Origin of the sequence: Enterococcus sp. B2E4 (genome assembly GCF_030499455.1) — a bacterium.
In the GTDB taxonomy this organism is placed as follows: Bacteria; Bacillota; Bacilli; order Lactobacillales; family Enterococcaceae; genus Enterococcus_D; species Enterococcus_D casseliflavus.
This window is the reverse complement of sequence record NZ_JAUKPK010000001.1, coordinates 57,672-115,342: the sequence shown is the minus strand read 5'-3', so window position 1 is coordinate 115,342 and position 57,671 is coordinate 57,672. Positions and strand designations below refer to the sequence as shown.

Annotated in this window: 55 protein-coding genes (2 of these 55 cut by a window edge); 43 read left to right on the top strand and 12 right to left on the bottom strand. The window is 41.6% G+C overall.

All coding sequences use genetic code 11. The features are described from left to right. Positions 1-50, top strand: partial view of a 6-phospho-beta-glucosidase gene (locus tag Q1X33_RS00585; protein WP_005225823.1) — the 3' portion only. It extends 1,384 nt beyond the left edge of the window; 50 of the gene's 1,434 nt are visible here — the last part of the coding sequence; the start codon falls outside the window, past its left edge; its stop codon occupies positions 48-50. 236 nt (positions 51-286) lie between these two features. On the opposite strand, the gene Q1X33_RS00580 is transcribed toward Q1X33_RS00585, so the two are convergent. Both Q1X33_RS00580 and Q1X33_RS00575 read right to left on the bottom strand, forming a co-directional pair. Continuing rightward, positions 287-757, bottom strand: a complete 471-nt coding sequence (locus Q1X33_RS00580) for a glutathione peroxidase (protein ID WP_301969451.1) — start codon at positions 755-757, stop codon at positions 287-289. 148 nt (positions 758-905) lie between these two features. After that, a complete protein-coding gene (locus tag Q1X33_RS00575; RefSeq protein WP_034868510.1) occupies positions 906-2,291 on the bottom strand; it encodes an MATE family efflux transporter in 1,386 nt (461 codons plus the stop codon). 185 nt (positions 2,292-2,476) lie between these two features. On the opposite strand from Q1X33_RS00575, the gene trxB reads away from it, so the two are divergent. From trxB to thrB, 6 genes are all read left to right on the top strand, one after another. After that, complete coding sequence (trxB, locus tag Q1X33_RS00570) at positions 2,477-3,409, top strand: thioredoxin-disulfide reductase (protein WP_015509534.1); 933 nt, start codon at positions 2,477-2,479, stop codon at positions 3,407-3,409. A 147-nt stretch (positions 3,410-3,556) separates the two neighbouring features. Further along, on the top strand, positions 3,557-5,284 hold the full coding sequence (locus Q1X33_RS00565; protein ID WP_005225827.1) for a phospho-sugar mutase: 1,728 nt from the start codon (positions 3,557-3,559) through the stop codon (positions 5,282-5,284). Positions 5,285-5,531: 247 nt separating this feature from the next. Next, entirely contained in the window at positions 5,532-5,825 is a 294-nt protein-coding gene (locus Q1X33_RS00560) for a metalloregulator ArsR/SmtB family transcription factor (protein WP_005225828.1), read from the top strand. 116 nt (positions 5,826-5,941) lie between these two features. Then, positions 5,942-7,192 (top strand): homoserine dehydrogenase, encoded by a 1,251-nt coding sequence (locus Q1X33_RS00555; protein ID WP_081116560.1) that lies wholly within the window; start codon positions 5,942-5,944, stop codon positions 7,190-7,192. 2 nt (positions 7,193-7,194) lie between these two features. After that, positions 7,195-8,253, top strand: a complete 1,059-nt coding sequence (thrC, locus tag Q1X33_RS00550) for a threonine synthase (protein WP_005225830.1) — start codon at positions 7,195-7,197, stop codon at positions 8,251-8,253. Beyond that, complete coding sequence (gene thrB / locus Q1X33_RS00545) at positions 8,250-9,119, top strand: homoserine kinase (protein ID WP_005225831.1); 870 nt, start codon at positions 8,250-8,252, stop codon at positions 9,117-9,119. The genes thrC and thrB overlap by 4 nt, the downstream gene beginning before the upstream one ends. 84 nt (positions 9,120-9,203) lie before the next feature. Here thrB and Q1X33_RS00540 read toward each other — a convergent pair whose 3' ends face one another. After that, the gene (locus Q1X33_RS00540) at positions 9,204-10,091 is read right to left on the bottom strand and encodes a pyruvate, water dikinase regulatory protein (protein WP_010748043.1); all 888 of its coding nucleotides are present in this window, start codon (positions 10,089-10,091) and stop codon (positions 9,204-9,206) included. A gap of 95 nt (positions 10,092-10,186) precedes the next feature. Between Q1X33_RS00540 and Q1X33_RS00535 the strand changes: the two genes are divergently transcribed. The 9 genes from Q1X33_RS00535 to recO all read left to right on the top strand — a co-directional run bounded on the left by Q1X33_RS00535 (position 10,187) and on the right by recO (position 17,457). Then, positions 10,187-10,618: a Fur family transcriptional regulator gene (locus Q1X33_RS00535; RefSeq protein ID WP_005225833.1), complete on the top strand. Its 432-nt coding sequence runs from the start codon at positions 10,187-10,189 to the stop codon at positions 10,616-10,618. Between the two features lie 160 nt (positions 10,619-10,778). Further along, on the top strand, positions 10,779-10,955 hold the full coding sequence (gene rpsU / locus Q1X33_RS00530) for a 30S ribosomal protein S21 (protein WP_002356740.1): 177 nt from the start codon (positions 10,779-10,781) through the stop codon (positions 10,953-10,955). 33 nt (positions 10,956-10,988) lie between these two features. Further along, positions 10,989-11,438, top strand: a complete 450-nt coding sequence (locus Q1X33_RS00525) for a GatB/YqeY domain-containing protein (RefSeq protein WP_005225841.1) — start codon at positions 10,989-10,991, stop codon at positions 11,436-11,438. 171 nt (positions 11,439-11,609) lie between these two features. After that, positions 11,610-12,584 (top strand): PhoH family protein, encoded by a 975-nt coding sequence (locus Q1X33_RS00520; RefSeq protein ID WP_301969450.1) that lies wholly within the window; start codon positions 11,610-11,612, stop codon positions 12,582-12,584. 21 nt (positions 12,585-12,605) lie between these two features. Next, positions 12,606-14,807 carry an HD family phosphohydrolase gene (locus Q1X33_RS00515; protein WP_005225843.1) on the top strand — a complete coding sequence of 734 codons (2,202 nt, stop codon included), beginning with the start codon at positions 12,606-12,608 and terminating at the stop codon, positions 14,805-14,807. Further along, positions 14,807-15,283 (top strand): rRNA maturation RNase YbeY, encoded by a 477-nt coding sequence (gene ybeY / locus Q1X33_RS00510; RefSeq protein WP_005225844.1) that lies wholly within the window; start codon positions 14,807-14,809, stop codon positions 15,281-15,283. The genes Q1X33_RS00515 and ybeY overlap by 1 nt, the downstream gene beginning before the upstream one ends. Further along, positions 15,267-15,656 (top strand): diacylglycerol kinase family protein, encoded by a 390-nt coding sequence (locus tag Q1X33_RS00505; RefSeq protein WP_016610244.1) that lies wholly within the window; start codon positions 15,267-15,269, stop codon positions 15,654-15,656. The genes ybeY and Q1X33_RS00505 overlap by 17 nt, the downstream gene beginning before the upstream one ends. A gap of 34 nt (positions 15,657-15,690) precedes the next feature. Next, positions 15,691-16,590 carry a GTPase Era gene (gene era / locus Q1X33_RS00500; RefSeq protein WP_301969449.1) on the top strand — a complete coding sequence of 300 codons (900 nt, stop codon included), beginning with the start codon at positions 15,691-15,693 and terminating at the stop codon, positions 16,588-16,590. 93 nt (positions 16,591-16,683) lie between these two features. Continuing rightward, a complete protein-coding gene (recO, locus tag Q1X33_RS00495; protein WP_005225847.1) occupies positions 16,684-17,457 on the top strand; it encodes a DNA repair protein RecO in 774 nt (257 codons plus the stop codon). On the opposite strand, the gene Q1X33_RS00490 is transcribed toward recO, so the two are convergent. Then, positions 17,451-18,257, bottom strand: coding sequence for an AraC family transcriptional regulator (locus tag Q1X33_RS00490; protein ID WP_005225848.1), 807 nt, complete (start codon positions 18,255-18,257; stop codon positions 17,451-17,453). The two genes, recO and Q1X33_RS00490, sit on opposite strands and share 7 nt — an antisense overlap. 121 nt (positions 18,258-18,378) lie before the next feature. Between Q1X33_RS00490 and Q1X33_RS00485 the strand changes: the two genes are divergently transcribed. The 5 genes from Q1X33_RS00485 to glyS all read left to right on the top strand — a co-directional run bounded on the left by Q1X33_RS00485 (position 18,379) and on the right by glyS (position 25,687). Then, positions 18,379-20,391, top strand: coding sequence for a beta-galactosidase (locus Q1X33_RS00485; protein WP_005225849.1), 2,013 nt, complete (start codon positions 18,379-18,381; stop codon positions 20,389-20,391). Further along, positions 20,391-22,148, top strand: coding sequence for a beta-galactosidase family protein (locus Q1X33_RS00480; protein WP_005225850.1), 1,758 nt, complete (start codon positions 20,391-20,393; stop codon positions 22,146-22,148). Before Q1X33_RS00485 ends, Q1X33_RS00480 begins: the two co-directional genes overlap by 1 nt. A 298-nt stretch (positions 22,149-22,446) precedes the next feature. Next, positions 22,447-22,686 (top strand): hypothetical protein, encoded by a 240-nt coding sequence (locus Q1X33_RS00475; RefSeq protein WP_015509542.1) that lies wholly within the window; start codon positions 22,447-22,449, stop codon positions 22,684-22,686. A 15-nt stretch (positions 22,687-22,701) separates the two neighbouring features. Then, complete coding sequence (gene glyQ, locus Q1X33_RS00470; protein ID WP_005225852.1) at positions 22,702-23,613, top strand: glycine--tRNA ligase subunit alpha; 912 nt, start codon at positions 22,702-22,704, stop codon at positions 23,611-23,613. A 1-nt stretch (position 23,614) separates the two neighbouring features. After that, a complete protein-coding gene (gene glyS / locus Q1X33_RS00465; RefSeq protein ID WP_301969448.1) occupies positions 23,615-25,687 on the top strand; it encodes a glycine--tRNA ligase subunit beta in 2,073 nt (690 codons plus the stop codon). Positions 25,688-25,833: 146 nt separating this feature from the next. Here glyS and Q1X33_RS00460 read toward each other — a convergent pair whose 3' ends face one another. Both Q1X33_RS00460 and Q1X33_RS00455 read right to left on the bottom strand, forming a co-directional pair. Next, on the bottom strand, positions 25,834-26,511 hold the full coding sequence (locus Q1X33_RS00460) for a response regulator transcription factor (RefSeq protein ID WP_005225854.1): 678 nt from the start codon (positions 26,509-26,511) through the stop codon (positions 25,834-25,836). An 18-nt stretch (positions 26,512-26,529) separates the two neighbouring features. After that, entirely contained in the window at positions 26,530-27,675 is a 1,146-nt protein-coding gene (locus Q1X33_RS00455; RefSeq protein WP_301969447.1) for a cell wall metabolism sensor histidine kinase WalK, read from the bottom strand. A gap of 244 nt (positions 27,676-27,919) precedes the next feature. Here Q1X33_RS00455 and Q1X33_RS00450 point away from each other — a divergent pair, with 244 nt between their 5' ends. Genes Q1X33_RS00450 through Q1X33_RS00435 form a run of 4 tightly spaced genes read left to right on the top strand, consistent with a single transcriptional unit; the run spans position 27,920 to position 31,580 of the window. Next, positions 27,920-29,149: an efflux RND transporter periplasmic adaptor subunit gene (locus Q1X33_RS00450; protein WP_034868512.1), complete on the top strand. Its 1,230-nt coding sequence runs from the start codon at positions 27,920-27,922 to the stop codon at positions 29,147-29,149. Further along, positions 29,133-29,807, top strand: coding sequence for an ABC transporter ATP-binding protein (locus Q1X33_RS00445; protein ID WP_034868513.1), 675 nt, complete (start codon positions 29,133-29,135; stop codon positions 29,805-29,807). Before Q1X33_RS00450 ends, Q1X33_RS00445 begins: the two co-directional genes overlap by 17 nt. Next, complete coding sequence (locus Q1X33_RS00440) at positions 29,804-31,009, top strand: ABC transporter permease (protein WP_005225858.1); 1,206 nt, start codon at positions 29,804-29,806, stop codon at positions 31,007-31,009. Before Q1X33_RS00445 ends, Q1X33_RS00440 begins: the two co-directional genes overlap by 4 nt. A gap of 16 nt (positions 31,010-31,025) precedes the next feature. Beyond that, positions 31,026-31,580, top strand: a complete 555-nt coding sequence (locus Q1X33_RS00435; protein WP_010748060.1) for a hypothetical protein — start codon at positions 31,026-31,028, stop codon at positions 31,578-31,580. A 71-nt stretch (positions 31,581-31,651) separates the two neighbouring features. On the opposite strand, the gene rlmD is transcribed toward Q1X33_RS00435, so the two are convergent. Continuing rightward, positions 31,652-33,028 (bottom strand): 23S rRNA (uracil(1939)-C(5))-methyltransferase RlmD, encoded by a 1,377-nt coding sequence (gene rlmD / locus Q1X33_RS00430; protein ID WP_005225860.1) that lies wholly within the window; start codon positions 33,026-33,028, stop codon positions 31,652-31,654. Between the two features lie 114 nt (positions 33,029-33,142). Here rlmD and recX point away from each other — a divergent pair, with 114 nt between their 5' ends. The 4 genes from recX (at position 33,143) to Q1X33_RS00410 (ending at position 36,831) form a co-directional block, all read left to right on the top strand. Continuing rightward, entirely contained in the window at positions 33,143-33,937 is a 795-nt protein-coding gene (gene recX, locus Q1X33_RS00425) for a recombination regulator RecX (RefSeq protein ID WP_034858009.1), read from the top strand. Further along, positions 33,930-35,081, top strand: coding sequence for an A/G-specific adenine glycosylase (gene mutY, locus Q1X33_RS00420; RefSeq protein ID WP_270787865.1), 1,152 nt, complete (start codon positions 33,930-33,932; stop codon positions 35,079-35,081). Before recX ends, mutY begins: the two co-directional genes overlap by 8 nt. Before the next feature lie 93 nt (positions 35,082-35,174). Beyond that, entirely contained in the window at positions 35,175-35,708 is a 534-nt protein-coding gene (locus Q1X33_RS00415) for a DUF402 domain-containing protein (RefSeq protein ID WP_005225863.1), read from the top strand. A 160-nt stretch (positions 35,709-35,868) separates the two neighbouring features. Then, positions 35,869-36,831 carry an N-acetylmuramoyl-L-alanine amidase gene (locus tag Q1X33_RS00410; protein WP_034858007.1) on the top strand — a complete coding sequence of 321 codons (963 nt, stop codon included), beginning with the start codon at positions 35,869-35,871 and terminating at the stop codon, positions 36,829-36,831. Positions 36,832-36,898: 67 nt separating this feature from the next. Here Q1X33_RS00410 and Q1X33_RS00405 read toward each other — a convergent pair whose 3' ends face one another. After that, positions 36,899-37,333 (bottom strand): GNAT family N-acetyltransferase, encoded by a 435-nt coding sequence (locus Q1X33_RS00405; protein ID WP_016610225.1) that lies wholly within the window; start codon positions 37,331-37,333, stop codon positions 36,899-36,901. A gap of 144 nt (positions 37,334-37,477) precedes the next feature. On the opposite strand from Q1X33_RS00405, the gene Q1X33_RS00400 reads away from it, so the two are divergent. From Q1X33_RS00400 to Q1X33_RS00365, 8 genes are all read left to right on the top strand, one after another. After that, complete coding sequence (locus tag Q1X33_RS00400; RefSeq protein WP_005225866.1) at positions 37,478-38,593, top strand: AI-2E family transporter; 1,116 nt, start codon at positions 37,478-37,480, stop codon at positions 38,591-38,593. Positions 38,594-38,705: 112 nt separating this feature from the next. Then, positions 38,706-40,082, top strand: a complete 1,377-nt coding sequence (locus Q1X33_RS00395; protein WP_005225867.1) for a hemolysin family protein — start codon at positions 38,706-38,708, stop codon at positions 40,080-40,082. Positions 40,083-40,321: 239 nt separating this feature from the next. Then, positions 40,322-41,338 (top strand): lipoate--protein ligase, encoded by a 1,017-nt coding sequence (locus Q1X33_RS00390; protein ID WP_301969446.1) that lies wholly within the window; start codon positions 40,322-40,324, stop codon positions 41,336-41,338. An 11-nt stretch (positions 41,339-41,349) separates the two neighbouring features. After that, positions 41,350-42,075, top strand: coding sequence for a methionine ABC transporter ATP-binding protein (locus Q1X33_RS00385; protein WP_270787867.1), 726 nt, complete (start codon positions 41,350-41,352; stop codon positions 42,073-42,075). Further along, positions 42,062-42,730, top strand: a complete 669-nt coding sequence (locus Q1X33_RS00380) for a methionine ABC transporter permease (protein ID WP_010748069.1) — start codon at positions 42,062-42,064, stop codon at positions 42,728-42,730. The genes Q1X33_RS00385 and Q1X33_RS00380 overlap by 14 nt, the downstream gene beginning before the upstream one ends. A 5-nt stretch (positions 42,731-42,735) precedes the next feature. Next, positions 42,736-43,551: a MetQ/NlpA family ABC transporter substrate-binding protein gene (locus Q1X33_RS00375; protein WP_270787868.1), complete on the top strand. Its 816-nt coding sequence runs from the start codon at positions 42,736-42,738 to the stop codon at positions 43,549-43,551. Between the two features lie 191 nt (positions 43,552-43,742). Then, the gene (locus Q1X33_RS00370) at positions 43,743-45,323 is read left to right on the top strand and encodes a peptide chain release factor 3 (protein ID WP_005225872.1); all 1,581 of its coding nucleotides are present in this window, start codon (positions 43,743-43,745) and stop codon (positions 45,321-45,323) included. 663 nt (positions 45,324-45,986) lie between these two features. Continuing rightward, positions 45,987-46,757 carry a hypothetical protein gene (locus tag Q1X33_RS00365; RefSeq protein WP_005225873.1) on the top strand — a complete coding sequence of 257 codons (771 nt, stop codon included), beginning with the start codon at positions 45,987-45,989 and terminating at the stop codon, positions 46,755-46,757. 140 nt (positions 46,758-46,897) lie between these two features. On the opposite strand, the gene Q1X33_RS00360 is transcribed toward Q1X33_RS00365, so the two are convergent. After that, positions 46,898-47,956, bottom strand: coding sequence for a DUF916 domain-containing protein (locus Q1X33_RS00360; RefSeq protein ID WP_005225874.1), 1,059 nt, complete (start codon positions 47,954-47,956; stop codon positions 46,898-46,900). A gap of 20 nt (positions 47,957-47,976) precedes the next feature. After that, a complete protein-coding gene (locus tag Q1X33_RS00355) occupies positions 47,977-48,468 on the bottom strand; it encodes a hypothetical protein (protein ID WP_005225875.1) in 492 nt (163 codons plus the stop codon). 1,028 nt (positions 48,469-49,496) lie between these two features. Here Q1X33_RS00355 and Q1X33_RS00350 point away from each other — a divergent pair. Further along, positions 49,497-49,964 carry a hypothetical protein gene (locus tag Q1X33_RS00350; RefSeq protein ID WP_005225876.1) on the top strand — a complete coding sequence of 156 codons (468 nt, stop codon included), beginning with the start codon at positions 49,497-49,499 and terminating at the stop codon, positions 49,962-49,964. Positions 49,965-50,436: 472 nt separating this feature from the next. Next, positions 50,437-51,756, top strand: a complete 1,320-nt coding sequence (locus tag Q1X33_RS00345; RefSeq protein WP_241761011.1) for a helix-turn-helix domain-containing protein — start codon at positions 50,437-50,439, stop codon at positions 51,754-51,756. Between the two features lie 162 nt (positions 51,757-51,918). Here Q1X33_RS00345 and Q1X33_RS00340 read toward each other — a convergent pair whose 3' ends face one another. Next, positions 51,919-52,230 (bottom strand): DUF1827 family protein, encoded by a 312-nt coding sequence (locus Q1X33_RS00340; RefSeq protein ID WP_005225878.1) that lies wholly within the window; start codon positions 52,228-52,230, stop codon positions 51,919-51,921. A 148-nt stretch (positions 52,231-52,378) separates the two neighbouring features. Next, on the bottom strand, positions 52,379-54,643 hold the full coding sequence (locus Q1X33_RS00335) for an ATP-dependent Clp protease ATP-binding subunit (protein WP_005225879.1): 2,265 nt from the start codon (positions 54,641-54,643) through the stop codon (positions 52,379-52,381). A gap of 270 nt (positions 54,644-54,913) precedes the next feature. On the opposite strand from Q1X33_RS00335, the gene Q1X33_RS00330 reads away from it, so the two are divergent. The 4 genes from Q1X33_RS00330 to Q1X33_RS00315 all read left to right on the top strand — a co-directional run. Then, on the top strand, positions 54,914-55,105 hold the full coding sequence (locus tag Q1X33_RS00330) for a hypothetical protein (protein WP_005225880.1): 192 nt from the start codon (positions 54,914-54,916) through the stop codon (positions 55,103-55,105). Between the two features lie 160 nt (positions 55,106-55,265). Then, the gene (locus Q1X33_RS00325; protein WP_003126335.1) at positions 55,266-55,532 is read left to right on the top strand and encodes a phosphocarrier protein HPr; all 267 of its coding nucleotides are present in this window, start codon (positions 55,266-55,268) and stop codon (positions 55,530-55,532) included. Then, on the top strand, positions 55,532-57,259 hold the full coding sequence (gene ptsP, locus Q1X33_RS00320) for a phosphoenolpyruvate--protein phosphotransferase (protein WP_005225882.1): 1,728 nt from the start codon (positions 55,532-55,534) through the stop codon (positions 57,257-57,259). The genes Q1X33_RS00325 and ptsP overlap by 1 nt, the downstream gene beginning before the upstream one ends. 265 nt (positions 57,260-57,524) lie before the next feature. After that, positions 57,525-57,671: the start of a glycosyltransferase gene (locus tag Q1X33_RS00315; RefSeq protein ID WP_034868520.1), read on the top strand. 864 nt of this gene lie beyond the right edge of the window; 147 of the gene's 1,011 nt are visible here — the first part of the coding sequence; its start codon is at positions 57,525-57,527; its stop codon lies off the right edge, out of view.

Here is a 57,671-nt window from a genome sequence, read left to right as displayed (position 1 = left end):
GGTACAAACAAGTGATTGCTTCAAACGGTGAAGATTTATCGAATAACTAATTATAAGAAGCTGCAGTTGATCCCTTAGAGAAATCTAAGTAGATCGACTGCAGTTTTTTTAAAGTCTTTTTAAAAACTATTGAAACGAATGATTTGTAATAAGTAGAAATGGCTGTTCAGAGATTATTGATAACCGACAATGAGAGTGCTGTAAAAGGCTTGCGTTGCAGCAATTACAAAAAAAGGCGACCTTAAGCATGACATGTTTTGTCCTTAAGGTCGCCTTTATCCATTTTTTAAAGAACTTTTTCAATTTCTGGAATCATTTTTTGAGGATTGGTTTGTGGAGCAAAACGCTCCACGACTTTACCTTGGCGGTCCACCAAGAATTTCGTGAAATTCCATTTAATGGCTTTGCCTAATGTATCCGGTGCTTCTGCTTCCAAATAGCGAAACAAGGGATCTGCGTCTTTGCCATTGATCACCGTTAATTTGTGCATCGGAAAATCGACACCATAGGTGGTTCGGCAAGCGGCTGCGGCTTCTTCGGCTGAGCCGACTTCTTGTTTGAACTGGTCAGAAGGAAACCCTAGAACGACCAACCCTTGGTCTTTATAGGTTTCATAAAGACTTTGTAATTCTTTGAACTGCGGGCTCAACCCGCACTTTGTAGCTGTATTGACGATCACCAGCGGTTGACCTTCGTAGTTTGCTAGCGAATAAGTTTCGCCGTTTTCTAATGTTGCTTGGTAGTCATAGATTGACATAGCAAACGCTCCTTTTAATGTAAATCATAGTCGATAGTTTCTGAGATAAGTATAGAGCAAAGTCTTCAAAAAAACCAAGCAAACTTCTTGGCGCTTTTTATTTCTTATAAAAAAAAATCCAGCGGCCGTTGGGACCACTGGACTCTTATTATGCTTCTGGTAAGACTTCTGGTTCTGCTTCTTGTGGATGAACGACAGATTTAGTTTTCCATACCCCAGAATGCCAGCGATAGATCATTAAGACGCTGCGCAATGCTTCGTCAATGGCATAAGCGATCCAAACACCGATCAAGCCAAATTTAAAGACGATGGCCAGTGAGTAGGAAAACGGTAAGCTGATGACCCATAGAACAATTAGGCTGCAGATCAATGGGAACTTCACGTCACCACTTGCATTTAATGAACCAACTAGGATCATATTGACTGCACGCGCTGTTTCTAAGACGATCTCTACTAAAAAGACACCTTTAGCAATCTCGATTACTTCGATATTGGAAGTAAAGATCCCCATGATCGGTTCAATAAATAGATAGGTCAATAAGCAGATCGTTACTGAGGCGATGATCCCGATCACCATCGTGCGCATGCCTCGCTGATGCGCACGATCGAATTCACCCGCACCGACATTGCGGCCAATCATGATTTGGTTTCCTTGACTTAATGCGGAGGCGATCAAATAAACAAATTGGGTGATAGCTGTTACGTAAGATTTTGCAATCAAGACACTTGCGCCAAGTTGAGCCACGATCATCGTCACCACGACTTGCGCTCCTTGATAGGAAAGAGACTCGCCAGAAGAAGGCAATCCGTAAGTCAAAATGTTTTTCATCACGCCCCAAGAGACATTCGAGAAACGGGCAGATAAAACAGAAAAATTCACATGTTTCTTCAGCAACATGGCGGCAATTAGTAAACCGATCGAATTACCAAAGACGCTAGAAAATGCCAATCCAGTCACACCGAAATTCGGTAAACCAAAGGGGCTGTATAAGACAAAGTAATTGCCAATGACGGCTAGGATACTAGCAAACATCGGTACCAATAACGCAGGTTTTGTGAAACTGTGGCTACGCATGACAGCAATTATGACCGCCGTGATCGATGAAAGGAACAGACTTCCGCCATACACTTGTAAGTATCCATGACCTAAAGCAACTAATTCAGCATCTAAGCCCATGAATCGCAAAAGGTAGGTTGAGCCGAAAAGGAACATCAAGCTGATCAAAATCCCGATGAACAATGACCCAAAAAGAGCGGTATTGATGACTTTCGGTATCTGGTCGCGTTTTTTCGCACCAATCAATTGTGCGATAATGATCTGAGTACCCACGGTGATGAAACCGTAAATAAAGACCGTTAAATTCAATAGTTGATTGGCAGCACTGACGGCCGCTACTGCTGGCTCGGAATAATGAGAAATCATCCAAACGTTGACATTCCCAATAACGACCCGCAAAAATAGCTCAACAAAAATCGGCCAGCTGAGAAAAATCAGTTCACGGTCTGATTTTCCTAAAAGTTTTTTCTTATTCAATTGTAAGGACTCCTTATTTTCTATATAATAGACGTATCGTGAAAATTTTACAAAAATTGAAAAGAAAGTCAATGTAATTTTCAAAAGTAAAAGCAGGAATATCTTATTATTTTTTGTAAGCAGATGAGTTGAAAGAATTTGCTTTTGAAAGTAAAGTATGAGTAGTCCAAATTGGAGGGAAATATATGTATGATGTAATTATCATCGGCGCAGGCCCTGCGGGGATGACAGCAGCGCTTTATGCGTCAAGATCGAATTTATCAGTACTAATGATTGAACGAGGAGCACCTGGCGGACAAATGAACAATACGGCTGAGGTTGAAAACTATCCTGGCTTCGAATCAATCTTAGGCCCTGAATTAGCATTTAAAATGTATGAAGGTGCCATTAAATTTGGTGTTGAAAATGCCTATGGGATCGTTCAAAGCATCACGGATCAAGGTGAGTTCAAAGAAGTTGCCACCGAAGACAAAACCTATCAAGGGAAAACAGTCATCATTGCCACAGGATGTGTACATAGAAAGTTAGGCGTCAAAGGCGAAGAAGAATTCGCAGGACGCGGAGTTTCATACTGTGCGGTTTGTGACGGTGCCTTTTTCCGTAACAAACGCTTGATCGTTGTTGGTGGAGGCGACTCAGCAGTCGAAGAAGCTATCTACTTAACGCAATTTGCTTCTGAAGTAACGATCGTTCACCGTCGTGATGAATTACGAGCACAAAAAATCATCCAAGACCGCGCATTTGCCAACGAGAAAATCTCTTTTATTTGGGATTCTGTTGTGGAAGAAATCAAAGGCAATGAGATGGTCGTAACTGGCGTGCAAATCAGAAACGTAAAAACGGATGAAGTGACAGAAGAAGCTGCTGGCGGTGTCTTTATCTATGTTGGTTTAGATCCGTTGACAGAACCATTCAAAGCTAGCGGTATCACGAATGATGCTGGCTGGATCTTAACAAATGATCAGATGGAAACTTCAATTCCTGGTGTTTACGCGATTGGCGATGTTCGTGAAAAAGGCTTGCGTCAAATCACAACGGCAGTCGGCGATGGCAGTATTGCTGGTCAACAAGTGTTTGATTTTATTGAAACACAAAAGGATGCTCAATTAACAAAATAATCTAATGGAATTAGCTGTTATTTTTAAAGTGTCAATCACTTTTGATAGCAGCTTTTTTTATTTTTCGTTTGGTTATTCTTTGAGAAATCTGTAAGTAGTGTTATACTAATTTTAGAGCATTTTAACGGAAAAAGGAGAGGTTATTTTATGGCATGGGAACAAACATTTAATCAATGGAAAAACAGTGAACACTTAGATCCACAATTAAAAGAACAATTGACCGCATTAGAAGCAGATCCTGCGATGTTAGAAGACGCTTTTTATATGCCTTTGGAATTTGGGACTGCTGGCATGCGAGGGATTTTAGGACCTGGTATCAATCGGATGAACATTTATACGATTCGTCAAGCAACGGAAGGCTTGGCTCGCTTTATGGATACACAAGATCCCGAAACAAGACGTCGTGGCGTAGCGATTGCCTATGATTCCCGTCATTTTTCACCTGAATTCGCGATGGAAGCAGCAAAAACATTGGCAAAACATGATATTCCAGCCTTTGTCTTTGAAAGCTTACGTCCGACGCCAGAATTATCTTTTGCTGTGCGTTACTTAAAAACCTTTACTGGAATCATGATCACTGCTTCTCACAATCCAGCCGAATACAATGGCTACAAAGTATATGGGGAAGATGGTGGGCAAATGCCACCAGCAGATGCGGATGCATTGACAAAATTTGTTCGGGAAATTGAAAATCCGTTGGAGATCCCTGTATTAAGTGAAGAAGAAGCCAAAAACAGCGGCTTGATCTCTATTATTGGCGAAGAAATCGATACTGCCTATCTGAAAGAAATCAAAGAAGTCACGATCGATCAAGAATTGATCGATACGGTGGGCAAAGATTTGAAACTTGTCTATACACCACTTCACGGAACAGGGCGGATGCTTGGCGAGAAAGCGTTGAAACAAGCTGGTTTCCAACAATTCATTATTGAACCCTCTCAAGCGGTTGCTGATCCAAACTTCAGCACAGTAAAATCACCGAATCCAGAAGAGCACTCTGCCTTTGAATATGCGATTGCTTTAGGAGAAAAAGAAGGTGCTGACTTATTGATCGCAACAGATCCAGATGCCGATCGCTTAGGGGCTGCAGTAAGAATGCCAGATGGCAACTACCAAGTCTTGACAGGTAACCAGTTAGGTGCATTGATGATCCGTTACATTTTAGAAGCCCATAAAACAGCTGGAACATTGCCAGAAAATGCAGCAGTCTTAAAATCGATCGTTTCTAGTGAATTGCCAACAGCGATCGCTAAAGCCTACGATGTTGATATGATCAATGTTTTAACTGGCTTTAAATTTATTGCCGAAAAAATCCAACAATTTGAAAAAGACCATTCTCAAACTTTCATGTTTGGCTTTGAAGAAAGCTATGGCTACTTAGTTAAACCATTCGTACGGGACAAGGACGCGATCCAAGCGCTCGTTTTATTAGCAGAAGTGGCTGCTTTTTACAAACAATCAGACAAAACACTGTATGATGGTCTGCAAGATATTTTTGAAGAGTACGGCTACTATGCAGAAAAAACGATTTCTGTAACGATGAGCGGCATGGAAGGGGCAACTAAGATTGCTGCCTTGATGAAGACTTTCCGTGAAAAAGCACCTTCCGTCTTCGCAGGAACCCCTGTCGTGCAAACAGAAGACTTTAAATTGTTGACTCGTGTGGGCTTAGATGGTCACCAACAAAAAATGACCACACCGCCTTCTGATGTTTTGAAATACACCTTGGAAGATGAAAGCTGGATTGCTGTTCGTCCTTCTGGGACCGAACCTAAAATCAAGTTTTATATTGGTGTAAAAGGCGATACGGCAGAAGCAGCAGAACAAAAAATTGCTGATCTGCAAGCAGCGATCGAAGAAATCACAGGTGAATAAAGTCATCTGATGTCTTCATAATCAAAAAAATTGCAATTGACTGAATGATCCGAGTGGTAGAAAAAGAAGCGTTCGCTTCCCTCAGCAAACAGGTGTTGAGGGACCGAAGCTTCTAAAGGGAATTTTCTGACGCTTGGATCTATTCTTGTCTTTTAGCTCGTTTCTTCTCCTTGATCGTCGAGCATTGATTGACAAGCTGTCTATCAAGGGCTAAAATGCAAAAGGAAATAAGAGAGGATGTGGCGCGATGACTACGCCGAAACTAGAAGAAATTCAGCAAGTAACACAGATTTTTAAAATGCTTAGTGATCCCACTAGACTAAAAATTTTGTTGTCTCTTCAAGAAGGAGAGCGCAATGTCACTTCGATTGCAGAACAAGTACATATGGAACAATCAGCAGTTTCTCATCAGCTGAAACTTTTGAAAGATAATCGGATCGTAAAGTCGGAAAGACAAGGAAAAACCATCCTTTATAGTCTTGATGACAAACATGTTGTGGATATTTTGCAAAAAACATTCGAACATATCCATCACCGTTAAAACTAGGGCGAGAATTTCTCAAAAGTCCTAGTTTTTTCTTATTGTTTTTGGTATGCTAGTGGAAATATTAAAATTAGATGAACGGTTTTTAATAACGTTTTCAGTTAGGGGGCATTATGGGTAAGCAATTGAACATTGGATTATTAGGAATGGGTGTTGTCGGCAGCGGGGTATGCCAAGTGTTGGCAGAGCAAAAAGAAGCCATTCTGGCACGCACAGGAGTCAGTGTGCAAATCACGAAAGCATTAGCTTCGCCTTACGAGGATAAGTCTGCGTTAGCGGCTAAGTACGGGTTTGCGTTGACGAATGAGGCAAATGAGTTGTTTGAAGATGAGACCATCGACGTAATTGTGGAATTGATCGGGAAGATCGATCCGGCAAAAGCGTTTATTTCAGCTGCTTTAGAAAATAAGAAGCACGTTGTGACGGCAAATAAAGACTTGATTGCCACCCATGGACCTGAACTGCTGGCAATCGCTGAAAAAGCCGGGGTGTCTCTTTATTATGAAGCCAGCGTGGGTGGTGGCATTCCGATCTTGCGTACATTGAGCACCCACTATCTGCCTGATACCATCACAGGGATTTTTGGTATCGTCAATGGGACGACCAATTATATGCTGACAAAAATGACGGAAGATGGCATGACCTATGAAGATGCTTTGTCACAAGCCCAAGCAAAAGGTTTTGCCGAATCAGATCCTACTAATGATGTTGACGGTATCGATGCGGCCTATAAAATGGTGATCCTGACCAAATTTGCTTTTGGGAAAACGATCCATGTTGCTGATGTGGCAACAAAAGGCATCCGCGGCTTAGCTGTGGCAGATATTAAGCAGGCACAAGCCTTTGGTTATGAAGTGAAGTTGATCGGTGCAGCACAAAAGACAGTTGACGGTTCCCTTACTGTGTCAGTTGGACCTGTATTAGTGCCGAAAAACCATGCGTTAGCGACGATCCAAAACGAGTTTAATGGCATTTTTATCGAGAGTGAAGGCATCGATCAATCAATGGTTTATGGACCAGGAGCAGGATCGCGACCGACGGCCACCAGCGTGGTAGCGGATTTGACCGTTTTAGCAAAAAATAAAAGCTTTGGGATCGTTGAACCTTTTCTAACTTTTGAAAAAGAAACAGCATTAGCATCTGTAGAAGAAGTCCCTAGCCAGCATTATGTGTCTTTTTCAAGTCAAGAGATCAAAGGGAACGCTCTTCCAGAATGGTTTGCGTTTGAGCAAACGGTGTTCAACGAAGCAGACCAACGAATAGCTGGAATCACCAATCCAATGAGCGAAAAAGAGTTAACAGAAAAACTCGCAACTTATACCGATGCACAAGACATACAAATAATGAAAGTGATGGAGGAATAAACATGTATCAAGGATTATTGCATCAATACAAGGAATATCTGCCAGTCAACGAAAATACACCAGCATTGTCGCTGGCTGAAGGCAACACGCCGTTGATTCCCTTACCAAGCCTTTCCAAGGAATTAGGGATTCAATTGTATGGAAAATACGAAGGGCTGAATCCGACAGGCTCTTTTAAAGACCGAGGGATGGTCATGGCGGTGGCAAAAGCGGTGGAAGAAGGTGCCAAAGCAATCGTCTGTGCATCGACAGGAAATACCAGTGCGGCAGCAGCAGCTTATGCGACCAGAGCGGGGATCAAAGCCTATGTTGTTATTCCAGATGGCAAGATCGCTATGGGAAAATTGGCGCAAGCAATCGTTTATGGAGCCGACATCATTTCGATCCCAGGAAACTTTGATGAAGCGTTAAAAGCAGTACGAGATATTGCAGAAACCGAAGCCGTGGCGCTAGTAAACTCAGTCAATCCTTATCGTTTAGAAGGACAAAAAACAGCGGCCTTTGAAGTATGCGAACAATTAGGACAAGCACCGGATGTTCTTGCGATTCCTGTCGGTAATGCAGGGAATATCTCGGCATATTGGAAAGGGTTCAAAGAATGGCATGAGAAAAAAGGCACCGCGTTGCCAAGAATGCATGGGTTTGAAGCTGAAGGTGCTGCTGCGATCGTCCGTGGGGAAGTCATCGAACAACCAGAAACGATCGCTACAGCGATTCGGATCGGCAATCCAGCCAGCTGGCAGTTGGCAGAAGCTGCTCGTGATGAATCAAATGGACACATCGATGCAGTAACCGATGAGGAAATTTTGAACGCTTACCGTAAAATTGCTGCGCAAGATGGTGTGTTTATTGAACCAGGCTCAGCTGCCTCGCTGGCTGGTGTCATCCAGCACGTGAAAGCAGGGAAAATCAAACCAGGTGAGACTGTCGTTGCCGTCTTTACTGGAAATGGTCTGAAGGATCCTGATACAGCTATCAAAGCGACAGAAGTAACCATCAATAAGATGAGTGATTTAGAAGAAATGCGTCAGCATCTTCGTGAAGGAGTTGCCAATCTATGAAGATCCGCGTTCCTGCAACCAGTGCGAACTTAGGGCCTGGTTTTGATTCCTGCGGGATTGCCCTGTCAAAGTATTTGTTCATTGAAGTTTTAAAAGAAAACGATACGTGGGAAATCATCCATGAGCTAGGTTCAGAGATCCCAACGGATGAAACCAACTTGCTTTTGCGTGTGGCATTGAAATTAGCACCAAACATGAAGCCTTTGAAAATCCGAATGAGTTCGGACATTCCTTTGGCAAGAGGCTTAGGCAGCAGTTCCTCGGTGATCGTCGCCGGGATTGAACTAGCCAACCGCATGGCCCACATGAATCTGAGTGCAGCACAAAAGCTTGAGATCGCAACTGCCATCGAAGGGCATCCTGACAACGTTGGACCAGCGATTTATGGAGATTTTGCGGTTGCTGCTTACGACCATCAGCACAAGCATACGTATTTAGTCAAGCATCATTTTCCAGAGTGCGAGATCATTGCCTATATTCCTCATGAAGAACTGTTGACTGAAGCAAGTCGTCAAGTCTTGCCGCAGACCCTTTCGCACGAGCAAGCTGTCGAAGCCAGTGCGATCGCCAACGTGATGATCGCGGCGGTCATCAATGGCAATCTGCCTCTTGCAGGAAAATTGATGCAACAGGATCGTTTTCATGAAGCCTATAGGGAAAAGCTTGTGCCGCACTTGTCGACCATTCGCCAAATCTGCGAAGAAGAAGGCGGCTATGGCTGTTTCTTAAGCGGCGCAGGTCCTACGGTCTTAGCGATCGTCCCAGAGGAACGGGCAGAACGAATCTCAAAACTTTTGCATGCCTTGGAGAGCAATGCGTATATCGAACAATTACAAATCGATCGTGAAGGGCTGCAAGTGTTCTAAAAGAGAATAATAATAAATGAGCCACAGACCAAAAACGGTGAGCAGAAGATTTTCTGCTCACCATTTTTCATTGCTTCATCGATGTTAGTCTTTCGTTTCTGACGTGTAATAGCTATGATCTTCTAAGTTTAATGCATTTAAAATCATAGAGGCGGTTTCTTCGATGGAAAGAGAAGCGACATTGATCACGACACAGCCTAGTTTTTCATACAGATCATTGGCAAACGTCAGCTCCGCTTTGATTTTTTCTATATCGGAATACGCAGAATCTGGGTTCAAGCCGTAGGAGCGCATCCGTTCTTTGCGAATACTGTTTAACACATTCGGATCGTTTGTTAGCCCGACGATTTTTTTCGGATCGATTTCCCAGAGCTGTTTTGGGATGTGGGCTTGCGGTACTAAAGGCAGGTTAGCAACTTTTAAATTTTTGTTTGCTAGAAATAGACTCAAAGGCGTTTTTGACGTCCGAGAAACCCCTAGTAACACGACATCTGCTTCCAAGAAGCCACGAGGGTCTTTCCCATCATCGTACATAACCGCAAATTCCATGGCTTTGATGCGTTTGAAATAATTTTCGTTCAAGTGGTGCAAAGCCCCTGGCTCTCGTGAAGGTGCTACGCCAGTTCGTCGTTCTACTTCACTTACTGGAGGGGTCAATACGTCGAAATGGTAAAGGTCAGCTTCTTCACAAAAATGATTCGTCAAATCCACAAGTTCTTCTTTGATCAAGGTATGAAGAATAATGGCGTTGTGTTTTTTTGCATCAGACAAAGCTTTGATCAAATGCTCTTTTGTGTGGATAAACGTGCGTCTAAAAAGGTTAAATTCGACGCTGGGGTATTGGGCCATTGTCGCTTGTGCAAGCTTCGATGCCGTTTCGCCGGCAGAGTCCGACAACACGAACATCGTCACTGCGGCACTGGTTTGCAATTTTTCTTGCAAGTCTGGTTGTTCAGGTTCAGTTGGCTTCATAAGAAAAATCCTCTCTTGCTTTTTTATTGATTTCATTATACCATACTTAAGATCGATAGAATCGGAATGATTTTGATTTATCAGGAGGGCCTACGATGAAAAATCAAACACTTATTGAGCATGCCATGACTACATTGAAAGAAAATGGCTTTAAATATACCAAAAAAAGAGAAGCGATCATCACCTATTTAGTGAAGCGCAATCGCTATTTGCCAGCCAAGGAAATTCATGAATACATGTCAGAAAAGTATCCGGGCTTGAGCTATGATACGATCTACCGTAATCTGCATGATTTTTCTGAGATCGGTATTTTAGAAGAAACAGAGCTGAACGGGGAGATGAAGTTTCGCTATAACTGCTGTGCAGAATTAGAGGACCATCATCACCATCACTTTATTTGCACGGTTTGTGGCAAAACAAAAGAACTGCATATTTGCCCGATGGATTTCTTCCAAGAACAGCTTCCTGGCTGCTTGATCGAGGGACATCGCTTCGAGATTTTGGGCCGTTGTGAAGAATGTCAATGAAAACCCAAACAAACTTGATGGGATCGAAGACTTTTTTAACAGAATGCCTTGACACTTTTTCAGGGGTTAGCTATAATTTTTAAAGGACAGTCGTGTTTTTTGGGATTTTATTTCAATAACAACTACGGTTACTTTTTAAGCTCGGAGGGAGGGAATTTACATGTCAAAAACAGTCGTTCGCAAAAACGAATCACTTGACGATGCTCTTCGTCGCTTCAAACGTTCCGTGTCAAAAGCGGGTACTTTACAGGAATCTCGTAAACGTGAATTTTACGAAAAACCTAGCGTAAAGCGTAAGAAAAAATCTGAAGCAGCTAGAAAACGCAAAAAATTCTAATTTTCTACTGTTTTGAGAATTGGAGCTGGTAGTGTGACACTACTAAGTACACTGAATGATGACATGAAGACAGCGATGAAAGCCAAAGACAAGGAAACCTTGCAGGTGATCCGCATGTTGAAAGCATCAATTCAAAATGAGCAGATCAAAAAAGGTTCTGACTTGAATGAAGAAGAAGAGTTGACCGTTTTGTCTCGTGAGATGAAACAGCGTCGTGATTCTTTAAATGAGTTTGAGAAAGCTGACCGAAATGATCTAGCAGAGAAAGTCAAAGTTGAAATTGCAGTTGTTGAAAAATATTTGCCAGCACAACTCGATGAAGCGGAAATCCGCCAAATCGTCGCTGGAGCGATTGAAAAGACTGGTGCTTCTTCTTCCAAAGAATTTGGAAAAGTGATGGGTGCTGTAATGCCACAAGTTAAAGGCAAAGCAGACGGTAATCAAGTCAATGCGATCGTTAAAGAATTATTGGATCAAATGTAAGCTCACGCCGCAAGTATGGATGACATGCTTGCGGCTTTTTTTTCTGATTTCGAAAACTTAAAAAAAGCATAAGGACAAGGGGAAACGACTGTTGTGCTTGATAAGTAATTTTTCTTTTTTCCATCTTATGTTATTATTAATAAGAACGCCAAAAAAGGAGCTGTAACATATTTGACAGACAAAACAATAACGATCGAGATAACACTTAGTGAAAACGATGACGTTCGTTTATTATTAGGTGCCCACGATAAGAACATCAAAATTATTGAAGACTCCACAGGAACGGTCATTCACACTCGTGGTGAGCTGATCCAAATCGTAGGAGAAACTGAAGCCGCTGAAACGGCACAATCCGTGATTCGGGCTTTGCAAGAGTTGATCAAACGAGGCATCAATATCAGTACCCCTGATGTGATCACTGCGTTGAATATGGTGAATAAGGGCAGTCTTGATTATTTCAAAGATATGTATGAAGAAGAGATCATCAAAGACCGTAACGGCAAACCGATCCGAGCGAAAAATGCTGGGCAAAAAAAATATATCGAAGCCGTCCGTAAACATGATGTAGTGTTTGGTGTCGGCCCCGCTGGAACCGGAAAGACCTTCTTAGCAGTCGTAATGGCAATTGCAGCTCTAAAGAAAGGCCAAGTGCAAAAAATCATTTTGACACGTCCCGCCGTTGAAGCAGGAGAAAATCTTGGTTTCCTACCAGGAGACTTGAAAGAAAAAGTTGATCCTTACTTACGCCCCGTTTATGATGCGTTGTATCAAATTTTTGGGATGGATCATACGAACCGTCTCATGGAACGAGGCGTCATTGAGATCGCACCATTGGCATATATGCGTGGACGTACGCTAGAAGATGCCTTTGTCATTTTAGATGAAGCGCAAAATACGACGATCGCTCAAATGAAAATGTTTTTGACCCGTTTAGGATTCAACTCTAAAATGATCGTCAATGGCGATACCAGCCAGATCGATTTGCCAAAAGGGACTTTAAGCGGCCTGATCCACGCCGAACGAACGTTACAAGAGATCCCTAAAATTGCTTTTGCTAATTTTGAAGCAGGAGATGTCGTGCGGCATCCAGTTGTTGCCGAGATCATTCGCGCATATGAAGAAGCAGATCTTAAAGACAAGCGCTGATCGTCTTTTAGGAGGAGAACTATGATCATTCAACCACTACGGAAATTTAGAGAAAGACTTGGGAAATTCTATCTACCAGTTTTGATGTTCCTTTTCTTTCTTTTTTCGATTGGTATCATGTACACCAGCGTCAAACAAAACAATGTCGATTATAGCGAAGGTCAAGTGGCGGAAGAAAATATCCGTGCCAATAAAACGATCGAAAATACCGCTGCGACGGAACAAAAACGTAAACTGGCTGCCGAAGCTGTACCACCAGAGTACACGTATCAGGATACACTGGCGCAAACGCAGCATGATCGTATCGATCATTTATTTGACTTAGTTGCTTCAGTCAAAAAATCAGTGGATGAAGCTCATGAAAAAAAAGTGGCTGAAGCCGATGAGGATGAAAATATCCCTAAACCAAGTACAGATGAATATATCGCAGCCTTAAAACAAGAATTTGAAAAAATGAGTGATGATGAACTAGATTTTTATCAGTCATTTACCAATAATTTTTTGACGACGATGTTCTCATTAAGTGATGATGAATTAAATACAGTGCGTACCTATGCGCTACAATTAATAGATGAACAAATGGCGAAACAGATCCGCCAAACGGAATTAAGTACGTTCCGTTCTGAGGCGGAAGATAAGATCCAGTTCTTAGATGTTAGCTCAGATATGGCTTCTGTCTTACGTTTCTTAGTCAATCAAGGAATCGTCGTGAACGATATCCCAAATGAAAAACGGACAGAAGAAGCACGGCAAACCGCCATGGATGCTGTTCCTCCAGTGATGATTTATCAAGGAGAGATCATTGTCCGTGAGGGCTCGCAGATCGATGCCAATGCCCTAGAGAAGCTGCAGCTTTTAGGAATGACTAATCAGACATTTTCTGTTTTTCCATTGATCGCTTTAGTGTTAGCAACAGTCTTACAGATGCTGATGGTGTTTTATTACACGAAACAGACGAAAGACGTGGAAAAACGGATGAATGCAGTCACGTTTTATATTTTGGCAATGGCATTCAGTATTTTGATCATGAAGTTTTTCCAACTTTTCCAATCTGAATTAGTGACCTTTATCCCGCTGTTTTTCCCAGCTGCGTTTACACCGTTGATCCTGAGTATTTTCTCCAGCCGTCGTTTGGGGATTTTGTCTGCGATTTTCCAAGTAATCAGTGCACTCTTTATTTACTTTGATTCTAGCGGAACCAACTTGTTGACGACCGTCTTAGTCACCTATTTGTTCTCTGGCTTGATGGGAACGATGATCAAGCGCGCCCGCATCGCTAGTCAAGGGAAAACGGCAGTAGCGTGGGTGATCGTCTTTCCGCTCTTACTGAGTTTTGTGCTGGTGATTTTCCAAGGAATGGATTTTGCTCGCGGGAACACTTGGACCACGATCATTTGTGGTTTAGCAGGCTCTCTCTTAAGCTATTTGCTAACGATGGGACTACATCCTTACATCGAATTGTTGGTGACGGATGAGAGTATGATCGTGTTAAATGAATTGAGTAACCCGAATCATCCATTGTTAAAACAGTTGCTGGAAGAAGCGCCAGGAACGTATCATCACAGTATGATGGTTGCCAATCTTAGTGCCAATGCCGTTGCCGAAATCGGCGGGCAAAGCTTACTGACTCGTGTGGCTTGTTATTACCATGATATCGGCAAGGTCAAACATGCCAATTTCTTCGTAGAAAATTTACCTGCTGGTGCCGAAAACCCGCATAATTTCTTGTTGCCTGAAGACAGCAAACAAATCATCTTCGGTCACGTGATCGATGGGGCGGAAATTCTCGAAGAAGCCAAAATGCCCCGCATGGTGATCGACATTTGTCGTCAACACCATGGCACGACCTTGATGCGTTATTTCTATGTGAAAGCCAAAGAGCGTAATCCCGAGGTGACGGAAGAAGATTTCCGTTATCCTGGTCCAAAACCGCAAACACGAGAAGCTGGCGTTGTGAGTATCGCGGATAGTTGTGAAGCAGCTGTTCGAGCGATGGAAAATCCAACAAATCAAAAGATTCAAGAATTTGTTGCAAATCTTATCAATGATCGGATCTTAGACGGTCAACTGGATGAAACAGGCCTGACTTTGAAAGAAATCCGAATGATTGAAAAATCACTGGTCAACGGACTTTGCAGTACCTTCCATTCACGGATCAAATATCCAAAAATGAAGTCGGAAGCAGAGAAAATGAAAGAAGAACAAGAAAGAAGAGAGCGCTAATGGAGATTACCTTTTTAGATGAGACAAATTCAGTGGGGGAAACCAAGATCAAAGAGATCGAAGGACTGTTGCAATTTGCTGCAGGACATTTAGAACTTCCAGAGGATACAGAAATGTCCGTCACATTTATGGACAATGCGGCGATCCAAGAAATCAATCGGGAGTACCGCGGCAAAGATATGCCAACAGATGTCATTAGTTTTGCCTTTGAAGAAGAAACAGATGAAGAGCTGTCGATCATTTTTGACGAAGCCCTTGAAGAGCTGCCGCGTGATCTTGGAGATATTATGATCTCCATTGAACGAGCGAAAGAACAAGCTGCTGAATACGGGCACACCTATGATCGGGAGCTGGGTTTCTTGGCGTTACATGGTTTCTTGCATATCAATGGCTATGATCATATGACACCTGAAGATGAAAAGGAAATGTTTGGATTGCAAAAGGAAATACTGGATGCCTATGGACTCAAAAGATAAGAATATTGGGAAAAACAAACAATTTATTTCGTCGATCGAATTTGCTTTCACTGGTATAAAAACCGTCTTTAAAGAGGAACGCAATATGCGTAAACATGTTGCACTAGGAATCGTTGCGATCATTGCGGGCTTTATTTTCCGTTTGAGTCAAATGGAATGGCTCTGGTTGCTGCTAGCTGTTTTCTTAGTCTGGATCGTTGAGATCATCAACACCGTCTTTGAAAACGTCGTAGATATGTTTACAGATTTCCATTTCCATCCTATTGGAAAAAAAATCAAAGATATGGCAGCTGGTGCCGTGCTGATGACTGCAGTTTTTGCGTTAGTCGTCGCAGCGATCATCTTCTTGCCAAAATTGCTGCAGCTCTTCTGATGCGCACCAAAACACAAGATAAAGGGGAACAACAATGACAACACACAAATCAGGCTTCGTTGCGATCGTCGGGCGGCCAAATGTTGGGAAATCAACACTACTAAATCGAGTCGTAGGACAAAAAATCGCGATCATGAGTGACAAAGCGCAAACGACCCGTAACAAAATCCAAGGGGTCTACACGACGGATGACGCACAGCTGATCTTTATCGATACACCAGGGATCCACAAACCCAAACACCGTTTAGGCGATTTTATGGTTGAAACCGCCTATAGTGCACTGCGAGAAGTTGACGTGACGTTATTTATGATCAGTGCGGACCAAAAGCGTGGGAAGGGCGATGATTTTATTATCGAACGATTGCGCCAAAGTCAGACACCGGTTTTCCTCGTGATCAATAAAATTGATAAAGTCCATCCAGATGCCTTATTGGCAATTATTGAAGACTACTCCTCACAAATGGACTTTGCTGAGATCGTACCGATTTCCGCAACAGAAGGCAATAATTTCGAAACGTTAATGAAGCTACTGATCGATGAAATGCCAGAAGGGCCTCAGTACTTCCCAGAGGATCAAATCACGGATCATCCAGAATACTTTATCGTTTCTGAATTGGTGCGGGAAAAAGTCTTGCTACTGACCAGAGATGAAGTACCTCACTCAGTAGCGGTCGTGGTTGACTCCATAAAACGAGACCACAATGACAAGGTGCATATTCAAGCGACGATCATTGTCGAACGTGACAGTCAAAAAGGCATTATCATCGGCAAAGGCGGAAAAATGCTGAAACAGATCGGTACGAAAGCTCGTTTAGACATTGAACACTTGTTAGATGACAAAGTCTTCTTGGAATTATGGGTAAAAGTGCAAAAAGATTGGCGCGACAAGCAAACATTCTTAACGGACTATGGCTATCGCAAAGATGAGTATTGATGACTTGCAGATCAAACATAATCTGTTTTAATGAAGAAAAACTGATGCAGTTAGCGAACTGGATCAGTTTTTTTAAAGAAATGGGGTGCGACGATGAATCTTGTTGAAACAAAAGGAATCTTACTTTTTTCAAAAGACCATAAAGAAAAAGACAAGCTAGTCAAAATCTTTACGGAATCTGCTGGGAAGCAAATGTTTTATGTCAAGGGTGCCCATCGGAAAAACAACCCCTTGGCACCAGCGCTGCTCTCCTATACTGAAGCCACCTACATGGGAACCATCAAAACGGAAGGCTTGTCCTTTTTAAACAATGCCAAAGACATCCATCCTTTTCGTACGATCCAAAGTGATATTTTTATTGCTGGTTATGCAACCTACTTATTGAATTTGGCTGATTCTGCTATTGATGATCGAGTCTATGACCCACATCTATACCAATTTTTACATGAGGCCTTGCAATTAATGGATCAAGAAAACGACGCAGAGATCATCACCAATATCTTTGAGATCCAGATTTTGCACCGTTTCGGGATCACCCCGAATTGGACCCATTGTGCGATCTGCGGAAAAACCGACGGTCGGTTTGACTATTCCTCAAAATATAGTGGTATTTTATGTGAACAGCACTGGGGGATGGACGAACGTCGTTATCATGCTGATTCTCGGGCGATCCATTTTATTCGCTTATTTTCGCAAATATCCTACGAGCAGATTGCTTCAATCAAATTAAAGCCAGAAACGAAAGCCGCGATCCGACGAGTGATTGATTTATTATATGATGAATATGTGGGCATTCATTTAAAAAGTAAGAAGTTTATCGATCAGATGGGGCAATGGCAAGACGTCTTAAAACCGAAAAATCAATGATAGAGTTGGCGAAACTTCAATGGAGTTAAGCCGACTCTTTTTTTGAATAATGCAGTAAAGTGACTTGCATCTTGAAACCCCACTGCGAAGGCAGCTTGTTGAATGGGCAGATCTGGCTGTGCCACCAAAAGCTCTTTGGCTCGGGTCATGCGGTAGTTCAATAAATATTGTGCAGTAGATTGCCCCAAAAAACGTTGGAACAAACGTGAGAGATACTGTGGTGAAACATAGACGAGCCCTGCTAGTTCTTTGATCGTGATCGCCTGATCGTAATTCGTTTCGATTTCTTGTATAACGGGAACCAGATATTGTTGGAACAGCGGGTGTTTTTCTGTTGGATTCCCTGAGCGTTCTTGCATGATCGCCAATAAAAAGCGGTAACATTCGCTAGAAGCCCGTAGCGGGTCCCAACTGATTTGTTGGTCTTCTTTGATCCGTTGATTGATCCAGGTGACATAAGAAAAGGTTTCTGACTCTTCAGCTAATATATAGGGCTGATTCGTGTACTGCTTTAACACCTCAGCTGCCAAAGGGCCTTGGAATGTGGCGAAGGATGTTTTCCAGTTAGTCAATGGATAATAGCGATGGGGCGTAAAAGGAAAAATCAAAATGCCTTCATTCGGACGTAAGATAAACGATTCCTGACCAAATGTGATTCGGCCTTCCCCTTGCTCGGTTTGCAGCCAATGGAAGTAGGGATAGCCATCAGGACGAGCGACGTCATCTTGCGCCCAATCGTTGCCGATGCTTTCCAGAGATAAAGGCAGCTGCTGATTGGTTTGATAAAAGTAGATAGGCATAGTGTACCTCCGTGTTTCGAAAAGTTATAAAATAGTGTTTCATGTATTATACTACAACAGAATGAAAAGCCTTACAATAAGAGAGTAGAAATCATTTTATTTTAAAGGAGCGTTCACTTACATGACAAAATTTTTTGATAGAATTCTATTTGGCGGCGATTATAATCCAAATCAGTGGCCGAAAGAGATTTGGGAAGAAGACATTCGGATCTTTAAAAAAGCAAGTATCAATAGCGCGACCGTCAATGTTTTTTCATGGGCAAAGATCCAACCCTCTGAAAATTGTTATGATTTTGAGGAATTGGATCAAATCATCGAAAAATTAAGTACGGAAGGTTTCGACATCGTCTTAGCCACTTCCACAGCTGCTTTGCCAGCTTGGATGTTTAAGAAGTATCCAGAAGTCGCTCGCACCGATTATGATGGACGCCATCATAAGTTTGGGCAACGGCACAATGCCTGTCCCAACAGTTTGGTTTATCAAAAATACGCAGAACGCTTGGCAACGAAATTAGCCGAACGTTACGGCGAAAATCCACAAGTGACTTGTTGGCACATCAATAATGAATACGGCGGCGAATGTTATTGCGACAACTGTGAAAAAGCGTTTCGTGTCTGGTTAAAGGATAAATATCATACGATCGAAGCACTGAATAAAGCCTGGAATATGGAATTTTGGGGTCATACCGTGTATGAATGGGATGAAATCGTGTTGCCAAATGCGCTGTCAGAAGGAATCGGCTATGACAAGACGGCATTTGCAGGAATTTCTATTGACTACCGGCGGTTCAACTCGGATAGTCTTTTAAAAAACTACATGATGGAGCGGGACGCTATTCGGAAAATCGATCCCACAACACCGATTACAACGAATTTGATGGGAACCTTTAAAGGACTGGATTATTTCAAGTGGGCAAAGGAAATGGACCTTGTTTCGTGGGATAATTATCCATCGTACAATACGTCATGGAGCTTAGTAGCCATGACCCATGATTTGATGCGCGGGTTAAAACAGCAACCCTTTATGCTGATGGAACAAACACCTTCCCAACAAAACTGGCAGCCTTATAATTCATTAAAAAAACCAGGACAGATGCGGGCGCAAAGCTATCAAACGATTGCTCATGGGGCAGATACGATCCAATACTTCCAATTGCGACGTTCCATTGGTGCTTGTGAGAAATTCCATGGTGCGGTCATCGAACATGTCGGTCATGAAGACACGCGGGTATTCCGAGAAACAGCAGCTCTTGGGGCTGAATTAGCGCAGCTTTCAGACATCATTGGCACGCAAACCCAAGCACAGGTTGCTGTGATTTTCGATTGGGACAATTATTGGGCTTTAGAATATACGAGTGGTCCAACCGTTGACCTGAAATATGTGGAACAGATCCATCGCTACTATCGCTATTTTTACGAACAAAATATTGCGGTCGATTTGGTTCCCGTGGATGCTGACTTATCAAAATACAAGCTAGTCGCAGCTCCGGTTCTGTACATGATCAAAGAAGGGATGCAAGAGCGGCTAACTGATTTCGTTATGCAAGGCGGTGCTTTACTTACAACGTATATGAGCGGCATCGTTGATCAATCAGACAATGTTCACTTAGGCGGTTACCCTGGCCCCTTGCGGGAGTTAGCTGGCATCTGGGTGGAAGAAATCGATGCATTAGCGCCAGAACAATCAAACGGGGTTTCGTTAGTTAATGAAGAACTTTCAGGAACAAGTAATTTAGTCAGCGATTTGATCCATTTAGAAAACGCCGAAGCGCTAGCGCATTACACGAGCAATTTCTATGCAGGAATGCCGGCAGTGACCAAAAATACATTTGGCGATGGCACCGTCTATTACTTTGGTGGACAGTTGGAAGATCAGCTGCAAGATCAGCTTTTCAAAACGATCGTCGAAGAGTCCGATATTACCCCAGTGATCGAGGAGGCAACAAAACTAGAAATTGCCTGTCGTGAAAATGCAGAGGCGAAATTTTTCGTCATCATCAATTTCCACGAAGAAGCACAACCGCTGCCAGAAATGTTTGTTGGAAAAACGGATCTTCTGACGGGCGAGGTTCTTTCTTCAGAAATGATGCTGACGCAATACACCACCTATATCGTCAAAGAGGAGCGTAACTGATGCGAACTTTTGCTATTGAAGATGACTTTTATTTAGACAACAAGCCTTTGAAAGTGATCTCTGGAGCGATCCATTATTTTCGTGTCGTTCCTGAATATTGGCAAGATCGTTTAGAGAAACTACGCTTGATGGGCTGTAATACCGTTGAAACCTATGTTCCTTGGAATCTTCATGAAGCACAGGAAGGTGTCTATCAATTTGATGGGATCCTTGATTTGCGGCGATTTATCCAAACGGCACAAGAAGTAGGGCTTTATGTCATTTTGCGACCAGCACCTTATATTTGTGCGGAGTGGGAATTTGGGGGACTGCCTTATTGGCTATTGCAAGATCCTATGATGAAGCTTCGGTTTGATTATCCCCCATTTATGGAAAAAATCACTCGTTATTTCGCCCATTTGTTTCCACAAGTGCGGGATCTGCAGATCACCCAAGGCGGTCCGATTATAATGATGCAAGTAGAAAATGAATACGGCAGCTATGCCAATGATAAAGAGTATTTGCGGAAAATGGTGGCTGCGATGCGGCAGCATGGTGTAGAAACGCCGTTAGTGACCTCCGACGGACCTTGGCACGATATGCTAGAAAACGGCAGTATCAAAGACTTGGCATTGCCTACGATCAACTGCGGCTCCAACATCAAGGAAAACTTTGAAAAACTTCGAAGATTTCACGGAGAAAAACGGCCACTGATGGTCATGGAATTTTGGATCGGCTGGTTTGATGCCTGGGGTGACGACCAGCACCATACGACCTCAACACAAGATGCAGTAAAGGAATTGCAGGATTGTTTAGCATTAGGTTCTGTCAATATCTATATGTTTCATGGCGGGACTAACTTTGGCTTTATGAACGGGTCAAACTATTATGAACGCTTAGCGCCGGATGTCACTAGCTATGATTACGATGCCTTGTTGACAGAATGGGGAGAACCTACTGCCAAATACCAAGCCTTCAAAAAGGTGATCGCTGACTATGCGGAAATTCCTGAGTTTCCCTTGAGTATGGAAATTGAGCGAAAAGCTTATGGAACATTCTCAGTGAAAGAACGAGTCTCCTTGTTTTCGACGATCGACACGATCAGTCAACCGATCATAAGTAATTACCCGTTATCGATGGAAGCCTGCAATCAAGCGACAGGTTATATCTATTATCGCTCACTGATTGGGCCTGCTCGGAAGATTGCCGACTACCGTCTGATCAATACGATGGATCGTGCCCATACGTTTATCAACCAAGAACTTTTGCGCATCGATTACGATCAAGAAATCGGTCAAACCTACAGTTTCGATTTATCAGAATCAGAAAACGAGCTGGGGATCTTGGTGGAGAATATGGGGCGGGTCAATTATTCCGTAAAAATGAACCATCAGCACAAAGGCATCAAAGACGGTGTGATCATCAATGGCGCCTTCCAAAGCAACTGGGAAATCTATCCCTTACCGATGGATAATTTGCATGCCATTGATTTCCAAGGAAAATGGCAAAAAGGACAACCAAGTTTCTCACGCTTTGAATGTGCTTTTGATGAATGTGCAGATACTTTTATCGAATTGCCAGGCTGGGGTAAAGGGTTTGTCCAAGTCAATGGTCATACGATCGGCCGTTTTTGGGAAAAAGGACCGCAGCAGCGCTTGTACGTCCCAGCACCGTTTTTAAAAATCGGAATGAATGAGATCATCGTTTTTGAAAGTGATGGGAAAATCGCTGATGAGATCGTCTTTCATGATCAGGCGGATTTAGGTCCAGAAGCATAAAAGTTCAAATTAATCATTGACAAACCCTAGCTTCAACTACTATCATAAGGGTAATCGAATCCGTGCTATGATCGGAAGAAAGAAAGAAGACCATTCCATGAAGCGAACTTGGGAGAGTGAAAGCCAAGTTGGAACCTTATTTCGCAGGCGTCCGTGAGCATGATCAATGAAGCTGCCGACTTGTCGGAAGTAGGGTGGAACCGCGAATTTATCGTCCCTATATCTATACACTTTGTATAGATATAGGGACTTTTTTATGTTTCACACCAAGAATAGTCAAAAACAAAGGAGGGTTTTTATGTTATTTGATATGACGATTCCAGCAAGTGCGTTTACCGAAAAAAAGCTCAAAGTATTAGCAAGTATTCCACTGCAAGTTCGCCTTTTAAAGGATGAACAGCTTTTACATGAATTTACAACGAGTCCAGACCAAATGCTTTACGACTTATCGGATGTTTTAGAAGCAGATGTCGTGGTCGAAGTGAAATTGATCCCTGGATCAGTTGTCGAATTTTATCCTGTCGTCAATGCGTTATAAGAAAGGAAGAAAAAGATGAGTAAACTAACTGTGCAAGAGATGATTTTGACCCTGCAAAAATTCTGGTCCGAAAACGGCTGTATGCTGATGCAGGCCTATGATACAGAAAAAGGGGCTGGAACCATGAGCCCATACACATTTTTACGTGCAATCGGTCCAGAACCATGGAACGCCGCTTACGTAGAACCTTCTCGCCGTCCAGCTGATGGCCGCTACGGGGAAAACCCAAATCGTTTGTATCAGCACCACCAGTTCCAAGTCGTGATGAAGCCTTCTCCTGAAAATATCCAAGAGCTTTATTTAGAAAGCCTGCGTCTTTTAGGGATCGATCCATTAGAACATGATATTCGTTTTGTCGAAGATAACTGGGAAAATCCTTCGATGGGTTGTGCAGGTCTTGGTTGGGAAGTGTGGTTAGACGGGATGGAGATCACTCAGTTTACGTACTTCCAACAAGTCGGCGGCTTAGCATGTAAGCCAGTGACATCAGAGATCACTTACGGCTTAGAACGTCTGGCATCTTATATTCAAGAAGTTGAAAGTGTCTACGATCTTGAATGGTCTGCAGGTGTCAAATATGGTGAGATTTTCCGCCAACCTGAGTATGAACATTCAAAATATTCCTTTGAAGTCAGTGACCAAGACTTGCTTTTAGGGAACTTCGATCGTTTTGAAAAAGAAGCAAAACGCTGTATCGATGAACGCTTAGTTCATCCAGCTTACGACTATATCTTAAAATGCAGCCATACCTTCAATTTGTTGGATGCACGTGGTGCAGTCTCCGTCACTGAACGTGCTGGGTACCTCGCACGTATCCGTAACATGGCACGTCAAGTAGCAAAACTATTTGTAGCAGAACGGGAAAACCTCGGTTATCCATTGCTTGATCCAGAAGTGGCGCAAAAACTGATTGAGGAGGGAAAATAAGATGGCACAAAACCTATTATTAGAAATCGGCTTAGAGGAATTACCTGCGCATGTCGTAACCCCAAGTATGAAACAATTACAAGAAAAAACGGCAGCTTTCTTAGATGCTCATGCGTTGCCTTATACAACGATCGAAGCCTATTCCACACCTCGCCGCTTGGCTGTCTATGTCACCGGTATTCCTGAAAAACAAGCGGATACGCAAGAAGAGGTCAAAGGACCAGCGAAAAAAATCGCGTTAGATGATGCAGGCAATTGGTCGAAAGCAGCTCAAGGGTTTGTTCGTGGACAAGGATTGACAACCGATGACATCACCTTCCGTGAATTAAAAGGTGTTGAGTATGTCTATGTAACGAAACATACCCAAGGTCAACCAACCGTTGAGGTATTGAAAGGATTGCAGGAAGTAATCACGAGTTTGACGTTCCCAGTAACGATGCACTGGGCAGACTACGATTTTGAATATATCCGACCAATTCATTGGATCGTAGCACTCTTTGGTGAGCAAGTCATTCCTTTCCAAATCCTTGATATTGTTACCGGTCGCGAGTCAAAAGGTCATCGTTTCTTAGGTGAGGCGGTCACGTTTGATCATGCGGACGACTATTTGGAAAAAATGAAGCATCAATTTGTCATCGCTGATCCAAGCGAACGTCAACAAATGATCACCGCACAAATCAATGCGATCGCTCAAGAAAACAACTGGCGGATCGATTTAGATGAAGACTTACTAGAAGAAGTGACAAATCTAGTTGAATACCCAACAGCCTTTGTAGGGGACTTTGAAGAAAAATATCTTTCTGTCCCTGAAGAAGTATTAGTTACTTCTATGAAAGAACATCAACGTTACTTCGATGTCCGCACCCTTGACGGAGAATTGCTGCCGCACTTCATCTCTGCCCGCAACGGGGATGCTGTGAAGATCGATAATGTTATCAAAGGAAACCAAAAAGTCCTGACCGCTCGTCTAGAAGATGCTGAGTTTTTCTACAATGAAGACAAAAAGCTGACCATTGACCATTGCGTAGAAAAACTTAAGCAAGTCACCTTCCACGAAAAAATCGGCAGCTTATATGAAAAAATGCAACGTGTCGGACTAGCAGCGCAAATCATCGGGAAGACCGTTGGTTTAACACAAGAAGAACTGACCGACCTTCAACGGGCAGCTCAAATCTATAAATTTGATTTAGTGACCAATATGGTAGGGGAATTCCCTGAGTTGCAAGGGATCATGGGGGAAAAATATGCCCTGATCCAAGGAGAGAAACCAGCAGTTGCCCAAGCGATTCGTGAACACTACATGCCGATATCAGCAGAAGGCGAGCTGCCACAATCAAAAATCGGGGCTGTTTTAGCGATTGCGGATAAATTAGACAGCTTACTTGCTTTCTTCGCTGTTGATATGGTTCCAAGCGGTTCAAACGATCCTTATGCTTTACGCCGTCAAACCTACGGGATTATCCGCATCTTAGCTGAAAAGCGCTGGTACTTCCCATTTGCTCAGTTGCAAGAAGAAATTCGGGAAGCCATTAATGCTCAACCAGAAGTTTTTGGGATTCAACTTGCCGCTGGTCAAGAACAAGTGACCGATTTTGTGAAAGGTCGTCTGCGTCAATTCTTACTCAGCAAAAATACGCGTCATGATGTCATCGAAGCTGTCTTAGGCGCACGTCAAGCAGACATCAGTACGTTGTTTGAAACGGCTCAAATGTTAAGAGAACATCTGCAAGACACCGACTTCAAACCATCGATGGAAGCTTTGACACGGGTGATCAATTTAGCGAAAAAAGCCGAATTGGATCAAGCAGCAATTGATCCTGCCTTGTTTGAAAACGACTCTGAAACTGCCTTGTATGAAGCGGTCTTAACAATAGAGGACAAGTTCCCACATCAAACGATGGAAGAAAACTACCAAAGCTTAGTGGCACTGCGCCCATTGATCGAAGCTTATTTTGATCAAACAATGGTCATGGTGGAAGATGAACAGATTCGCCGCAACCGTTTTGCCTTGTTGGATAAAATCGCGAAGATGAGTCTGGCAGTGGCTAGTTTAGATGCTTTGATTACGAAATAAAAGAAGCTTGCAGTTGCACGTTTCTAAATAAAAAAAGCTAGAACTGAAAGAATCAGTTCTGGCTTTTTTTCTATGTTTCTCGATTTACTTGTGTTCAGTCCCAAGAAAACCGTCCTTTTCGTACAATGAAAGGACGGTTTTTGGTGTTAAATTTTATAGCCGATCCCCCAAACGGTTTTGATATAAGAGGACTTCTTGTGGGTATCGTGCATTTTTTCCCGAAGGTTTCGAACGTGGACCATGATGGTATTATTGGAAGACGTGTAATATTTTTCGCCCCAAACCTCTTGAAACATTTCCTCAGAGCTTACCACTTGGCCTTTTCGCTCCATCAATAATTTTAAAATGGAAAATTCGATCGGCGTCAGGGAAAGTTCTTCTTCTTGCAAGAAACATTTTCGCTTATTGACATCTAATTCCAACTCCCTCACGATCAATTTGTTTTGATCTGAGCCGTTGTATTGAGTCGAGCGGCGTATCTGAGCTTTCACCCGAGCGATCACTTCCAACGGACGAAAGGGCTTGGTGATGTAATCATCGGCACCAATTGTCAAACCAGTGATCTTATCGATCTCCTCAGATTTAGCTGTCAACATAATAATTGGGTAATGATGCTTTTTGCGGATGATTTTACACAGGTCAAAGCCTGTGATATCTGGCAGCATGACATCAAGAATCGCCAAAGAAAAGCTGTTTTGCTCGATCTGTACCTGAGCTTCATGCCCATCTGCACAAGTGATGACAGAAAAATTTTCGTTTCGTAAATAAAAGGCAATCAAATCTGAGATTTCTTTTTCATCTTCAACTAAAAGTATCTTTTCCACTCGTATTGACCTTCCTTTTCAGTTAACTGACTTTCTCGTTTTTTCACGTTGATTTATCGCTAAAGGCAATGTGACGATCATTTGAATCTCATTGTTCTTGCTAGCAGCTCGGATCGTTCCCTGATGCGCCAAAATAATTTCTTTGGCGATCGCTAATCCGAGACCTGCTCCACCTGTCTTGGTTGAACGAGCTTGATCCAGACGATAAAATTTTTCAAATAATGCCTCCAATTGTTCTTGTTCGATCGGCTCACTTTGATTCGCTAGGATAAAAGTTGCTGCTTGTTCGTCCACGGTTAGCTGCATTATGATCGTGGTTTGATCAGGCGCATAGGCAATGGCATTTTTTAACAGATTGTTTAACACTCGCGCCAACTGTTCACTATCGGCTTTTAATTTCAAGCTCTCTGGTCCAGAGTAGCAGATGGTTTGTTCTTTTTCTTTCAGCAGCGGATAGAATTCTTCTTGGATTTGCTTCAGTAAGAAGACGAAATCAAGTTCCCGTTGATACAATTGGATGTCTTGCAGATTAAAACGGGTGATGTCGAAAAATTCATTCATCAGCGTTTCCAAACGCTCAGACTTTTCTAAAGCAATCGTCAAGGATTGCGTCATTTGTTCATTGGTCAAGTTTTTCGTATCCAACAATAGATTGAGATAGCCGATCACTGAAGCTAAGGGAGTCTTCAAGTCATGCGCCAAATAGGTGATCAAGTCCTTGGTGCGCTGTGTTTCTTCTTTTAAAAGAGCCTCATTGCGGTTCATCGAATCTTTTATTTTTAATAATTCATGATCGATCGCTAGGCTGCCCGTCGAACTTGCTTCCGATTGAGAGAAAAAGAGCTGAATTCCTTCGGCGATCCTTGCAATTTTTTTCCTTGAAACATAACGATAGATAAAATAGCAAATCAAGGTAACGGCAAAAACGAGAAAGAAGGAGAATGCCAAGAACAATTGTTTAACAGGGCGCCAGTCGACAAAGGTACCAAGGATCATCCCGCCTTGGCCATCACTTGATTCCACAACTTCCTGTAAAACGAGGTTTGAAAAAAAATTATCCAGCACCATTTGAATGAGTCTCGTTTCCTTTAATAGCCATAAGGCTCCTACCAATAAGAAGAAGCCAACCAAAAAAAAGACAAATGAAGAATATTTACTACGCATGAAACAGTCCTTTCTAACTCGTTCTTGATTCTTTCTTGATTATAGCAAAGAGGAGTAGGAGCGAATAGCTAATTCTTCTTAAGAATTCTTCATATTAATAAAAAAAGAATGGATAAATTCTATTTTCTTAAGAAATCTTCAGCAGATATTAAGAGAAACGTTCAAAATGGAAATTGATTCAATGGTTAAATAAAGGTGGTCATTCGATTAACCAATCAGGAAGGTGAGATGTTTGAGAAAGCATATGAACAAATCAAAAAAGAGTTTCATGATCATCAGTAGTTTACTGATCATCGGCAGTTTAGGCTGGACGAGTGCCTGGGGGATTGCTCGTCGTGAAGAACCTTCCATCACTCAAATAACTTTGCAAGATCTGCAACCGAGAGCAGATTTTTACTTAGTAGGAGTCGTTGAACCAGCAAGAACGGTTGAAGTCAAGGTAGATAGCTCAAGAGGATCAGTTGTTGAGAAAAAAGTAGAGGCAGGGGATCAAGTCAAAGCAGGGCAAGCTCTTTTTGTTTACTCTAACCCTGAGGGAGCTTTGGCCATTAAAGAAGCAGAACAGGCGACGGCAAATCGCTCGAGAGCTGTGGAACAAGCAAGACGGCAAACGAATCAAAAATGGGAACAATACAATAAGGTAACGAATCAGCTGGAGGAGACGAAACAAAAAATTGCCAGTGCGGAAGAAGAGCACAAAGAAGGGCTGGAAGATCGTAAAACCGATTTGGAAATGCAGCAAAGTCAATTACTGCTAGAAGCGCAAAACTTGGAAAGCAGCATTGGCGATGCCGAATTAGAGCTGGAACGGGCAGAATTAGAACTACGTTCAGTCAAAGAGCAACATGGCTCAGACGTCGTGGAAGCCGAAATTGATGGAATCGTTAAAGACGTGGACGAGCGACAAATGAATCGAAGCGCAAGTGAAGCGGCCCCAGAGAATCCTTTTATGACGATCGTTGATACCAGTCGGCTTTTTTTAAAAGGGACTGTGGATGAATTTCGCCGCAATCAACTTGAGCCTGGTCAAAAGGTTGAACTTAGAGACCGTAATGGCGGCAGTCAGCGATGGACTGGAAAGATCACCCGAGTTGGGGATATGAAAGAGCCTTCGGTAGTGGTTGAAGAACAAGGCGCAAACCCCAATTTGTCGCAATTTAGTTTTGAGGTCGTTTTAGATGAAAGTGAAGAGCCACCTAGTATTGGCATCCATTGTTTTGTAGAACGCATTGAGGAAGAGCAAACCGCGATCAAGCTGCCCAAATCTTTCGTGTTTTATGAAGAAGATAGGCCCTTCATCTACGTCGTTGAGGACCATAAAATCAGTAAACTATCCGTGGAAATCATGGAAGATGAAACGGATGAAGCCATGTATCTGTTAGAAAGTGAACTGGATATGCAAGTGGTGCTCGTCTTCCCAACAGTTCGGATCCAAGAAGGAATGGATGTGAAACCAAATGATCCAACTGATTGATGTCTGCAAAACGTTCCCACAGGGCACTAGCGAAATTCACGTTTTGAAAAAAATCAACTTAACAATCAATGCTGGCGAGTTTGTTTCCATCATGGGCCGATCAGGATCAGGCAAGTCGACCTTGATGAATATTATTGGCTGTTTAGACACGCCAACAACGGGCAGCTATCTACTTGATGGTAAAAATACCGGTCAAATGAGTGAAGATGAACTGTCCGAGATCCGCAATCAAAAAATCGGCTTCGTGTTTCAAAATTTTGAACTGTTGCCCAAACTATCCGTTTTACAAAATGCTGCCTTACCGCTCTTGTATGCTGGTGTCAATCAGGAAGAACGAACGACTCGAGCAATTCACGCCTTAGAAAGTGTCGGATTGAGGGATCGGATCGATTTTAGGATCAATCAGTTGTCAGGGGGGCAAAAACAACGAGTAGCGATCGCTCGGGCATTAGCAGGAGAAGCAAATGTGATCTTAGCAGATGAGCCGACAGGTTCTTTAGATACCGCTAATAGTCATGAGATCATGGCGCTATTTACTAAGCTGAACCATCTAGGAAAAACAGTGGTTTTGATTACACACGAACAAGAAGTCGCGGACTATGCAAAGCGGCAAATCGTCATTAAAGATGGTGAAGTTGTTGAGGAGGGCACAAGATGACCGAAAATATTCGCTTAGCCATTCACGCAATCTACCAGCATCGTTTGCGTTCCTTGTTGACGATGCTAGGAATCATTGTTGGGATTGCCTCGATCATTTCCATTGTGAGTATCATCAACGGAAATACTGAGAACATGAAAAAGCAACTGATTGGTGGTGATACTAACTCGATGCGGATTGAATATGACGCCAGAAGTGCTTTTTTAGCGGGCGAAAGCGGCAGAAATGATCGTTTGCCTGATTATGCCCCGCAACTATCAGAAGGAGAGCTGCAAAAGTTGCTGACCATTGATCACTCCAAGAACGTTAGCTTGTTCTATGAAGCTAATCTGACAGTTTTCCATAGAGACCAGCAAACCGATACGACAGTGCTAGGCATGGATGGCGGGTTCTTTGAAATTTTGCCCCATACGATCCTTGCTGGCAGAGCAATGACTGAAACCGAATTGCAGACACAAAAGCAAGTTGCGGTGATTACGAAAGATTTGGCGGAAATTTTTTTCTCCTATCGTGATCCTATCAATCAACTGATCGAAATCAATGGGACGCCCTTTCGCATCGTTGGCGTAGCTGTTTCTGACACGGAGCAACTGTCAGGAAAATATGTCTTCATCCCTCGAGGCAGCCAAAGTTTCGTCGAAGGAAAGCTCAACCAAAGGCCAACAGTGCTGTTTCAGGCAACGAATGCGGACGTCTTAGAATCAGCAGTCGTTCAAGCCAGCCATGAATTGACCAAGAGTATTCCGCCTTCAGATTTTGTTTTTTCCATCCGCAACTATGATGAAGTGCAGAAAATGACCGATGATATCAATCGATCGAATATGATTTTACTGGGGGGAATTGCTAGCATTTCCTTACTCGTCGGTGGGATCGGTGTAATGAATACGATGCTGGTCAGTGTGACAGAGCGTACCAGAGAGATCGGTTTGAAGAAAGCATTGGGTGCCAAACGTAAAGTGATTTTGCAGCAATTTTTGACAGAAGCAATCGTTTTATCGGTGATCGGGGGGCTGATTGGCATCATCGTCGGTCTGTTGATCAGTCTGATCGCTTTGCGTCTGTTAGAGTATCCGATGACGATCTCATTGTTATCCATTTTGATCAGTGTGTCATTTTCAATGCTGATCGGTACTATTTTTGGTTACTTACCCGCTTATAAAGCGTCGAAATTAAAACCGATCGAAGCATTACGCTATGAATAAAAGGAAGGTGTTTTTTATGATAAAAAAACAAACAGCAATTATCTTGTTTGTGGCATTACTTAGTGGTTGTGGTGTTGCTGCGAATGACCCACAGACAAACAACGACAACGTACCGATCAACAACCAAATCAATACGCCGCAAACGCAAACAAGTCAAAGTGGAGACGAGACCCAAAATAATCACGATCAAACCGATCAGACAAAAGCGCAACAAGTGACTCAGACTGATGCAGAGCGAGCGAATGAGGAATTGGCACAAGCAGATGAAACGGGCACACTCATTCTTATTGATGGTGATCGTTTTGAGATGGAATTGACGAACATTTCTCAAGGAACAGGGGAAGACGGCGAAGTCTTTGATATGGCGATCGCATCTGAGGAAAGATTATCTTTTACGATTACTAGCGAGACTGAGATAAAAGTAATTCTATATGATGCACAATCGCATAATTCTCGAATCGTGGAGGGGTCACGTGCGGATCTGCAGCTTGAACGATCGGTAAGTCTTTATGGGCAGCGAGTAGGGGACACCTTTATTGCCACGAAAGTCCTCGTCTTACAAATCAATTAATCGTTATGCTTAAAAGACAACGAAAACAATATTGGCCTGACAAATCACAAGATGATTTGTCAGGCCAATGATTATTTGCGAGTCAATTTTACCACTACTTCGCAGCGGGCGGTTTGTGGAAACATATCTACTGATTGCAGATATTCTACGTGAAACACTTTGGCTAATTGGACCAAGTCTCTTGCTAAAGTAGAAACATTACAAGATATATAGACCATCTTCTTCGGTGGTTGTTTCAGCAAAGCTTGCAATAATCGTTCATCCAAGCCTGTCCTTGGCGGATCAACAATGATGCTATCAGGTTTGAAGCCTTCATTGAACCATTTTGGTAAGAGCTCCTCAGCAGTTCCCGTTTCATAATGGGTATTTTGGGCACCAATGCGGCGTGCATTTTCTTGGGCATTTTCAATTGCTTGAGGAATAATGTCCATGCCGCGGACTTCTTTGGCATAAGGAGCCACGCTCAACCCAATCGTTCCCACACCACAATAGGCATCAACGACTGTTTCATTTTTGCTCAAGTCAAGGGCTTTTAACCCTTCTTGATACAAGATGCTGGTTTGCTGTGGATTCAGCTGGAAGAATGCGCGGGCGGACAAGTCGAAGGTCAGTTCATTCAACCGTTCTTCGATCGCTTCTTTGCCCCAAAGATGAATCGTTTCCTCTCCCATGACGACGGACGTTTTTTTGTTTTGTACATTTTGCATGATGGAAACGACTTGCGGCAAGCGCTGATTGATCTCGCGAATCAGCGCATTTTTTTGCGGCAGTTTGACAGAGTTGGTAATAAACACGACTTGAACTTCGCCAGTCGCGATCCCGATACGAACCATCAATGTCCGTAGAATCCCGCTGTTCTTGCGTTCATCGTAAATCGGGATCTGGTATTTATTCAACAATTGGACGATGCCGTTGATCACTTTTTGCGTATCTTGTTCTTGTACGAGGCAATCATCAATGGCGACTAAGCGATGAGACTCCATTTCGTATAAACCCGCTTCGATTCGTTTGGTTTGACTGTTGTAACGCAATTGAAATTGTGCTTTGTTGCGGTAATGCCAAGGAACATCCATGCCTAAAGTATCCCTTAGTTCAAACTGTTGGTAGCCTTTTGGCTTAAATTTTTCAAGTGCTTGTTTCAATAGGTCTTTTTTGAAGTCTAATTGTTTGTCGTAGACTAAGTGCTGCAATTGGCAGCCGCCGCACCGGTCGTAAAACTTGCAGGGTGGTTGGATGCGATTGCTGCTTGGCTTGATGATTTTGGTCATCTTAGCTTCAGCAAAGCGGGGAGATGCTTTGGTGACTTCGGCAATGACCTGTTCCCCCGGCAGAACACGGGGAACAAAGATGATCAACTTTTTGTAATACCCAATGCCTTCTCCGTTGATCCCCAAACGTTTGATCGTTAGTTGTAGTTTTTGTCCAAGCTGGACTTGTGTATTTGCCATGTGAACTCCTTAAATAAAATAGTCAGTTCATTTTACCACATTTTTTCAGCTTGATTAGAAGGAATTTCATCGTAGTTGTGGTAAAATAGAATGTACGTTCGCGAGGTGAAGAAGATGAATACAATTATTCGTATCAATAAAGGAAAAGGACCATTTTATGAAGTGGCGACATCAGAAGGTGAAACGCTGCGGGTCTCTGAAGATCTTTTGGTCCGTTTTCGTCTATTAAAAGGCAAGGAACTGAGTGAAGAAGAATTAAAAGAAATCAAAAAAAGTGCGGGGTTTGATTTAGGATTGCAGCAAGCCATGAACTATATCAGCTATCAGCTGCGTTCTGAAATGGAAGTCCGTACCTATTTGAAAGACAAAGAAATCGAAAAACAAGACCGAGACTTAGTCGTTGAACGTCTGAAAGAGCTGAATTTGATCGATGACAAAAACTACGGAGAAAGCTACATTCGCACCCAAGTCCGCATGAGTGATAAAGGACCCGTGGTCATCAGTCAGCAATTGAGAAAAAAAGGATTAAAAGATTCCGTGATTCAGGAAGTATTGCCTTTGTATACCGAGGAAATGCAGTTTGAAGTCGGTTATCATACGGCTGAAAAAGCGATGCGTCGTTTTCACAACAAAAGCCATAAAGAAATGATCCAAAAGATAAAAATGCATTTGATGCAAAAAGGTTTTCATCAAGGAGTCATTCAGATGATTTTGGATGAATTACCGATGGAAAAAGATGAGGACCAAGAAAATGAAGCGCTCCAAAGAGAAGGGGCCCGACTTATGCGGCGGCATCAGCGGTTACCGTTGATGAAACGAAAAATGAAAATCAAGCAAGGCCTTTATCAAAAAGGGTTTGCCATCGATGATATACAACGATTCTTAGATGAGGAAGTAATGGATGAGTAAGCAATGGGAAACTTGGGATGAAGAAAAAATCAAGACGTTCCAAGAAACATTTTTAACTTGGTATCATAAAGAAAAACGCAATCTGCCTTGGCGGGCGACCAACGATCCGTATGCAATCTGGATCTCAGAGATCATGCTTCAACAAACACGAGTGGAAACAGTGATTGGCTATTTCTATCGTTTTATGGAACAATTCCCGACGATCCAAGACTTGGCGGCAGCCGAAGAACAAAAGCTTTTAAAGGTTTGGGAAGGTTTAGGTTATTACTCTCGTGCCCGTAACCTTAAGGCTGCCGCCCAGCAAATCGTTGCCGAATTCGACGGAGAAATGCCCCAATCAATTGAAGAGATTCGCTCATTAAAAGGAATTGGTCCCTACACAGCTGGAGCGATTGGCAGTATTGCTTTTGGCTTGCCAGAACCGGCAATCGATGGAAATGTGATGCGGGTCGTCAGTCGGTTATTTTGTATCGAAGCAGATATTGCGAAAGCCAGCAGCCGAAGACCATTCGACGAGGCGATGAGAACGATCATTCCCCCCGATGAACCTGGTGAGTTTAATCAAGCCTTGATGGATCTTGGCTCACGAATCTGTACACCCACCACACCGAAATGTGAAGAGTGTCCCATCAGTCAGTATTGTCTTGCTTATGCGGAGAATCGACAAACAGACTTTCCAGTGAAATCGAAAAAAGCAAAGCCAAAAGATGTCTATTACATCGCAGGCGCCATCGAAGATCAAGGCTCGTTTTTACTCGTGCAGCGACCTGAAACAGGCTTATTGGCTTCTATGTGGCATTTTCCTTTGGTGGAAGTGACGAAAGAACAGTACGAGGCTCTGCAGCGAACATGGGCAAAAGAGGAGCAGCTGCAGTTGGATTTGATTGCCGAAGATGATGCGCTCGAGATTTTTCCTGATCTGCCTGTCGTTTGGCAAAAACGACATTTTGGCGAAATCACTCATATCTTTAGTCATTTGAAATGGCACGTCCTTTTATTTTACGGCAGAAAACGTGGAGAGCTCACGTTACAAGACAGCGAATGGGCAGCAAAAGAATCCTTTCAAAACTATGTTTTCCCAAAACCCCAGCAGAAATTGGTGGATCAATTAAAGAAATATCAGAAACTCGATAAAGATTTCTAGGCAAAGCTTTCTTTTATTGCTATAATATTAACGATGTCGGTGTAATGAACACCCAAACAAAACGCAAGTTTTCTTGCTGAGGGAAGGGTTGCTATGCGAGTTCCAAAAGAAGGAGAGTTTGTCAGCATTCAAAGCTACAAACATGACGGCAATTTGCATCGAACGTGGCGGGATACGATGGTCTTAAAGACCAGTGAATTCTCAGTGATAGGGGTCAACGATCATACATTAGTGACCGAATCAGATGGAAGACGCTGGGTTACCCGTGAACCAGCAATTGTATATTTTCATAAAAAATACTGGTTTAATGTTATTGCAATGATTCGAGAAAAGGGGGTTTCCTATTATTGTAATCTTGCTTCACCGTATTTACTTGATGAAGAGGCATTGAAATATATCGATTATGACCTTGATATCAAAGTATTTCCTGATGGCGAGAAACGTTTACTAGATGTGGATGAGTATGAATTGCACAGTAAGATTATGCAATATCCGCAAGACATTGATTTTATCTTGAAAGAAAATGTCAAAATTTTAGTAGATTGGATCAATAATGGCAAAGGACCCTTTTCGCAAGGGTATGTGGACATTTGGTATGATCGCTACAAGCAGTTGTCTCAAAAATAAGTGAAATGGGTCGGATCGCTCATTTTTCCCGAGAAACTTCAACCATTTCGGTTGAAGTTTTTTTGTGCTGTGAGAGGGTTGCTTCTAGCAGTTGCCTTTAAGTTCTGTTTAAGCTGCTAGTCCCATGATAGAAAGACCAAGAAAAAAGTGGGGGAAGCAAATGAAGAAAAAAGGGAAGCTTGTTATCGGTACTACCATGATTCTACTTTTTGCGGCAGGTTTTGCTGTGTTGAGAAATGATCATTTTGTTCAAGAAGAGACCCAAGAAAGCACGGCTCAAACCGAGTCGGACGCTCAAGCAGAAGAGGTCGCACAAACGGCAAGCATGGTCCAAATTTACGTGGATCCCTCAGAATACGATGCAGCGATTGAAAGTGAGAACGATTATGTATCGATTTATCAGACAACAAGTCAAGAAACCGTCATCGGGAAGATCCACCGTGGAAGTTGGGCAACCGTACTTAGTCAAACAGAAGAGATGGTTGAAATCCAAACTGACGATGGAATAACGGGTTACATTGAAAAGCATTCTGCATCCATCCAAGAAGTTCCACTTTCGGAGACTCCAAAAAAATTGTCAGACTTTAAAGTCGTTCTTGATGCGGGGCACGGCGGCGAAGATTCTGGGGCACTGTCAACGGATCAAACGATCATGGAAAAAGATTTGACGTTAGCCACCGTCCAAACGATCGGCGAAGTACTGACCCAAGCGGGAATTCAAGTCAGATATACACGCACCGAAGATCGCTATTTAGCGCTGTCTGAAATTACTGCAGCTTCACTCTCGGAGGAACCAGATCTATTTATCAGCATTCATTTCGACAATTCAGAGCTACCAAACAGCAATCAAGGACTGACAACTTACTATTACTATACTGGGGCAAAAGAGATGGCAGAAACGATCACTTCCAGTTTGAGTAGTTCAGTGGCATTGAGTTCCAACGGCACTCGTTTTGGTAACTATTATGTTTTACGAGAGCAATATATTCCAGCAGTTTTGTTGGAGTTAGGTTATTTGAACAGTGACAGTGATTTAGCGGTGATTACAAGTGAAGGCTATGATCAAAGGGTGGCGCAAGCGTTGCTTACAGCGATTGAAGAGATCGTTGAAGCAGAGGAATAAAAAGCAGCGACCACAAAACAGAGAAAGGATCTGTTTTGTGGTCGCTGTTTTAAGTAATCACAGCTCGTTAAAAGGTTTTGCTCATTTTGATATGGGGCATATCCGCGTCTAAAAAGACATCGCCTTCAGGCTGATAACCTAACTTCAAGTAAAATTCTTTGGCAGTTAACTGTGCCCCTAATGTGACTTTTTTGATTCCTTGTTTTTGAATGAAAGCTTCCGCTCCCTCGATCAACTGCCTGCCGTAGCCTGAACCTCGATGAGCAGCTGGCACCGCCATTCGCTGTAATTTCACCTCATGATCAGAGATCGGTAAAAAACGTAAGGTTGCGACTGCTTCATTGTCATCGTCATATAAGACGAAATGAACAGCCAATGCCTCATTTTCATCTACTTCTAATGCTAATGGAACCCCTTGCTCTTTCACGAACACTTGATTTCGTATTTTCAATGACGCCAAATAGATCTCACTTAGCGTATCTTTTGTTTGTGCGATATGCATAAAAAAACTCACCTCAGCTATGATTTCTCCGTTATTTTTATTAGTATACCACTTTTTTTACAAATTTCTTTTTTTTTGCGGCTAAAGTCGCAAGCTTTTTTTTACAAAATCAACTATAATGTTATAAAAAAGGGAGGGAATCTTTTGTTCGACAAATTCAAACAATCAAAACTGTTCTTTTGGTCATTGGAAGCATTGGTTTTAGTGACACTCGTGTTTGTGTTAAGTAAAGTCAATTTTCTATTTGCACCGATCGGCACGTTTTTTTCTACTTTATTTGCACCAGTATTGATTGCTGGCTTTCTGTATTATCTGCTAAATCCAATCGTCCTATTTTTGATGAAAACGACAAAAATAAAACGACTGTTTGCTGTCATATTGGTTCTATTGTTATTAGTAGCAGCAATCATCTTGATTTTCGTCAGCGTTATTCCTAATCTGGTGAGTCAGATTACTTCATTGGCGGAAAATATTCCAACATTTGCCAAAAATATGGAAAGCTGGATCTCAAGAATCGCAGATGATCCATTTTTCAAACAAATCGATATCGCGCAGCAGTTAGAAAACCTAAATCTTTCTTATGGTTCTTTGCTGCAGCAGTTTCTTAGTGGGTTATCCACTAGCTTAGGATCGATCGTCAGTACGATTGCTTCCGCGACGATGATCATCGTTACAGTCCCATTCATCCTTTTCTATATGTTGAAGGATGGAGAAAAGCTAGTTCCTAATCTGAAAACAGTCTTTCCAGAAAGAAGACGAGAGCAGATTGTTGGGTTGCTAGGTGATTTAAACAAGACACTATCCAATTACATCAGTGGGCAAGCGATCGAATGTATTTTTGTCGCTACCTTCACGTTTATTGGGTACTGGATGATCGGCGTCAACTATGCCTTTCTTTTTGGGGTGATCGCAGGGGTCACAAACTTGATTCCTTATTTAGGTCCGTATCTTGGCTTGATTCCAGCAGTCTTAGTAACGGTCTTTGATGAACCGTTCCGCGCATTGCTGTGCTGTGTCGTGGTACTAGTCGTCCAACAATTAGATGGAAATGTTATCTACCCGAATGTGATCGGAAAATCATTAGCGATCCATCCATTAACGATCATCTTGGTTTTATTGGTCGCTGGAAATCTGGCAGGTTTGCTGGGAATTTTCTTAGGAGTACCGTTTTACGCAATTTGTCGGACGATCGTGGTCTTTATTGTTCGTCTGATCAAAGATGACAAAATCAAGAAAAATCAAGAACGGTTGATCGAGTAATCAATGACTGGTGTTTTTTATTGCAAAGAAAAAAACTTTGTGATAGGATTTTATCGTGGGCTAAGCCCACGATTTTTTTTAGAATATGAAAAAATAAGGAGAGAATGCTATTATGAATGCTGACCCCGAGAGTCAGTCGCTTCTAGCGCAAATTTTATTATTGATCGTTTTGACATTGATCAACGCTTTTCTAGCGGCCTCTGAGATCGCAGTCGTCTCAGTCAACAAAAACCGTGTGGAGCAAAAAGCGGAAGAAGGAAATGTCAAATCACAAAAATTATTGAAAATCATTGATAATCCAACAAATTTCTTGTCAACGATCCAAGTTGGGATTACCTTGGTGAATATCTTATCTGGGGCATCTCTGGCAGATACCTTGTCGACCCGTCTGGCACCTTTATTAGGTGGAGGAACGGCGGCTAAAAGCTTAGCGAACATTATCGTTTTAGCGATCTTGACCTATGTGTCGATCGTTTTCGGTGAGTTGTATCCAAAACGTATCGCCATGAACAAATCAGAAGAAGTTGCCCAGTTCACTTCTGGTGTGATTCGAACGATCGGGATTATTGCAAAGCCCTTCGTCTGGTTCTTATCTGCTTCAACAAGCTTATTGGCGCGGATCACTCCAATGGAATTTGACGATGAAGACACAAAGATGACCCGTGATGAAATGCGGTATATGTTGGAAACAGAAGGGGTCTTTGAAGAAGATGAATTAGAGATGTTGCAAGGGATCTTTTCATTAGATACGAAAGTCGCCCGTGAAGTCATGGTTCCTCGAACCTCTGCCTTTATGGTGGATATCAATGACTCAGTAGAAGAAATTTTGACTGAAATTTTAGCAGAAAATTATTCTCGTATTCCTGTATATAATGAAGATAAAGACAAAGTCGTTGGGATTTTGCATACCAAAAATCTTTTGAAATGTGCCTACAAATACGGCTTTGAAACAATGGACATCAAGCAGATCTTGCAAGAACCACTGTTTGTTCCAGAAACAGTCTTTATCGATGATTTGCTTTATGAATTAAAGAAAACCCAAAACCAAATGGCGATCTTGCTTGATGAATACGGCGGAGTCGTTGGGTTAGTTACATTAGAAGACTTGCTTGAAGAAATCGTCGGTGAGATCGATGATGAATCCGATGAGGTCGAAGAGCTTTATGAAAAAATCTCTGATAAAGAATACGTGATCCAAGGTCGGATGCTGATCGATGATTTCAATGAAGCTTTCAATATGAGCTTGCATATGAGCGACGTCGATACGATGGCAGGCTACCTGATCACTGCTTTAGGAATGATTCCAGATGAAGGAGAAAAACTTTCCTTTGAAGTCGATAACGTGAAATTGATTTCTGAAGAAATGGAAGGATCACGTGTCTTGAAGATCCGTGTAATCTTCCATGATCCAGAAGAAGGCGAAGTGGAACCAGAAGAAGAACGCCGCTATTTCCGCAAAGATTTTGAGGAAGATGAGCCTCGCCGTTAAAGTTCCGCATGAATGAAATGAGAAAGACCAAGGCAACTGCTTTGGTCTTTTTTGTTCCTTTTTTTTACTTATTCCCCTTGATTTGTTTGTAAGAAACGGTTACGATAAATCTAATCAATAATACAGTTTAAAAACAGATAAAAAAACACGTGTATCTTATCGTTAAGCAGTCTGATTGCAATTTTCCGTAAGAAAAGCGAGAATATCCATAGAAATCTAATAAGAACGAGGGACTTGAAATGAAATTTTACCGTATGCTTAGTGAGGATATCCGTTACAATTTGGCAACTGAAGAGTATTTAATGAATAACGTAGATGTTTCAGAACCTTGTTTTCTGTTATACATACAAAAACCATGTGTTATAATCGGCAGAAATCAAAATGCGTATCAAGAGATTGATTTTGACTATTTAAGGAGTCGCAATATCGTGTTGACTCGCAGGACATCTGGCGGTGGAGCAGTTTATGACGATCTAGGCAACATGAGCTTTAGTTTTGTCACCAAAAAAGATGCCACGAGTTTTGGTGACTACCAAAGTGCAACACAACCGATCATGAAAGGCTTAGCGGCAATGGGAGCCAAGGAGGTAGAAGTACATGGCCGCAATGATCTGTTCATTGATGGGAAAAAGTTTTCTGGCAATGCGATGTATATAAAAAAAGGTCGAACGTATTCTCATGGCACATTGATGTATGATGTGGATCTAGAAGAATTAACAAAAGTCCTACACGTTGCCCAAGAAAAAATTGCCTCTAAAGCAACGAAATCCGTACGGAAAAGTGTGACGAATATTAAACCGTATTTGGCAGAACAATACCAATCAATGGATACCAAGGCATTTCGAGACACACTCCTTTGCCGAATCTATGAAGTAGAATCGATTGATGAAATCAGTGAGCAAGAGATCGTCTTGACGGATGCGGATCGCCAAGCAATCCAAACGTTGTTTGAAGAACGTTACGCGAACAATGAGTGGATTTTTAATGAAGCGCCTGCTTTTGAATGGCAAAAAAGAAAGCGGTTTGCGCAGGTTGGGATCGTTGAAGTCGATTTTACTGTCAACAAAGGCAAGATTGCAGCGATTCAAATTACCGGTGATTTTTTTGGACAAAAAGAGATCAGTGAACTTGAAGCGATGCTACGAGGTATAGATTTTGAACAAAACACCATTAGCCGCTTGCTAAAGGATATTGCCATCGAGCAATTTATCCATCAGATGACTAACGCTGAATTTCTTGCGTTGCTGTTTGATTAGGAGGAAAAAAGATGCTAGAAGCCATCAACATCACAAAGCGTTACGATCGAAGCGTCCTAGATAGTCTTTCTTTTGCTGTTCAGCCGGGGGAAATTGTTGGGGTCGTTGGCAAAAGCGGCTCGGGGAAATCAACGTTGCTTCGGCTTTTGAACTTAATTGAGACACCTGACAGTGGGGAGCTGCTCTTTGACGGGAAACGAATCGATCCCTTAAACAAAAAGCAACTGCTACATGCGCAGCAGGAAATCGGCATGATTTTTCAAAATTACAATCTGCTACACAATCGAACCGTTTTTGAAAATGTCTATTTGCCCTTGAAGTTAATGGGGAAATCATCAAAGAAGGTGTTGGAGATGCTTTCATTTGTTGGGATGGAAGACAAAGCCGACAGTTATCCAGCCAAGTTGAGCGGTGGGGAGAAACAACGAGTGGCTATCGCACGGGCGTTGATCCGTGAGCCGAAAATCTTGCTGTGTGACGAACCCACTAGTGCGCTGGATGAAGATACGAAAGCCGATGTACTTGCTTTACTGCAAAAAGTTCAACAGACGTTTCAGCCAGCAGTCATTTTCGTTAGTCATGAGCTAACCGCAGTCAGACAAATTTGTCAACGTGTGTTTGTATTGGAAGATGCAGTCTTTGCGGCGGAATTTGTCAATCAGCCACAGCCAATTGTCCGCAAAGAAAGCTCTTATGTGGACAAAGTGGAGAGGAGTTTGCTGCATGACGATCAGTGAGAGTATTTTGTATTATCTGCCTGAATTACTTCAGTCTTTAAAAGAAACAGCGATCATGATGGGGATTTCGATGCTCGCAGCCATTGTCTTAGGACTACCGCTAGGTGTCTGGCTCTTTCTTAGCCGCAGTCGTGGGAAAAAAATCTCATTTCTTTATGAGGGTTTGAATCTCGTTGTGACGATTATCCGCTCATTTCCGTTTCTATTATTTGTCGTAGCCTTGATCCCACTGACGCGGATGCTTTTAGGTAGCTCATTTGGACCAATTCCCGCCAGTTTCCCTTTGAGCATCGTTGCTATGAGTATTTTTGCTCGTTTGACGGAGCAAGTACTGCTGGATGTCCCAGAAGAAGTTTCTTACTTGGCGAAATCCCTTGGCGTCAGTCAATGGCAATACGTTTGGTCGTTTTTACTGGTGGAAGCTAGAAGCGGCTTGATTTTATCTTTAACGACGACGGCAGTCAGTATGGTTTCTTATTCGACGGTGATGGGGATCGTTGGCGGCGGCGGTATCGGCGATTTTGCGATCCGCTATGGCTATCAACGCTACGAATATGGCGTCATGTATTTTGCAATTATCATCATGATTCTTTTGGTCTTTATCCTGCAAGGGATTGGCAATCAAGCAGCAAGAAAACTTGATAAACGAAAATAGGAGGAATGAAAGTGAAAAAAGGATTTGTTTTAGGATTGAGTGTATTGGCATTAGGTGTATTGGGGGCTTGCGGTACGGGTTCGGATGAGGCGAGCGAAGAGAAAATCATCAAAGTCGCTTCGCAAACGACACCAATGACCGATGTCGTAAAAGTTGCAGCGGAAGCAGTGGAAGATGGCTGGGAAATCCAGTTGGTCCAAGTCAATGACAATATCCAGTACAATGAGCTGCTGAATAATGACGAGGTCGATGCCAACTTTGCGCAACATGAACCATATATGCAAATGTATAATGAAGAAAAAGATGCAAACCTAGTGGCATTAGATAAAATCTACAACGCAAAAGTCGGTTTTTATTCCAAAGAGTATACGGATATCAATGATATTCCAGAAGGAACGAAAGTCGCACTGCCGAATGATGTGTCTAACGAAGGTCGAGCGTTAGCGATTTTAGCAGAAGAAGGGTTGATCACTCTTAAAGATGGCGTTGGTGACAATGGAACACTTAAAGACGTTACCGAAAATCCCAAAAACTTTGAATGGTTATCTGTTGATTTACTGAATCTTGCGGAAGCCTATGATGAACCGAATGTATCCTTGGTATACAACTACCCAACCTATATCGCGAAAATCGGTTTGAAACCAGCCGATGCCCTTTTCTTAGAAAAAACGATCGATGATCGCTTTGCTATCTCATTGGTTGCTCGAGAAGACAATCAAGATTCTGAAAAAATAGCCGTTTTGCGCCGTGCCATGACTAGCGATAAAGTTCGCGAATTTTTAGAAAACGACCATAGCGATACCTTATTGCCAGCATTTTAATTTCTTTCCATCAAATGGAAAGAACGCCCTTTGCCTAACTCTGTAAAAGAGAGTAGTCAAAGGGATTTCTTGTCTTTTTTTGCTTTTTTATCACCCTTATCCATGATATACTGATTTGGTCAGAAAACTAGCGACAGGCTAAAATGGACACTGTTCGCATTGTAAATACAAGAAATGGAGCAATAAAATCAATGGATAATCCAAAATTAAAACAACAAGTAGATAGTCGCCGTACCTTTGCGATTATTTCCCACCCGGATGCGGGGAAAACAACCATTACAGAACAATTATTATTATTCGGTGGCGCGATTCGCCAAGCTGGTACAGTCAAAGGGAAAAAGACTGGGAATTTCGCAAAGTCCGACTGGATGGAAATTGAAAAACAACGGGGGATCTCCGTTACCAGTTCCGTTATGCAGTTTGATTACCAAGGCAAACGGGTCAATATTTTAGATACCCCTGGGCATGAGGACTTTTCTGAAGATACCTACCGTACCTTGATGGCGGTGGATAGTGCGGTCATGGTGATCGATAGCGCAAAAGGGATCGAAGCACAAACGAAAAAACTCTTCCAGGTCGTTAAAAAACGCGGTATTCCGATTTTTACTTTTATCAATAAACTCGACCGTGATGGCCGCGAACCATTAGAATTATTAGAAGAACTAGAAGATCTTTTAGAGATCGAATCATTTCCAATGAATTGGCCGATCGGCATGGGGAAAGGCTTGGAAGGACTGTATGATATCCATAACCAACGGGTCGAATTTTATCGTCCAGACAATCACGGTGGGGAACGTTTAGTTGCCCTAGATGAAAATGGACAATTTCCTGCAGATCATCCATTTGCCGAAGATGGGCTGTTCCAACAAGTTTTAGAAGAAGTAGAATTACTGCAAGAAGCTGGCGATGCCTTTGATACAGAAAAAATCGCACGAGGCGATCAAACACCCGTGTTCTTTGGTTCCGCCCTTACGAATTTCGGCGTGCAGACTTTTTTGGAAACCTTCTTGTCCTTTGCACCAGCGCCTTACGGTCACAAAACTTTGGCTGGTGATGAAGTCAGTCCATATGAACCAGAAATGTCCGGTTTTGTGTTCAAGATCCAAGCAAATATGAACCCTGCCCATCGTGACCGGATCGCCTTTGTCCGTATTTGTTCAGGAACTTTTGAACGAGGCATGGACGTGACGCTTGAGCGTACTGGCAAAAAAATGAAACTCAGCAATGTGACACAATTTATGGCAGATACCCGAGAAAATATTGAAGAAGCAGTCGCTGGAGATATCATTGGTGTCTATGACACGGGAAATTATCAAATTGGCGATACGATCTATGAAGGAAAACTAAAAGTTGCTTACGAAGAGCTACCATCGTTTACTCCGGAACTCTTTATGAAAGTCACTGCAAAAAATGTGATGAAGCAAAAATCTTTCCACAAAGGAATCTATCAGTTGGTCCAAGAAGGGGCTATCCAGTTGTACAAGACGTATCTTAGTGATGAGTATATCATCGGTGCTGTCGGGCAACTGCAATTTGAAGTTTTCCAATATCGCATGATGAATGAGTACAATGCTGAAGTCATTATGACCCCAATGGGCCACAAGATCGCCCGTTGGATCGATCCGAAAGACTTGGATGAGCGTATGAGCTCCAGTCGTAACATTTTAGCGAAAGACCGTTTCGACCAGCCATTGTTCTTATTTGAAAATCAATTTGCAATGCGTTGGTTCGCAGATAAGTACCCAGACGTCGAATTGAAGAGTTTGATGTAAGAGTCGTTTCCCGCGAGACTGTCTAGGTATGCGCAACATTGTACGTAAGGCTGATCTTTTTTAATTGAACGATCGTAGAGAGTCCTTTCTTATTCAAATGGATAAGAAGGGGCTTTTTTTGCTGAAAACGTGCTTTTGATACAGAAGGAAGGTTGCATGATTGGGGGCAATCGTCCAATGATTAGACAATTATCCTAATTTATAACCATTCTTTTAAAAGAAGATAAAATGAGTCGGAAAAAGAGCGTAGTATTAAAGGTGACCACAAGGAAATGCATTTGAAATGAATAGAAAAAGATCATAGGCACATTTGATGATTCAGGAAATTTTCACTTGTTTGAAAGTAGAGGAAAAGCAGAGAATAGATTGCCAGTGATAAAGGTCGTTTAATCATTTGATTGAGGGACATGTTTTTTTGTCAGATGCTACTAGTGAAGCCTAAGCTTTCTTTATCTGAGCATGAATCGGTGATAGCCCTTGAAACTTCATTTGAAGCACTTCTAACAGATGGTTTAAGTTTTCAGTTGGTGTACCATGGCTTCGGGACGCCAAAATGAATTAGTCTTATTGCTAGTTTACAGTTATCTATCTATCGATTTTGCTAAAGCAAATGATTATTTATTAAATAAAAGTGTTTTCTGAAAGCAGAAAGGGGACTAGGTAGTGCTAAAAAGTTTGTTATTCATATTTTCCGCGATATTTTTCTTTCCAACAATAGAGGCTGCAGCTGATGAGGTTTCCGAAACGTTGATTTTTGATTTGAACACGATTGACTTTAAGGACGAACACTATTATTTGTTGAAAACCACACAAGATCTTCAGCTGTCTGTCGATAGCAACGGCAGTGAAGGTGCTTTTGACGTAACGATCACGGCTATCGGAGAAGCATTTTCAGCAGAGCTAAACAGTGTGAACGGTTCGGAAGAGATGATCATTCAGATTGAGGATACTGATGAAACATCAATGATTCTTAATGTAGCTGCAACATTGAACATAAAGGAATACCTTGATGCCAACTCTGAGTACTACCTATCAGTCACGTTTACAGCAATTGATGATTCTGAGACCTTTACGAAAGAGATAAAAATGAATCAGACGGATGAGGAAAAAGAAGAGATTCCAGATGAAAACTTGACAGATGAAGACCAAGAGGATGAAAAGCAAGAAGACAATGGCATCGAGGAAAAATCCGAGAGCCGAAAGGAAGAAGCAGAATCTATTTACGACGAGCAAGCAAACTTGGAAGAAGACTCCCTTGATAATGATTCTACCAAACTAGAAGATTCAATCAGTGATGTCGAGGATGAGGCTAGTACTGAGTTATTTTTAGGGGAGAAAACCCAGTACGAGACAGCAACCTTTTTTTCAAAAGAAATGATCATTCAAGAAAAAATATTTAGGCATATATCAGGAAAAACCGCTTATTTGATATGAGCGGTTTTTCTTGTCACACTTCTTCTATTTCTCCCTGAAGAGGATACTACGGAGAGGAGATACGCAATATTGCTTTAAAAAGGAATCTCTCAATAATTGATGACCGATGGAATAAGTAGAAGCAGAACAAAAGAGAGGAACTAGCCCTCTCTTTTTCTTTTTGATTTTAAAATGTAAATGACTGCAGCTGCCAACGCTGCAACGAGAACAAAGATGATCCAGATAAGGATTTGATTATTTGTCTGAACATCGGCAGTGTTCGTTGGACGGTTCTCTTTTTTGAAGTTATCCAGGTCTTCTTTCTCATAAGAAAAAGTAGTCGTGATCGCTTTTCTAGTTGTTTCTATAGTTAAACGGTATTCGCCTTCAATAAGTTCACTATCGTCTATTAAAGGGATCTGCATTCTTGATTTGGTTAACGGCGTTAAAAGAACGGAATCTGCTAACTCGCCAGAGGCAATTGTTTCTCCATTTGGATTTATTAGTTCGTAAAGCGCATTGTTCAAGTTGCCTAAAATAGGATTATAGTTGAGGGCATAAAATTGTAGATTTACTGTATCTTGAAGCGCAACAAAGGAGAAGTCTTGATAAATAATATCTTGAATATCCTCATATTCGCTAAAAATTAAGTTGATAAAAATGATAGACTCGTAGGCAGACGCAATACTAATAGAATCTTCAGCTGTTTCAACACCTAATATTTGCTTAAAATTAATTCCACCCATTACAGTACCTTCAAGCTCTATGTCGTCTGGAACATTTAGGGTAATGCTGACACCAACAGATTCATTAGGGGCAATTTCTATTTGATTCTCCTCGTCTATAGCATCTGAAGCGATAGTAACATAATTTGAAAAGTCGTATTTATCATCGAGAAGGTTCTCTGTATTCGAGGTGTACAAAATAGAGGATTCTCTTGAAATAGCAGTTGAAGAAAAGGGAGTGACCGCTATTGATGAATCACCAGCTCCAATGTTTTCCAGTTTAATTTCAAATGTATACTTTTTATCAACATCAGAAGGAAAAGTAAGAGTATTTCTTGATGTTTCATATTCGGTATCACTAAGTGATAGTTTTAAAGTATTCGTCGTCTCATTCGCTGTTGCAATACTTATATTTATATTTGCGATTATTGTCAATATGAGGAAGAACACAGAAACTCTTAGAAAAGAGTCTCTGTGTTTTGATATTTTATCCATATGCTATCCTTTTTTTTAAATTAAAATGTATCGCCATTGCCAGTGTCAGGAGTATCTGATGCAATAACTGTGATAGTAGGCGTGCCTTCGTCTAGCAAAGCAGTTTCACGATTGAATGTGAAGTTAACGGACGCGCCTTCTGTTGAACGAGCGATAGGGTCTGCAGTTATTGCTGGCAAAGAGATTTCTTTCAGTGAATCTGAGAAGTAGATACCATCAGATTCAGAAGAAACTCTAATGGTAACGCTCATAGGGACACGAGTCAAGTTTGTTAATATTCCACCAACGTTTTCAATAGTTCCTTCCTGAGTTCCATCCAATAAGGCGTCACTAATTTCGAATTCATTTAAAGTCAAGGTGTTAAATTTAAAGCTAGCACCATTTTCTGGTTCGGTGATAGTAACAGCGATTGGGGGAGCGGTAACCGGGTCTCCAATAGTCGCTGACGCAGTGATTCCTCCTACTAGTAGTAAAGATGTTGCCAATGTAGTACCCAAAATAACTTTTTTCATAATAAAACCTCACTTTAATTTTTGCAGATGATTTACTGCTTAAATAAAGTATACAATGATGGTGTATTATGTTATTATCCGTTTTTTCGCTATTTTTAATGAAAAAGTAGAAAGTATTTTATTAATCTGATTTTTTTATACAATAATTTAATTAAATATTCTAGTGGTCAAATGATGCTGATTATCAAGTCGACCTATCTTTCTGTCTATGAATTATCAATTCGGTAATAATCACTATGAAAGTAAATTTGTTGCAGGGTTATATTTTGGCTTTTATTTTAAGTCAAAGTCTTCTCAGAGTTGAAAGAATTGTCGTTCCAACTAGGATTGGACCTAAAAAGAAATATAATATTATTCGTAGTCTCTGAGAATTTTTTTTGGGTCAGTAGTATCAGTAAAAGTAGTTCTGAAAATTCATGTCTGATATTTCTTCAGTGAACACCTGCAATTCAATAGAAACCAACTTTCTATCATTTTTAAGAAACTTTTTTGGAAGTAGCTTTACGCGTATGAACAGTTGAGTAGGGTGGGGATTGAAAAGTATGATTCTATTTATGCGTTCCTATTGGATAGGTATATCGAAGTTACTTATGAAAAATATCAATTAACGTTTTCATTCAATTAGTAATCTGCACCTACAATTCTTCTAGCTTCAAGCGACAGAGACATCAAGGGGTACTCTTGTGTTAATAAACGTTCATGTTTGTTTCATTATAAAGAAATCTCAAAAAACTAACTGTGTGGGATGGCTATCTCATGAACCATAGATTTTAATAGGAAGCATCATTTTTTAGAAATACACAATCAGACTCTTTGAAGAAAGCTTTGAAAGAGTTTTTTTGTCTTTCTCAATTTTATGAAGTTGCCACTTGTTTCTAATCGTCAGGTCTTTTAGTCAGTAGAAAGAAAAAGAGTGACAATGATTATTTTATTTGTAGTTTTTTTGAAAAAAAGACGATAAAAATCAGCTGGTTCTTACTATATCCTTAATAGCAGAGGATCAAAGTTCTTTTAAGGAGTGAATCAAAATGCTGCAAACCAGAATAAATTTCAGTGGAAAAAAGAATGCTACCATGTTGACTGTGCGCTTTTTCAGCAACAAGACGAACACGATTTTAGAGAGAAATTTAATTGTGGATCAAGAGGATGATCGTCAATCGGTTCTTGACTACTTAGCAGAATCACTAGGGGAAATCAACATCTTGCAATACTCTTCGAAAAACGTTTTGTGTATCGCTGAACGTTCAAGGCTAGAAAAAGCAGGAGGCACGCATCGATTGGAACATTTTTGGGGAGATGTCATCAGTTATATCGTTGAGTGCGTGGATAAATCTGGTATTCATTATGATTTGCATGTCATTGGCAATGTTGATTCGGATGATGAAGAAATTATGCGGGCAATTAATGAGATGAGTGATGAATTGTCGATCATCAACATTTATGAATACAAAGATTGCTGGCTAAAAAGAGAAGATATTTTATTACAAGCTCTTTGAAATGAACTTGATTCCTCAAAGAAGTTTGTCCAGCTAGAAAATGATTTTACTCTCCAAGTCACTTACCAATCAATGAAAGAATACGAATTTTTTCAAAGTCTATGGAAACCGCTAATTCCCAGGATCTTTTTAATGGTTTCCAACACTTTTTTGTTACAAAAGGTAAGAATCGTTTCACAAGTTTTTCTCACCCGTTCTGTTTTAAGAAGCGGGAATTTTTCTGAAGTTTTTATTAAAATTGTCCGTTTAATGAAAAAAGAGGCTCAAATTTAAGTTTATTTTACTATAATTGGAAACTAGGATACTTTTTAAATAAGGCGGGTAAAAAATTTTGGAGTATATAGAAAAGTTGTATAGGTTTTATTTAACCAAAAAACAGGTAGATAAATTAACTATTATTAGAAATATCATTTTGGAGAAGCAGCTGTCTCTTGATAAAATATGTGAAACGATAAACAAATCTTTGTATCAGGTGAAAATATTGATCAATGAAATCGCCGAAGATATGAGAGAGTTTACGACCTTTGACGAGTCTATTTTTTTGTTGAAAAAGAGAACCGTTTATTTGTCACGAGAATTAAACGAAGAACAAAGCTTGCATATTTTTGTGAATCTAAAGAAGAAGTATTTCTTAGAATCTCCTTACTATCGTCTATTATCCTATTTGTTAAGAAAAAGAAAGACCCGTATGGTGGACATCTCAGAAGAATTGATTTTTAGTATTTCTTATTGTTATAAATTGATCAGCTATCTGAAAAAAATGCTGGTTATCCAAAATGTCCCGATTACTATCAATAACAATACAGATTCCATTGATCTGACAGGGGCAGAGCCTTGTGTGCGGATGTACCATTATTTAGTTGAGATCATGGCTTGCAATGTTTACATCAATCAGCGCACCCGTGCAAGCGTTGAATTAGCTGCGAAAGAATATGAGCCGTTGAAAACTACAAAAGTGAAGCACGACATTATGTTTTCAATCATTGAGAATGCGGTGTTGAGGGGCTATATCGTCAATGAATTAGACGAAGCTTCCATCGCTATTTATGAGCAAATCAAGCAACTCAATGGGGAAAAGCAAGTGATCAAGCTGCTGCCGATCAGAAGTCAGCAAGATATCGAGAAAGAACAGATTTTTTATCATTTCTGGGTTTTTCTCTTCATACCTGAAACGATCTCGAATCAAGAGAAACTTCTTTTGGGGAAACAGCTGCGAAACCTCTCGGGGAATCCATTGGTCGAATTTTCTGCCGATGTTGTGGCTGTCTTGTCGCAAAAGTATGATCTTTCCAAAGCGATCGAAGCGTTTCTTACCTATGAATTAGTGATGAATACATGGGGCTGTCTTCATCTCTTTTTGGATAGTTTTGTGTCTACTGAAGATTTGTCCTCTACGAACGAACGCGTATTAGAGGTGGAGGAGCTGATTGCGACCGTCTTGCAGCGCCATTCGTTTGTAATAGAAAAAGAAGCCCTTTTCTTAAGGAAAATCGCTCAGATTACAGCATCTTATTTACCTATCCAAAAAGAGGAACCGATTCGCATTGGTATTTCTCTTTTGAACCACCCAGAATATATTCCGGTCATTAAGAACAAACTATTGAAAATTTACAATGAAAATGTGATTCACTTTAGTTCGAACTTAGGAGACTCAGACATACTGGTTTCTGATGGCGTGCTGATCCATAATGAGTCACAGAAATTTACATTTTTTGGCAATGTTCATAGTACCAAGGATTGGCACAATCTACATGTGATGATCCAGTCGATGATTTCTAATAAATATACTTGAAAAAGAGAGCGTAGCGCTCTCTTTTTTTGCTTGACTATCAGGTAGCGTTGGTCGAAGTACTAGGCGAAAGAAGGAGGAGAGAAGACAAAAAAAGATATCTATAAAAGAGGGCTGCGACAGTCACCTTTTATAGATATTTTTTAAACACGTGATTAGGCAAAGCTAACGTGAGGAAGACAACGTTTTTTTGATGGAGATTTCTACCACTTCGGGCATTTGGATCACAGAGATCGTAGCAGGATCATAGGAGCCATCAGGTAATTTTTTCAAGAAGTAATTTTTGATTTCTTCTACTTCCGTCGGGCGAATATTCCGTTTTTTATTGATCAGCAAAATTTCATTGTGGTTCGGCGCTGAGGTAAAGATCACGGTCGTGTCTCCGGCAGTGTAAACCTTTACAAGTTCTGCGTCGGTATTTTCAAGTTGATTCAATACTAGTCGAGAATGGCTGTTTGTAACGTTGATTAATTTCACCAGACTCACCTCACATTCTATGTATTTATTAATAACATTATAGGTCGTTTTTTTTCAAAAGAAAAGCCAGACAACTCGGAATTACCCAATTTTTTGGCAAAACATGGTTGTCTGGCAAAACGAACGGATTGGTCACCGTTTTGACACGTTATTGCTCATCTGTTTCCGATGGTTTTTCGTCTTCAGCAGAAGGTGTTTCTTCAGGAAGTGCAGAGGATTCAGCTGAAGTTACAACGATTTTATCGGAATCCTCCAATTGTGCTTTTAACTGACGGACTTGAGGATGCTCAAGATAATATTCAGCAATCCCGTCTTCGATTTGATCTTGGATGGTCCTGCGCAATGGGCGAGCACCCATCGTTGCGCTGTAACCTAGATCGACCAGTTTTTCTTGCACGTCTTGTGGAACATCGATATGCAATTTTTGATGACTAAGTGTTTGATTGACATCATGCAGCATAAGGGACACGATCGATAACAAGTTTTCCTTGCTAAGTGCCTTGAATTCGATGATCCCGTCAAAGCGATTGAGAAATTCTGGCGTAAAGTAATTGTTCAATTGATTTAACACGGAACGAGTGATGCCTTCACGCGCTGCGCCAAAGCCGACGTTGGCTTCAACTTTGCCAGTTCCAGCATTACTTGTCATGATGATCAAGGTATCTTTAAAGCTGACTGTACGTCCTTGGGCATCCGTCAAACGACCATCATCGAGAATTTGCAAGAACATATGCAATACATCAGGATGGGCTTTTTCCACTTCGTCTAATAAAATCAGGCTATATGGATTCCGACGAACTTTTTCAGTCAATTGACCCGCTTCTTCATAGCCAACGTAACCAGGAGGAGAGCCAATCAGTTTGGATACACTGTGTTTTTCCATGTATTCTGACATATCGAAACGAATCATCGATTCTTCAGAACCAAACATCTCATAGGCTAATTGTTTTGCTAATTCGGTTTTCCCGACACCGGTTGGACCGACGAATAAGAAAGAGCCAATTGGACGGTTTTGTTTGCCTAAACCGACCCGATTTCTGCGGATCGCTTTGGCTACTTTATCGATCGCTTCATCTTGTCCGATAACTTTAGCTTTCAAGTCATCCGCAAGATTTTTCAATTGGGTTTGTTCTTTTTCTTTCAATTCACCAACTGGAATATTCGTCCGTTCTTCAACGATTTGTTCCATGTCTTTTTCGGTAATGACTGGCGTTTCTTCTTCGCTGATTTGGCGTTCCTTCATTTTTTGCAATTTATTGATTTGATCGCGATAGTAAGCAGCTTTTTCGAAATCTTCTTCTCGAGAGGCAGCTTGTTTTTGCTCTTCCGCTTCTTGTAATTTCTTTTCGATCGTTTTTGGATCAACGATTTGGATCGTCAAGTTTTTCTTAGAACCTGTTTCATCTAGTAGATCGATTGCTTTATCAGGCAAGAATCGGTCTTGGATGTATCGGTTAGAAAGGGTAGCGGCAGCTGCGATCGCTTCATCAGTATATTTCACATGATGATAATCTTCATAACGTGGTTGCAAACCTTTTAAGATGCGGATCGTTTCTTCCACAGAAGGTTCATCCACACGTACTGGTTGCAAACGGCGTTCTAAAGCAGCATCTTTTTCGATGATGCGGTATTCATTTAACGTCGTTGCTCCGACCATTTGTAGTTCTCCACGGGCAAGAGCTGGTTTTAAGATGTTTCCAGCATCCATATTTCCGTCGCCAGCTGCACCAGCGCCAACGATTTCATGGACTTCATCAATGAACAAAATCACGTTTTCTGCTTGCTTGATTTCTTCAATCAATTTTTGGATGCGTTCTTCGAATTGGCCACGAATACCTGTGCCTTGAACAAGAGACGCAACGTCCAAACGAATGACTTCTTTGTCCATCAGTTTTTGTGGTACATCGCCATCGACGATTTTTTGGGCTAACCCTTCAACGACGGCAGTTTTCCCAACCCCAGGTTCACCAATAAGCACAGGGTTATTTTTTGTTCGACGATTAAGGATCTCAATCACTCGTTTGATCTCTGAATCACGACCAACGACTGGATCGACTTCGCCATCACGAGCCATTTGGGTAATATTGATACCGTATTCTCCTAACAGACCTGCAGGTGCTTGGTTATTGCGTGGAGGCTGACCGCCGACAAAACCGTTACCGCCGGTTTGGGTCGGAGGGGTTTGTTCATAAGGGGTATTTCCTTGCTGCATCTGGCGAGACATTTGACGAAATAGATCATCAATATTGCCGAATCCAAAAGGATCTTGCGCCATTGCAGCTGCAGCATTCCCAGATTGAGCTTTTAATTTTTGGTAACAACTTTGACAATAATCGAGTTGTTTTCTTTGACCATTGACACTGGCATATAAATGAATAGACGCTTCATTTTTGCCGCAATTTTGACAAAGCATAGATTCACGACCTTTCATATTTGTTCCAACACCCTTATTTTACGGCGCTTTTTTACACTTGTAAAAGAAAAGGGGCTGTGTGCATAGAAACGGTCATCTTCGAGGTAATGTGTTATTGACCTTTACTGACCATAATTCTATTATACTAACTTTTTGTCAGACTGCAAGAATTTTACTCGTAAAAATTTTTGCCGCTCTTTCATTAGCAGAAGCGTCTTTTAAATAAAAAGTAATTCCATTATAATAGAAAGAAAGAGGTGAGAATTGACGATGGAGAACAGAGATTTTGCTTCAGAAATAACGCGTTTGCGCAATGGAGAGATCCAAGAATTGATTGTCCAACAGCCAGAATTCCTGGCGTTTAGAGATGTCTGGCTCCAGTTGGAAGATCGGTCTTCTTTTGTCGGAGAAGCGGGCTTAAATGGGAAGATCATCTACCGTTATGTGCAAGAAAATAAATAGGACATTTATTTCAATCGTTTATTTAAGAGAAAACGGTTGTCTATCGAGAAAAAAAATGGTAATCTTAACAGTTGAAAGGGCGATTTTTTTCGGGTGTCATTGCATGCATGGAAATTTTGCCTTCACACAAAAAAACGTATCATAAAGGAGATTGATCAATATGGAAAAGAAAGATTTTCACGTAGTTGCTGAGACAGGGATTCACGCACGTCCAGCTACATTATTGGTTCAAACAGCAAGCAAATTCAACTCTGATATCAACTTAGAGTACAAAGGTAAATCAGTAAACCTTAAATCAATCATGGGCGTAATGTCATTAGGCGTTGGCCAAGGTTCTGATGTAACTATCACTGCTGAAGGTGCTGACGAAGCAGATGCAATCGCTGCAATCGTAGAAACAATGAAAAAAGAAGGTTTGTCTGAATAATGGTTGAGATGCTAAAAGGAATTGCTGCTAGTGATGGTGTAGCCGTTGCGAAAGCCTACCTGTTAGTACAACCTGATTTATCTTTTTCAAAAGTATCAGTTGAAGATACTGCAGCAGAGGAAGCACGCTTAGATGATGCGTTAGCGAAGTCAACAGCGGAATTACAACAAATCCGTGACAAAGCAGCGCAAACTTTAGGTGAAGCAGAAGCACAAGTATTTGATGCTCATTTAATGGTTCTTTCAGATCCTGAGATGATTGGTCAAATCAAACAAAACGTGACAGATAACAAAGTCAATGCAGAAGCTGCGTTGAAAGAAGTTACTGACATGTATATTGGTATGTTTGAAGCAATGGATGACAATGCTTACATGCAAGAACGGGCAGCTGACATTAAAGATGTCGCAAAACGTATCTTGGCGCATTTGCTGAATGTGACTTTGCCTAATCCTTCAATGATCAACGAAGAAGTAGTCGTTGTTGCGCATGACTTGACACCAAGTGATACTGCACAATTAGACCGCAACTTTGTAAAAGCTTTTGTAACAGATATCGGTGGACGTACTTCTCATTCCGCTATCATGGCACGTTCTCTTGAAATCCCAGCAATCGTTGGAACAATGGAGATCACTGCAAAAGTGAAAGCGGGCGACATCTTAGCTGTTAACGGTATTATCGGTGACGTTATCGTCAACCCGACAGATGACCAAGCAGCTGAATTTGTTGAAGCTGGGAAAGCCTACGCAGAACAAAAAGCAGAATGGGAAAAATTAAAAGATGCTGAAACAGTTACCGCTGATGGTAAGCACTTTGAATTAGCTGCGAACATTGGAACGCCTAAAGATTTAGAAGGTGTCCACAACAATGGTGCAGAAGCAGTCGGTTTATACCGTACTGAATTCTTGTACATGGATTCTCCTGATTTCCCAACAGAAGAAGACCAATACAAAGCATACAAAGCAGTTTTAGAAGGAATGGCTGGCAAACCAGTGGTTGTCCGTACAATGGATATCGGTGGCGATAAAGAACTTCCTTACCTAAAATTGCCTCATGAAATGAATCCTTTCTTAGGCTATCGTGCATTGCGTATCAGCTTATCTGAACTTGGGGATGACATGTTCCGTACCCAACTTCGTGCGTTGTTACGTGCTTCTGCTCACGGCAACTTACGTATCATGTTCCCAATGGTGGCAACATTGAAAGAGTTCCGTACTGCGAAGAAAATGTATGAAGAAGAGCGTCAAAAATTGATTGACGAAGGCGTTGAGGTTTCTAACGAGATCCAAGTCGGAATCATGATCGAAATTCCAGCAGCTGCTGTCTTAGCAGACAAGTTTGCGAAGGAAGTTGACTTCTTCAGTATTGGTACCAATGACTTGATCCAATACACCATGGCTGCAGACCGCATGAACGAGCGCGTGTCTTACTTGTACCAACCATACAACCCATCAATTTTACGTTTGATCAAAAACGTGATCGATTCAGCGCATGCTGAAGGCAAATGGGCTGGTATGTGTGGAGAAATGGCGGGCGATCAAACTGCTGTGCCGCTTCTTGTAGGTATGGGCTTAGATGAGTTCTCAATGAGTGCAACATCTGTTCTGAAAACACGTAGCTTAATGAAACGCTTGTCAACGACTGACATGCAAGAATTAGCAAAACGTGCTTTAGAAGATTGCGATACAATGGAAGAAGTTGTTGAGCTAATCGAACAGTATGTAAACTAATCATTTCTAGGCAACAAGCAATTTTGCTTGTTGCCTTTTTTTTGTTATAAGAAGCCTTCTTGTTCGATTTGACTTGCAATAGCCTACTCGTTTTTTCAGAAAACGAACAATTTTGTCATATCTTTGTATAAAGCTATGATTCCGTAAGTTTTTCACGTATTATGATTAAATGGGGAACAAAATCTAGGACCATGGTAGGAGTATGTCTCCGATTGCCTATGGTATACTAATATCAGATATAAGCATTTCCAAGGAGGAATCATCTTTGAAAGTACTTCTTTATTTTGAAGGAGAAAAATTATTAGCTAAATCAGGTATCGGTCGAGCGTTGGCCCATCAGCAACGAGCACTGACATCTGTCGGGATTCCTTTTACTCTTGATAAAAATGATGAGGACTATGATATCCTTCAT

Bases quoted from the DNA above. Each gene is read 5' to 3' on its own strand.
- Q1X33_RS00580 (WP_301969451.1), bottom strand. From the start codon at position 757: ATGTCAATCTATGACTACCAAGCAACATTAGAAAACGGCGAAACTTAT.
- trxB (WP_015509534.1), top strand. From the start codon at position 2,477: ATGTATGATGTAATTATCATCGGCGCAGGCCCTGCGGGGATGACAGCA.
- Q1X33_RS00565 (WP_005225827.1), top strand. From the start codon at position 3,557: ATGGCATGGGAACAAACATTTAATCAATGGAAAAACAGTGAACACTTA.
- Q1X33_RS00560 (WP_005225828.1), top strand. From the start codon at position 5,532: ATGACTACGCCGAAACTAGAAGAAATTCAGCAAGTAACACAGATTTTT.
- Q1X33_RS00555 (WP_081116560.1), top strand. From the start codon at position 5,942: ATGGGTAAGCAATTGAACATTGGATTATTAGGAATGGGTGTTGTCGGC.
- thrC (WP_005225830.1), top strand. From the start codon at position 7,195: ATGTATCAAGGATTATTGCATCAATACAAGGAATATCTGCCAGTCAAC.
- thrB (WP_005225831.1), top strand. From the start codon at position 8,250: ATGAAGATCCGCGTTCCTGCAACCAGTGCGAACTTAGGGCCTGGTTTT.
- Q1X33_RS00540 (WP_010748043.1), bottom strand. From the start codon at position 10,091: ATGAAGCCAACTGAACCTGAACAACCAGACTTGCAAGAAAAATTGCAA.
- Q1X33_RS00535 (WP_005225833.1), top strand. From the start codon at position 10,187: ATGAAAAATCAAACACTTATTGAGCATGCCATGACTACATTGAAAGAA.
- rpsU (WP_002356740.1), top strand. From the start codon at position 10,779: ATGTCAAAAACAGTCGTTCGCAAAAACGAATCACTTGACGATGCTCTT.
- Q1X33_RS00515 (WP_005225843.1), top strand. From the start codon at position 12,606: ATGATCATTCAACCACTACGGAAATTTAGAGAAAGACTTGGGAAATTC.
- ybeY (WP_005225844.1), top strand. From the start codon at position 14,807: ATGGAGATTACCTTTTTAGATGAGACAAATTCAGTGGGGGAAACCAAG.
- Q1X33_RS00505 (WP_016610244.1), top strand. From the start codon at position 15,267: ATGGACTCAAAAGATAAGAATATTGGGAAAAACAAACAATTTATTTCG.
- era (WP_301969449.1), top strand. From the start codon at position 15,691: ATGACAACACACAAATCAGGCTTCGTTGCGATCGTCGGGCGGCCAAAT.
- recO (WP_005225847.1), top strand. From the start codon at position 16,684: ATGAATCTTGTTGAAACAAAAGGAATCTTACTTTTTTCAAAAGACCAT.
- Q1X33_RS00490 (WP_005225848.1), bottom strand. From the start codon at position 18,257: ATGCCTATCTACTTTTATCAAACCAATCAGCAGCTGCCTTTATCTCTG.
- Q1X33_RS00485 (WP_005225849.1), top strand. From the start codon at position 18,379: ATGACAAAATTTTTTGATAGAATTCTATTTGGCGGCGATTATAATCCA.
- Q1X33_RS00480 (WP_005225850.1), top strand. From the start codon at position 20,391: ATGCGAACTTTTGCTATTGAAGATGACTTTTATTTAGACAACAAGCCT.
- Q1X33_RS00475 (WP_015509542.1), top strand. From the start codon at position 22,447: ATGTTATTTGATATGACGATTCCAGCAAGTGCGTTTACCGAAAAAAAG.
- glyQ (WP_005225852.1), top strand. From the start codon at position 22,702: ATGAGTAAACTAACTGTGCAAGAGATGATTTTGACCCTGCAAAAATTC.
- glyS (WP_301969448.1), top strand. From the start codon at position 23,615: ATGGCACAAAACCTATTATTAGAAATCGGCTTAGAGGAATTACCTGCG.
- Q1X33_RS00455 (WP_301969447.1), bottom strand. From the start codon at position 27,675: ATGCGTAGTAAATATTCTTCATTTGTCTTTTTTTTGGTTGGCTTCTTC.
- Q1X33_RS00450 (WP_034868512.1), top strand. From the start codon at position 27,920: ATGAACAAATCAAAAAAGAGTTTCATGATCATCAGTAGTTTACTGATC.
- Q1X33_RS00445 (WP_034868513.1), top strand. From the start codon at position 29,133: ATGATCCAACTGATTGATGTCTGCAAAACGTTCCCACAGGGCACTAGC.
- Q1X33_RS00440 (WP_005225858.1), top strand. From the start codon at position 29,804: ATGACCGAAAATATTCGCTTAGCCATTCACGCAATCTACCAGCATCGT.
- Q1X33_RS00435 (WP_010748060.1), top strand. From the start codon at position 31,026: ATGATAAAAAAACAAACAGCAATTATCTTGTTTGTGGCATTACTTAGT.
- rlmD (WP_005225860.1), bottom strand. From the start codon at position 33,028: ATGGCAAATACACAAGTCCAGCTTGGACAAAAACTACAACTAACGATC.
- recX (WP_034858009.1), top strand. From the start codon at position 33,143: ATGAATACAATTATTCGTATCAATAAAGGAAAAGGACCATTTTATGAA.
- mutY (WP_270787865.1), top strand. From the start codon at position 33,930: ATGAGTAAGCAATGGGAAACTTGGGATGAAGAAAAAATCAAGACGTTC.
- Q1X33_RS00415 (WP_005225863.1), top strand. From the start codon at position 35,175: ATGCGAGTTCCAAAAGAAGGAGAGTTTGTCAGCATTCAAAGCTACAAA.
- Q1X33_RS00410 (WP_034858007.1), top strand. From the start codon at position 35,869: ATGAAGAAAAAAGGGAAGCTTGTTATCGGTACTACCATGATTCTACTT.
- Q1X33_RS00405 (WP_016610225.1), bottom strand. From the start codon at position 37,333: ATGCATATCGCACAAACAAAAGATACGCTAAGTGAGATCTATTTGGCG.
- Q1X33_RS00395 (WP_005225867.1), top strand. From the start codon at position 38,706: ATGAATGCTGACCCCGAGAGTCAGTCGCTTCTAGCGCAAATTTTATTA.
- Q1X33_RS00390 (WP_301969446.1), top strand. From the start codon at position 40,322: ATGAAATTTTACCGTATGCTTAGTGAGGATATCCGTTACAATTTGGCA.
- Q1X33_RS00385 (WP_270787867.1), top strand. From the start codon at position 41,350: ATGCTAGAAGCCATCAACATCACAAAGCGTTACGATCGAAGCGTCCTA.
- Q1X33_RS00380 (WP_010748069.1), top strand. From the start codon at position 42,062: ATGACGATCAGTGAGAGTATTTTGTATTATCTGCCTGAATTACTTCAG.
- Q1X33_RS00375 (WP_270787868.1), top strand. From the start codon at position 42,736: ATGAAAGTGAAAAAAGGATTTGTTTTAGGATTGAGTGTATTGGCATTA.
- Q1X33_RS00370 (WP_005225872.1), top strand. From the start codon at position 43,743: ATGGATAATCCAAAATTAAAACAACAAGTAGATAGTCGCCGTACCTTT.
- Q1X33_RS00360 (WP_005225874.1), bottom strand. From the start codon at position 47,956: ATGGATAAAATATCAAAACACAGAGACTCTTTTCTAAGAGTTTCTGTG.
- Q1X33_RS00355 (WP_005225875.1), bottom strand. From the start codon at position 48,468: ATGAAAAAAGTTATTTTGGGTACTACATTGGCAACATCTTTACTACTA.
- Q1X33_RS00350 (WP_005225876.1), top strand. From the start codon at position 49,497: ATGCTGCAAACCAGAATAAATTTCAGTGGAAAAAAGAATGCTACCATG.
- Q1X33_RS00335 (WP_005225879.1), bottom strand. From the start codon at position 54,643: ATGCTTTGTCAAAATTGCGGCAAAAATGAAGCGTCTATTCATTTATAT.
- Q1X33_RS00330 (WP_005225880.1), top strand. From the start codon at position 54,914: ATGGAGAACAGAGATTTTGCTTCAGAAATAACGCGTTTGCGCAATGGA.
- Q1X33_RS00325 (WP_003126335.1), top strand. From the start codon at position 55,266: ATGGAAAAGAAAGATTTTCACGTAGTTGCTGAGACAGGGATTCACGCA.
- ptsP (WP_005225882.1), top strand. From the start codon at position 55,532: ATGGTTGAGATGCTAAAAGGAATTGCTGCTAGTGATGGTGTAGCCGTT.